The sequence below is a fragment of the Shimia thalassica genome (assembly GCF_001458215.1).
Classification (GTDB): Bacteria; Pseudomonadota; Alphaproteobacteria; order Rhodobacterales; family Rhodobacteraceae; genus Shimia; species Shimia thalassica.
In genome coordinates this window covers 230,686-288,356 of sequence record NZ_CYTW01000004.1, presented here as the reverse complement: position 1 = coordinate 288,356, position 57,671 = coordinate 230,686, and the positions used below count along the sequence as shown (strand labels likewise).

Here is a 57,671-nt window from a genome sequence, read left to right as displayed (position 1 = left end):
CGCTTACACTGACACTTGTTGTGACTGCGCACATGATGCGGATGACACGTGCGGCGATTATCAACCTGTTGGCATCGCCCTATATCGAAATGGCGCGCCTCAAAGGGATTTCGCCAATGCGTGTGATCGTCAAGCACGCGCTGCCGAATGCTCTGGCGCCAATCATCAACGTTATCGCGCTTAACCTCGCGTATCTGATCACAGGTGTGGTCGTGGTCGAGGTTGTGTTTGTGTATCCCGGCATCGGTCAGCTGTTCGTGGACAGCGTGAAAATTCGCGACATCCCAGTTGTGCAGGCCTGCTGCCTGATTTTCGCAGCAGCTTACATTCTGCTGAACCTGACTGCCGACATTTTGTCGATTATCTCTAATCCGCGTCTGAGGCATCCGAAATGAATATCTTTATCGCGATCGTACTCTGGCTGGCTGCTATTGCCGCTGCGGGCTGGGTTTTCCGTTTCGTTGGCCAAAAAGTCACCGGCAACAAACCATTGTTTCGTGACATGTCTTATGGTGTTGCAGTCGGCTATATTCTTGCTGCGGTGCTGTTGGTTTGGCTGGGCTGGTCATATGTTCTGTCCCGCTCGCCGGATCAGACAATTGCCAACAAGTACTTCTTCCTTGGCAAGGCTGTTGAAGGGTTCCTTCTGTTCGCTGCTTCGGCTTGGGCGTTTCGCATTTTTGGACGAAATGTCGGCTCGGCAGGGACACGCAAGTTGTTCCGGTCTATGCCGTTGACCGCCAGCTTTGGCATCCTGACCATCATTATTTACGCTATCGTTGCGATCTTTGCGGGTGCGATTGCACCCTATGGGCAGGAAGAAATCCTTGGTGCTGCGAATGTTGTGCCCGGTGGCAACCCCGCGATGGGCGGCAACCCTGACTATCCATTGGGGACTGACCAGATTGGAAGGGATATCCTGTCACGTTTGATCTATGGCGCTCAGAACACTGTAGGCATCGCTTTCGCGACCACCGTTTTGGCCTTCCTGATCGGTGCCACACTTGGCTTCCTTGCTGCAACTCTCGGTGGATGGCTTGACCAGTTGTTGAGCCGTGCCGTGGATGTGCTGATGGCTATTCCATCGCTGATCTTTGCGCTTTTGCTGATGACAATTGCCAGCGCCTGGGCGGGCTCGGAAAAGGGTCTTCTTACATTCTATATGGTTGTCATCATCGCCGTGATTGACTCGACCCGGGTGTTCCGTCTGGCGCGTGCGGTTGGTCTCAACATCGTTGTGATGGATTATATTGAAGCGGCCAAGTTGCGCGGTGAAGGTATGGGTTACCTGATCTTCCGCGAAATCCTGCCCAATGCCACTGCGCCGCTGTTGGCCGAATTTGGTCTTCGCTTCTGCTTTGTGTTCCTGACGATTGCGTCCCTGTCGTTTCTGGGTGTGGGTATCCAGCCACCGTTGGCCGATTGGGGCACAATGGTGCGCGATCTGGCTCAATTCATCAACTTTGCGGCCTTTGCACCGCAGGTTGCCAGTGCCCCACTTCTTGCGGCGAGCGCAATTGCGCTGCTGACTGTGGCGGTGAACTTTGTGGTGGACTGGATGTTGCACAAGTCCTCGGGCCTGAAAGAATAAGGAGACAGCGTCATGGCTGAACAACTGCTGAAAGTGCGCGGTCTCAAGATTGAGGGCCGCAGTGACGAAACCTGGAACCAGATCGTAAACGGTGTCGATTTCGAACTGAAAAAGGGTGAAGTGATTGGATTGATCGGTGAATCCGGCGCGGGCAAGTCCACGGTTGGGCTGGCTGCCATGGGATTTACCCGCGACGGGTGCCGGATCTCGGCCGGCGAGGTTGAGTTCGACGGGATTAATCTTGTCAATGCGTCTGCCAAGGTCAAACGAGAGTTGCTGGGCAAACGGATTGCTTATGTCGCGCAATCTGCGGCGGCCTCTTTTAACCCTGCGCACCGTTTGATTGACCAACACACCGAAGCCCCCGTGCAACACGGTGTGATGAGTAAAGCCGAAAGCGAAGCAGACGGTATGGAATTGTACCGGAAACTGCGCTTGCCCGATCCTGAAAACATCGGGTTCCGCTATCCGCATCAGGTTTCCGGTGGTCAGTTGCAGCGGGCAATGACGGCCATGGCAATGTCGACGCGGCCTGATCTCATTATTTTCGATGAACCGACAACAGCGCTGGACGTGACAACCCAGATCGAAGTGCTGGCGTCGATCCGCGAGATTGTTGAAGAGTTCGATACAGCGGCGATATATATCACCCACGATCTGGCGGTGGTTGCGCAGATGGCCGACAAGATCAAAGTGTTGCTCAAAGGGGATGAGGTCGAAGAAGCCGATACCCGGACCATGCTTTCCGATCCCAAAGAAGACTATACAAAGTCGCTTTGGGCTGTGCGCAGCTTTCAGCGTCCTCAAAAGCCCTATGTTCAAACCGGACAGACACCTGTTGTCTCGGTAAGCAACGTAACAGCGGCCTATGGCAAGGTGCCGGTGCTGCATGATGTCAGCTTTGATATTCACGCGGGGCGTACTGTTGCAGTGGTTGGTGAATCCGGTTCGGGGAAATCGACAACCGCGCGCTGTATCACGGGCCTTTTGCCTCCAAAGCAGGGGCACATCGAATTTGATGGCGAAGCTTTGCCGCTGGACTATCGTAAACGTAACAAGATGCAGCTGCGTCAGGCCCAAATGATTTATCAGATGGCCGATACAGCGCTGAATCCAAGAAAGACAATTGGCGAGCTGATTGGGCGCCCTGTCCAGTTCTATATGGGTTTGACCGGCAAGGAAAAACGCAAACGCGTTGATAGCCTCCTGGAAGAAATCGAGCTTGAACCGTCTGTCTATTACAATCGTTTGCCGTCCGAGCTTTCTGGTGGCCAGAAACAGCGTATCGGGATTGCACGCGCTTTGGCTGCCGAGCCAAAGTTCATTATCTGCGACGAAGTCACATCTGCGCTTGATCAGCTGGTTGCGGAAGGCATCCTGAAACTTCTGGCCAAACTTCAAGATGAGCTTGGACTATCCTATATGTTCATCACGCACGATCTTGCTACTGTGAAATCCATTGCGGACGAAGTGGTGGTCATGAAGGATGGACGCGTGGTTGAACAGGGACCCAAAGACGACATGTTCAAGCCGCCACACCATCCATATACCGATCTGTTGCTGAGTTCTGTTCCTGAAATGGATCCGGATTGGCTCACAAATCTGCTCAAGGAACGCGGAGTTGATAACATCGGCGACGCTGCAGTTGGTAAGATGTAAACCGAATCGCCTGTTTAAACGGGCGTCATAACCAATCGGGACAACCCGAAAACTAAACATGGGAGACTAGACATGAAGAATATTAGCAGACGTGGCCTATTGAAGACCGGCGCTGCCGCAGGTGTTCTGGCCGCAACCGGCATGCCGGCAGTCGCGATGCCAAAAAAAGGTGGCACCTTGCGTCTTGGCCTTGCAGGCGCGAACAGCTCTGACAGCTGGGACAGCCGCACACACTCGGACAGCTACATGATCATGTGTGGCCACGGTGCCGTATTTGATACAATGACCCAGGTTGCCGCGAACGGCGAACTGGTTGGCGAACTGGCTGAAAGCTGGGAAGCAACATCAGACGCCAAAACCTGGACGTTTAACCTGCGCAAGGGCGTCACCTTCCACAACGGCAAAGCATTTGGCGCGGACGACGTGATCGAATCGCTGAACATGCACGTTGCAGAAGGCGCGAAATCGGCTGCGAAGCCAATTGTTTCGGCTATCACCGAAATGAAGAAGATGGGCGAGCATCAGGTTCAGATGACCCTGAAAGCGGGCAATGCGGACTTCCCGTTCCTGCTGTCTGACTACCACATCTGTATCTTCCCTGCAGGTCAGGTCGAAGAGGCCATCGCGCAAGGTATCGGTACGGGCATGTACAAGGTCGAAAGCTTCGACCCTGGTGTACGCACGCTTCTGAGCCGTGTTGAAGGCCACTATAAAGATGGCAAAGAAGGTTGGTTTGATCAGATCGAAGTGATCGCGATCAACGACTCGTCGGCACGTATGAACGCGCTGATGACCGGTCAGGTTGACGCCGTAAACCGTGTTGACTTCAAGACCGAGCCTCTCATGAAGGCCAACCCGATGATCAACATCTTCGAGGTTACCGGTAACCAGCACTTTACCTTCCCGATGCTGACCAACGTCGCGCCTTACGACAACGTAAAAGTGCGTCAGGCCCTGAAGCACGCTGTAAACCGTCAGGAAATGGTCGACAAGATCCTGCTGGGTCACGGTGCCGTAGCGAACGACATTCCGATTGGTCCTGCGAACCAGTATTTTGCGTCTGATCTGCCACTGAACGAGTATGATCCTGAAAAGGCTAAGTTCCTTCTGAAAGAAGCAGGGATGGACGGTCTGTCTGTTGACCTTTCGGCTTCGGACGCGGCCTTCCCGGGTGCGGTTGATGCGGCTCAGCTTTATCAGGCTTCTGCGAAAGCAGCAGGTATTAACCTGAACGTCGTGCAAGAGCCTGCTGATGGTTACTGGTCGAACGTCTGGCTGAAAAAGCCATGGTGTGCATGCTACTGGTCCGGTCGTGCGACCGAAGACTGGATGTTCTCGACTGCATACGAAATGGGTGTGCCTTGGAACGACAGCCACTGGGAAAACGCCCGCTTCCAGGAACTGCTGCTGACTGCGCGTGCCGAACTCGACACCGAAAAGCGTCGCGGCCAGTATCACGAGATGCAGGCGATCATGTCCACCGAAGGTGGCACCGTGATCCCGATGTACGCCAACTATGTTGACGCACACAGCACAAAGCTGACCAACTCGGGTACGATTGGTAACGTCTTCCAGATGGACAGCTCGCGCCTGATGGAACGCTGGTGGTTCTCGTAAACCAGCCCTAGCATTTTTGGAAACGTCCCGCATTTGCGGGGCGTTTTCATATAGACCTTGCAGACTCAGGACATCGCGCGTATATGACCTTTCAACAGCGGTGCGTTTGGGGTTCGCTCCTTACGTTCCATCGGAATTTTCGACGGGCCGCTGGCCCGTTTTTTTGTGTTTGGAACACGACCTATGAGTGACCTGATTGCCAAGACCGCGATTGATCGCAAACTGGCCGATATCATCATCCCAGTCATTGCTGACATGGGTTTTGAACTTGTGCGTTTGCGGTTGCAGGGCGGGAATACCCATACACTGCAGATCATGGCGGAACGTCCCGATGGTGGGATTGAAGTTGATGAATGCGCCAAGATTTCAAACGCCATCAGCGCGGTGTTGGATGTCGAAGATCCACTTGTGGATTCTTATGTTCTCGAGGTGGGAAGCCCCGGTATCGACCGTCCTTTGACCCGTCTCAAAGACTTTGGGACCTATGAAGGGTATGAAGCCAAAGTTGAAACGTCTGAGCTGATCGACGGTCGCAAACGCTTCCGTGGTGTGCTGGCGGGTATCGAAGGCGAAGAAGTTCTGATCAACATCGAAGATCAGGGTGAAACAGTAACAGTTGGTCTGCAATTCGATTGGCTTGCCGAAGCCAAGCTGATGCTGACAGACGAACTGATCAAGGAAATGCTACGTCAGCGCAAAGCGGCCGGCATCATTAACGAAGACGAATTTGACGAGATCGAGACCGAAGGGTCCGAAGAGGAGTAAACCATGGCAATTACCTCTGCAAACCAGCTTGAGCTACTGCAAACCGCCGAGGCCGTCGCGCGTGAAAAGATGATCGACCCCGGTTTGGTGGTTGAGGCAATGGAAGAGTCTTTGGCCCGGGCTGCCAAGTCGCGCTATGGCGCCGAAATGGACATCCGCGTCAGCATCGATCGCAGAACCGGTAAAGCCACCTTTACCCGCGTTCGCACCGTGGTTGAAGAAGAAGAGCTTGAAAACTATCAGGCTGAATTCACCGTTGAGCAAGCCAAGCAATATTTGGCTGATCCGGTTGTTGGTGACACCTTCGTAGAAGAAATCCCGCCTGTAGAAATGGGCCGTATCGCGGCGCAGTCGGCCAAGCAGGTTATCTTGCAGAAGGTTCGCGAAGCAGAGCGTGATCGCCAGTATGAAGAGTTCAAAGACCGCGCCGGTACCATCATCAACGGTACTGTGAAGCGTGAAGAATACGGAAACGTCATTGTTGACGTGGGCCGTGGCGAAGCTGTTTTGCGTCGTAACGAAAAAATCGGCCGCGAGGCATACCGCCCCAACGACCGTATCCGTGCGTTCATCAAGGATGTCCGCCGTGAATCTCGTGGCCCACAGATCTTCCTGTCGCGTACCGCGCCTGAATTCATGGCCGAGTTGTTCAAGATGGAAGTGCCTGAAATCTATGATGGCATCATCGACATCAAAGCCGTTGCACGTGATCCGGGATCGCGCGCAAAGATTGCTGTGATTTCCTATGATGGTTCGATCGATCCTGTCGGTGCCTGTGTTGGTATGCGCGGAAGCCGTGTTCAGGCGGTTGTGAACGAGCTTCAGGGAGAAAAGATCGACATCATTCCATGGAATGAAGATCAACCAACGTTCCTTGTGAACGCGCTTCAGCCTGCCGAAGTGTCCAAAGTGGTTCTGGACGAAGAAGCTGGCAAAATCGAAGTTGTCGTTCCTGACGAACAGCTGTCTCTGGCAATTGGCCGTCGTGGACAAAACGTACGTCTTGCGTCACAACTGACCAACCTCGACATTGATATCATGACCGAGGCCGAAGAATCCGAGCGTCGTCAAAAAGAATTCGAAATTCGCACCAAGCTGTTCATTGAAACACTGGATCTGGACGAGTTCTTTGCCCAGCTTCTGGTTTCGGAAGGCTTCACAAACCTCGAAGAGGTTGCCTATGTCGAGTTGGATGAACTGTTGGTCATCGACGGTGTCGACGAAAGCACCGCAGAAGAGCTTCAGGCCCGTGCACGCGACTTTATCGAAGCGAAAAACCGCGCCGCCATGGAAGCTGCTCGTGAACTGGGTGTTCAGGACAGCCTGGTTGCATTCGACGGTCTGACACCCCAAATGATCGAGGCACTTGCCAAAGATGGTGTGTTGAGCCTCGAAGATTTTGCAACTTGCGCAGACTGGGAACTGGCCGGTGGCTGGACAACGGTCGAAGGAGAGCGCGTCAAGGATGATGGTATTCTCGAGCCGTTTGGAATGACTCTGGAAACCGCTCAAGACATGGTTATGACGGCTCGCATCGTGCTGGGTTGGGTTGATCCGGCGGAACTTGCTGCTGAAAACGAAGAGACTGAAACTGAAACCGAAGAGGAGGCCGAAGCCTGATCGCAGGCTTCGGGAGCTTGCACATGGGACGTGGTGGACAATCCAAGGATCTGGAAAACGGTCCTGAGCGGAAATGCATCGCTACGGGCGACGTGCAGCCGAAATTCGGCCTGATCAGATTTGTGGTTGGGCCGGATGATCAAATCGTACCGGATATTCTGGGCAAATTGCCCGGGCGGGGTATCTGGGTTTCGGCAGATCGCGCGGCTTTGGAAAAAGCTGCCAAAAAGGGACTGTTTGCGCGCTCGGCGAAGCAAGCGGTCAAAGTGCCGGAAAATCTGGTCGACGAAGTCGAAACCCAGATTGCCCGGCGTGTGGTCGATCTCGTGAGCTTGGCGCGTAAGTCGGGTGAGGCGGTCGCAGGATATGAAAAGGTCAAGGACTGGCTCGTCAAGGATTATGCCGAGGTGCTGATTCAGGCATCCGATGGTTCTGGGCGGGGCAAATCGAAACTAAGCACGCCATATGGTGGCAGTTACATCGGCTGGTTGACGGCGGATGAATTGGGTTTGGCTTTTGGGAAACAAACTGTGATACATGGAGCGCTTGCGTCTGGCGGACTCACGCATCGTGTAGTAGAGGAAGCCCAAAGGTTAAAAGGCGTACGCGAAATTGGAGCGGCAGGGGCCGCTCAGAAGGGTAAGACAGCTAAATGAGCGATAACGACGGTAAAAAGACTTTGGGCCTACGTGGATCCGGATCGCGTCCTGGCAATGTGAAGCAAAGCTTCAGCCATGGCCGTACCAAAAACGTCGTGGTGGAGACCAAGCGCAAGCGCGTTGTGGTGCCGAAACCTGGCGCGTCCAAGCCCGGGTCAGCAGGCGCGAGAGCTGGAGGCGATCCTTCGCGTCGTCCAGCCGGCATTTCCGATGCGGAAATGGAGCGTCGACTGAAGGCACTGCAGGCTGCCAAGGCCCGCGAATCTGAAGAAGCTGCAAAGCGCGAAGCCGAAGAAAAGGCCCGCGAAGAAGAGCGTGCGCGTCGCCGTGCCGAGGCAGAAGCCAAGGAACGCGAGCAACGTGAAGCCGAAGAGCGCGCGAAAGCGAAAGCTGAAGAAGAAGAGCGCAAAAAGCGTGAAGCCGAGGAAGCCGCCAAACGCGCTGCTGCCGCTGCTGCCGCACCTGCACCTTCTGCTCCTGCGCCACGCTCCGAGCAGCCTTCCGGCCGTCCGACACCAAACAAACCTGCGCCAGCAGCCACACCACGCAAAGCAGATCGTGAACGTGCGCAGCGCAACAAAGGTCCGGTCGACAATCGCCGTTCTGGCAAGCTGACATTGAGCCAAGCCACCGGAGGCGATGCAAACCGTCACCGTTCGATGGCCGCCATGAAGCGTAAGCAAGAGCGTGCCCGTCAAAAAGCGATGGGTGGTACGGTCGAGCGCGAAAAGGTTGTTCGTGACGTTCAGTTGCCAGAGGCGATTGTTGTATCCGAATTGGCGAACCGCATGGCGGAACGTTCGGCTGACGTCGTGAAATCGCTCATGAACATGGGCATGATGGTTACGCAAAACCAGACGATCGACGCAGACACCGCTGAGCTGATCATCGAAGAGTTTGGCCACAAGGTTGTTCGTGTATCGGACGCCGACGTTGAAGACGTGATTGCGGACATCGAAGAAGATGATGGCGCACTGGTTTCGCGTCCTCCGGTCATCACCATCATGGGCCACGTTGACCACGGTAAAACATCGCTTCTGGATGCTATCCGTGACGCCAAGGTTGTTTCCGGCGAAGCCGGCGGGATTACCCAGCACATCGGTGCCTATCAGGTGAAAACTGATGACGGTGTCACGCTGAGCTTCCTCGATACTCCGGGTCACGCGGCCTTTACGTCGATGCGTTCACGTGGTGCGCAAGTCACTGATATCGTGGTGCTTGTCGTTGCTGCCGATGACTCGGTCATGCCTCAGACCATCGAAGCGATCAACCACGCGAAAGCGGCACAGGTGCCGATGATCGTGGCGATCAACAAGATGGATAGACCTGCTGCTGATCCGATGAAGGTTCGTGCCGAACTGCTGCAACACGAAGTGATCGTGGAAGCCATGTCCGGTGAAGTGCAGGACGTAGAAGTCTCTGCCGTTACGGGTCAAGGTCTGGATGAACTGCTTGAAGCGATTGCGCTGCAGGCTGAAATCCTTGAGCTGAAAGCCAACCCGAACCGTGCCGCACAAGGTGCCGTGATTGAAGCCCAGCTGGACGTTGGTCGCGGACCTGTTGCAACCGTTCTGGTTCAAAAAGGTACGCTGAAGCAGGGTGATATTTTCGTTGTAGGTGAGCAGTACGGTAAGGTTCGTGCGCTGATCAACGACAAGGGTGATCGCGTTTCCGAAGCTGGTCCGTCTGTTCCGGTTGAGGTTCTTGGTTTGAACGGTACGCCAGAAGCGGGTGACGTTCTGAACGTGACTGAAACCGAAGCGCAGGCGCGCGAGATTGCGGAATACCGTCATCAGGCAGCCAAAGACAAACGCGCTGCGGCGGGTGCTGCAACGACACTTGAACAGCTGATGCAGAAGGCCAAGGAAGACCAAAACGTCGCCGAGTTGCCAATTCTGGTAAAAGCAGACGTTCAGGGTTCGGCAGAAGCGATTGTTCAGGCGATGGAAAAAATCGGCAACGATGAGGTACGTGTTCGCGTGCTGCACTCGGGTGTTGGTGCCATTACTGAAACCGACGTTGGACTTGCTGAAGCCAGCGGTGCGCCAATCATGGGCTTTAACGTCCGTGCCAACGCTTCCGCACGGAACTCGGCAAACCAAAAGGGCGTGGAAATCCGGTACTATTCGGTCATCTATGACCTGGTTGATGACGTGAAAGCCGCTGCTTCCGGTCTGCTAAGTGCCGAGATTCGCGAAAACTTCATCGGTTACGCCGAAATCAAGGATGTCTTCAAGGTGTCCAACGTCGGCAAGGTTGCCGGATGTTTGGTGACCGAAGGTGTCGCACGTCGTTCGGCTGGTGTTCGCTTGCTGCGTGACAACGTTGTGATCCATGAGGGCACTCTGAAAACCCTGAAGCGCTTCAAGGATGAAGTTGCCGAGGTGCAGTCTGGTCAGGAATGCGGTATGGCATTCGAGAACTATGACGATATCCGTCAGGGCGATGTGATCGAAATCTTTGAACGTGAAGAAATCAGCCGGACTTTGGATTAATCCGGCTGAGATCCCACAAAAGAAAACGGGGGGCGCGAAAGCACCCCCCGTTTTGTTCTTAGTGAATGGCTTTGGTTATTCCGAAACTGAGTGTATCGGCGTACCAGCATAGACTGTCTTACCAACTTTGACGGCGATCTTTCCGTTAGGAAGAGACCGTACAAAAGTCCCTTGAACAGAAACACAGCTGCCTACAGTGATAGTCCTAAGCATGTCAAATCTCCCCAGTGATTGACTCTAATGGATCATAACGTAGTTACTTTTCCGTAAACGCCTATAAGGCGTCACAGTAACGTTACATTACCCAACACATTTAATTCTGAGAAGGTTTAATCACAAAATCTTCGCACAATATTTAGCCAAACCGTCAAAATATTGCGGAAATATGTCACAACCAGTCTCTCAGTATGGGGATGAGCGGAATATCGGCCGGGGGCATCTTGTAATCCCGAAGATTCTCGGGGCGCACCCATTGCAGTTTTTGCCCCTCTTGAGACGATGGAATCCCATCCCATTTCCGGCAGGCAAACAACGGCATTAGAAGGTGAAAATCATCATAGGTGTGCGAGGCAAACGTCAGTGGCGCAAGGCAGCTCGCCCAGGTGTCGATCCCCAACTCTTCCTGAAGCTCACGAATCAAGGCCTGTTCGGGCGTTTCGCCCTGTTCGACTTTCCCTCCGGGGAATTCCCACATGCCAGCAAGTGATTTTCCTTCTGGCCGTTGGGCCAGAAGAACACGGCCGTCGACATCAATCAGGGCGACTGCGGAAACAAGAACGGTTTTCATTACGAGCGATAATCCGCGTTGATGGTGATATAGCCGTGGGTCAAGTCACAGGTCCAAACAGTAGATTGTCCGGTGCCCAGACCGATATCTACATTAATGTTCAGATCCTGTTGCTTCATATAAGAGGCACCGTCGTCTTCGTTATAGCTTTCACAAACCCATCCATTCTCAGCGACAAGAATGTCTCCAAATTTGATTGAAAGCAGATCCCGATCTGCGGCCGCGCCGGATTTACCGATGGCCATTACGATACGCCCCCAGTTTGGATCTTCGCCGGCGACTGCAGTTTTCACCAAAGGCGAGTTTGCAATGGCAAGGGCATGGGTGCGGGCATCGGCATCGGTTGCCGCGCCTGATACGGAAATTTCCACAAATTTGGTAGCGCCTTCACCATCGCGAACAACCTGATGCGCGAGATCAAGCATCACTTGGTGCAGCGCATCTCGAAACGGTCCGGTTGTGTCGGTAACTTCTGCGCCACTTGCTCCGGTGGCCGCCAGAAGCAAAGTGTCAGACGTGGATGTGTCGCTATCAACGGTGATGTTATTAAAGGTCAAATCGGTCAGTTCGGACAGCATAGACTGAAGAACAGGGCGGGCAATTTTGGCATCGGTGAAGATATAGACCAGCATCGTGGCCATATCGGGCGCGATCATGCCCGAACCTTTGGCAATACCGGCGATCTTGACGGGTTTGCCATCAATTTCGATCTCGGCCCCCGAGCCTTTGGCAAAGGTGTCCGTGGTCCGGATACCTTCGGCAGCATCCTGAATGGATGTGTCCGACAGACGCTGTTTCAGCTCGTCAAGCTTACCCGTGATCCGGTCATACGGCAGGGGTTCGCCAATGACGCCAGTCGAGGACGAAAAGATCCGGTTCTCCGGCACCCCAAGAACCGATGCGACCGCAGAGGTGACCGCATTGGTCGCCTCTGCGCCGTTTTTGCCCGTAAAGGCGTTGGCATTTCCGGCATTGACGATAATCGCGGCGCCATCCGAACTGTCCAGGCCGATTTTGGCCTGACAATCCAGTACAGGGGCGGCGCGCGTGGACGACTTTGTAAACACACCTGCCAACGTGGTGCCCGGTGCCAGCCGCGCAAGCATGACGTCCTTGCGGTTTTGGTATTTTACACCGGCTTCAACCGCCGCAAACTCTGCCCCCTCGATAACGGGCAGGGTTGGGAATTCGGCAGGCGCGAGCGGAGAGACATGTGTGATGTCGGCCATGGCTTATTCGTCCAGAAGGTTGGTTTGTTTGATAATCGACGGATCAAAGGCAGCGGCGTTTGAACGATCGATCTCTGATTTTTCGGTCAGCGACGCGATAAAGGCCTCAAGCTTGGCACCCTGTACTTCGCCGGCCAGTTCGCTGCGGACGTCGGCCAATGCGGGTGTTTCCTGCTTGCGCAACTCATTCAGTTTGATCAGGTGCCAGCCAAACTGTGTTTTGACCGGAGCGGACACATCGCCCGCATTCATCGCAACAACGGCCGTTTCGAATTCTGGCACCATCATGCCGGGACCAAACCAACCCAAAGCACCGCCAGAGGGGCCAGAAGGGCCTGTAGAGTGCTCTTTCGCCATTTCGGCGAAGTCGGCACCATCAACAATTTGTTGGCGCAGGGCGGCGGCCTCCTCCTCGGTTTCGACAAGGATATGCGCGGCGTTGAATTCCGATGGACCTTCGAAATTGGCATAACGCGCGTCATAAGCGGCTTGGATGTCTTCTTCCGAAGGCGGCTCGGACAGAAAATCTTCTACAACCGCATCCGCAAGAATCAGGCGGCGTTCGCTTTGCAGTGCAATTTCGAGACGGCGAGGTTCGTCCCCTGTGTGCGCTTGTGCCAAAAGGTTCTGTTGAATGATCTGGTCAAGGATTCCGTTGAACAAGACGTCATCGGGCATTGATTGATATTGCTGCGGAAGCGCCGCGCGCACCATGATCATCTGTCCGACTGTGACCTGTGTACCGTTCACTGTGGCGACCACTGTATCGGCGTCAACAGCGTCGGCAGCGATCACTGGACCAGACAGCCCGAGAACAAGAGCCGCAGAGCACAGGAATTTGAGGTGTTTCGACATCGTTTCGTCCTTGCATGGTGCCGCGTGGGTTGGCGGCGTTGACACTGTTAGTGACGCCCCTTACATCGCTTTGGAGCGCAGGCAAATCGCCCGTTCCCCCGTTTGTATGAGCAGGGCGCGGCGCGGGCAAGCAGATGCCTCGCACGAATGTGTCAACGAAGGACAAAAACATATGCTGGGTATCGGAAAACTTGCCACAAAAGTGTTCGGGACGCCGAACGACCGCAAGATCAAGGCAACCCGCCCTCTCGTTGAAAAAGTGAATGCACTGGAACCCGAGTTCCAGAAGCTCTCGGATGAAGAGATCAAATCCAAAACTCTGGAATTGGCCGAGCGTGCCAAAGGCGGAGAAAGTCTTGATGATCTTTTGCCCGAAGCATTTGCTAACTGTCGCGAAGCTGCGGTGCGTTCGCTGGGCCTTCGGGCGTTTGATACGCAGTTGATGGGTGGTATCTTCCTGCATCAGGGAAATATCTCGGAAATGAAAACCGGTGAGGGTAAAACCCTTGTTGCGACGTTCCCGGCCTATCTTAATGCGCTGACAGGCAAGGGTGTCCATATTGTTACGGTAAACGATTACCTTGCACGCCGTGACGCCGAATGGATGAGCCAGGTTTACGGTGCGTTGGGCATGACCACCGGTTGTGTCTATCCACAACAGCCCGATGCGGAAAAGCGCGACGCCTATGCCGCGGATATTACGTATTCGACAAACAACGAACTGGGTTTTGACTATTTGCGCGACAACATGAAGGGCGACCTTCGTGAAATGTACCAGCGTGACCATAACTTTGCGATTGTCGATGAAGTTGACTCGATCCTCATTGACGAAGCGCGGACACCTTTGATCATTTCGGGTCCGGCGCAGGATCGCAGCGACCTTTATGTTGCGATAGATGCCCTGATCCCTGACCTGACCGACGAACATTTCTCAATCGAAGAGAAATCGCGTCAGGTCACCTTCACCGACGAAGGCAATGATTATCTGGAAGAGCACCTGCATGCGCGTGGTATCCTGCCAGAGGGTCAATCGTTGTATGATCCCGAAAGCACAACCGTTGTTCACCACGTTAACCAGGGTTTGCGGGCGCACAAGCTGTTCACCAAAGACAAAGACTATATCGTTCGCGATAATCAGATTGTCCTGATCGATGAATTCACCGGCCGTATGATGGCGGGTCGCCGTCTGTCTGATGGCCTGCATCAGGCAATCGAAGCAAAAGAAGGCTGCAACATCCAGCCAGAGAACGTGACGCTGGCACAGGTGACATTCCAGAACTATTTCCGCTTGTATGACAAGCTGGCAGGTATGACAGGTACAGCCGCAACCGAGGCCGAAGAATTCTCGGAAATCTATGGTCTGGGTGTTGTCGAAGTGCCGACCAACCGCCCCATTGCCCGCATTGATGAAGATGATGCGGTGTATCGGACAGCACGCGAAAAATACGAAGCCATTGCCGAAGAAATTCAAAAGGCACACGAGAAGGGCCAGCCTATTCTCGTCGGGACAACTTCGATCGAAAAGTCCGAGCTTCTGAGCAACATGCTCAAACAGGCCGATGTTAAACACAACGTTTTGAACGCCCGTCAACACGAGCAGGAAGCCCAGATTGTTGCCGACGCCGGCAAACTTGGTGCGGTGACCATCGCGACGAACATGGCGGGGCGTGGTACCGATATTAAGCTGGGTGGTAACGTTGAGTTCGCCATCATGGAAGCGATTGCCGCCAATCCAGAAGGCGATCACGCAGAAATTCGCGCCAAGATCGAAGAAGAGCACAAAGCCGATGAACAGGCCGTGAAAGACGCGGGTGGCCTCTATGTTCTGGCAACCGAGCGTCACGAAAGCCGCCGGATTGATAACCAGCTGCGCGGCCGTTCGGGTCGTCAGGGGGATCCGGGCCGCTCGTCCTTCTTCCTGTCGCTGGAAGATGACCTGATGCGCATCTTCGGGTCCGAACGGTTGGACAAAGTGCTGTCTACCTTGGGCATGAAAGAGGGCGAAGCGATTATCCACCCTTGGGTGAACAAGTCGCTTGAGCGCGCGCAGGCCAAGGTCGAAGGCCGCAACTTTGATATTCGTAAGCAGTTGCTCAAGTTCGATGACGTGATGAATGAACAGCGTAAGGTGATCTTCACCCAGCGCCGCGACATCATGAAGGCCGAAGACATTTCCGAGATCGCACAGGATATGCGTCAGGAAGTGATCGGTGATCTGGTTGAACACTACATGCCGCCCAAGACCTATGCCGATCAATGGGACACCGAAGGTCTGTATGCGGCTTGTATCGAAAAGCTGGGTATTGATGTACCTGTGATCGAATGGGCGCAGGAAGAAGGCGTTGATGACGAAGTCATGCAAGAGCGCCTTGAAGAAGCATCCGATCAGATGATGGCCGAAAAAGCAGAAAGCTTTGGACCCGAAGCCATGCGCATGATCGAAAAGCAGATCCTGCTGCAAACCATAGATACGAAATGGCGCGAGCATTTGCTGACGCTTGAACATTTGCGTTCGGTTGTTGGTTTCCGCGGTTATGCCCAACGGGATCCGCTGAACGAATACAAGAACGAGTCGTTCCAGTTGTTCGAAGGCATGCTGGATGGTCTGCGTGAAGACGTGACAAAAACCTTGTCGGCAATTCGCGCAATGACGGAAGAAGAGCAACAACAGATGGCTCTGGAAATGCAGGCACGCGAAGCGTCACTGGCGGCGCCCGCCGCGGCAGACGCAGCACCGGCTGCTGAAGAACCTGCTGCGCCTGCAGCTGCAAACTTTGTCGAAGATGACCCTTCAACCTGGGGTGATCCGGGCCGGAACGAGCCTTGCCCATGTGGATCAGGCAAGAAATTCAAGCACTGTCACGGCCGCCTGGTCTGACAAACTCCGAACAGACAATCTTCAAAAGGGCGCCACACAGGCGCCCTTTTTGCATGTCAGAAATGCTTCGGGGCTGTACGAGTTTTGGAGTTACGGATGTTTGAAAAGAAACACGTTTACAGAAGATTCGCGCTCGCATTCGCGACGTTTTCAATTGCCATCTCGATTGGCTTCTTGATGCAAACCAAAGAAGCGAATTCCGCGGCGCGTACAGGTGAAGAACCGTCTCGCAAAGCGACGTCGGGCAAAGCCCCCGACAGCATGAAAGGTGTAGCGGCAAATGGCGCGACGCCAGAGATGTTGCCAAGCGTACCAGAAGATTTTGCGCACAAAGCCGACTTGCCGCACAAACCAGTGGTGATGCTGGTGTCTCGGGATTTGCCTGTCGGGGTCTTGCCCCAAGAAGAGCAAACGCCTTTGCTCGGATGCGATGCAGAGTTTGCTGCCGAACCTGCGGCGGGTGCAATGGTCACACTGACACTTACCGCGCCCTGTTTGACCGGTGAAAAAGTCACCTTTCACCACGAATCCCTGAAATTCTCGGAAGTCGTCAGTTCGGATGGAACGCTTGTTGTGTCTGTTCCTGCGCTTTCTGAACAGTCGGTGTTTGCCGTCACATTTGCCAACGGCGATGGAAAGATGACGCGCACAACCGTGAGTTCCGTTCCTTTTTATGACCGAGCAGCCGTCATTTGGCGAGGCGCAACAGGGTTGCAACTGCACGCGCGTGAATTCGGTGCAGATTACGGAAGCGACGGCCATGTCTGGAGCGGTGCCGCACGGAATGTGGCGTCTGTAGCCGGAGGTCAGGGCGGCTTTCTAACCCGATTGGGAAGCTCTGATATTGCCGATGGCTGGCATTCCGAGGTCTATACCTTCCCCACGCTGACCGCAAAACGTCACGGGTCTGTAAAGCTCAGCATCGAAGCCGAGGTGTCAGAGGTGAATTGTGATCGTGATATCACTGCCAAATCTTTGCAAATTCGGGAAGGTGGCAGGGCAGTCGAGCAAGAAATTGCGCTTTCGATCCCCGATTGCGAGGCAAAAGGTGAATTTCTAGTGTTGAAAAACCTGCTCGAAGACCTGAAGATCGCGCAAAATCAATAGCGCTGAAAAGGCAATTCCATGTTGCAATTGCGTGCGGCGATTTTCGCCGCACTTTCTTTATTTTTAGGGGCAAATTTTGCTTTTGCTCAGGATGTGATGCTCACTTCTCGGGACGGGAAGGTTGAGATCACTGGAAACCTGTTGGGGTTCGACGGTGAATTTTATCGCGTCGATACCATCTACGGCGAGTTGACGGTCGACGGGTCCGGCGTTCAATGCGACGGGCCGGGCTGTCCAAATTTGATGAATTTTGTGGCCGAGGTGTCCATTTCCGGCGCTGCGGGCATGGCCGAAGTTCTAATGCCTGCCTTGATCGAGGCTTTCGCCCTGCGAAATAGTTATCAGGTCGAGCGTCATTCAACCGATATCCATCAGTTCGAATATCACCTGAGCGATGCCGAAGGTACAAAGCTGGCGCGGTTCTATTTTTCTGCAAGCAACTCTGATGAAGGGTTTGCAGATCTGTTGGCGGATGAGGCGGACATTGCGATGTCTTTGCGTGAAATTCGCCCGAACGAAGCCAAACTGGGTTTTGATGCGGGCCTTGGCGACATGCGCACCGCAAACCGCAGCCGTGTTCTGGCGCTGGACGGGATGGTGCCAATCGTGGCACCGGGAAACCCTGTGCGGGACATCTCGCTGGTGAATTTGGCCAAGGTTTTTTCCGGAGAAATAGACAACTGGCAGGCTTTGGGTGGCCCGGATGCCGAAATTGCGTTGCATCTGATGGAGGCACAATCCGGTCTGGCGCAGGCCGTCGAGGACCAGCTGATGAAACGGGCGCAGCTTGATCTTCAAGAAGGCATTTTCCGCCACAATAGAAACCTGTCGCTGACATCTGCTGTATCACGCGACCCGTTTGCCATCGGCATTGGAAGCTTTGCCCAACTGGGGCGCGCCTTTCCTTTGACCTTGTCAGGGAGCTGCGGGTTTTCGTTGTCGGTGTCACGCCGAAATATCAAAACAGAAGACTATCCCTTAACCGCGCCGATGTTTTTATACTTCCCCGCACGCCGGTTGCCTAAAGTTGCACGCGAGTTCCTGACCTATACTCGAAGCCCCTCTGCGCAAATTGTCATACGTCGCGCAGGATATGTGGATCAGGCCCCCGAGGAAGTTGCCATCAATTTTCAGGGCGACCGCTTTGCGAATGCGATTTCCGTGGCGGGTGAAGATGTGGCATTGGAAGAGTTGCAGCGCATGGTGGGGCGTTTGACGCCTATGAAGCGCCTAACAACGTCTTTCCGGTTTGAGGCTGGTCGCACACAGCTGGATGCGCAGTCGCGCTCTAACGTGCAGCAATTCGCCCGTGCGCTTGAGGCAGGGACCTATGACGGGCGAGAAGTTCTGTTTGTCGGGTTCAGCGATGGTGATGGGCCAGCTTCGGGCAATCGCGAAATCGCCCTAAAGCGATCAGATGCCGTGCGGCGCGCCGTTTTGGCAGCGGCCGAAACGATCAACCCGGATCTTTTGACGCTGGACATTGACGCGTTCGGAGAGGCGATGCCCATGGCCTGTGACGACAGCGCATGGGGGCGTCAGGTCAACAGAAGGGTTGAAATCTGGGTGCGCTAAAGAAGGCCTTCCGCCCGAAAGCTGAGCTCTCGGGATTTGCCGATGATCAGATGGTCGTGCAGAGTTATTCCCAAGGTTAACGCCGCCTGTTCCACCTGTTGGGTCATATCGATGTCAGATTGGGATGGCGTCGGGTCGCCAGACGGATGATTGTGCACGAGGATCAAGGCGCTTGAATTGATTTCCAGCGCGCGTTTTACCACCTCGCGCGGGTAAACCGGAACGTGATCTACTGTACCGCGTGCTTGTTCCTCATCTGCGATCAGTACGTTCTTTCGATCGAGAAACAAGACACGGAAATGTTCGGTTTCGCGATGTGCCATTGTCGTGTGACAGTAATCCAGCAGGGCGTCCCAACTCGACAAAACATGGCGTTGTAAAACGCGGGACCGTGCCAAACGGTGCGCCGCCGCCTCAACGATTTTGAGTTCTTGTATGACAGCGTCGCCTACCCCCTTAATTTCTTTCAACCGTGGAGCGGGCGCCGAAAGCACCCGATTGAAGTCTCCAAATGCGTCAAGCAATGTATACGCAAGTGGCTTTACATCCTGCCTCGGGATTGCGCGGAACAGAACGAGTTCCAGCAATTCATAGTCAGGTAACGCATCTGCACCGCCATTCAGAAAACGTTGCCTCAGACGCTTGCGATGCTGTGCGATGTAAGAGGGCAATTTGCCCTTTGGCAAAGGCACCGCCTGTGCCTCATCGGCCTCGAACAAAGGCAGGGGCATTTCCTGAAAGGCACGTGAATCCGACATGGGGGTATGTTGCGTGAACAGAGTGAACCAAAGGTTAATTGCGGGCGGTATCCAAATGGGCTTGTGAGGAAACAGGATTGGTGGGAAGATTCGGCAATCGTTTTTCTCACAGGATAAAAAATGCGTAGCTTACTTTTTTCGATTGCGGCCATTGCCATGACGGCCCTCCCTGCTTCGGCTCAGACACTTGAGCGCGTGGCGGAAACCAAACAGCTTAATCTCGGATATCGTTTGGATGCTGCGCCGCTTTCTTACCGCATGGACGACGGCCAGCCTGCTGGATATGCGCCGCTTGTCTGCGTTCAGGTTGCGCAAGCCATTATCAATCATCTGAAAATCCCCAACCTGAATGCGCAATTTGTGCCGGTTGACGCTTCTGATCGTTTTGAAAAAGTCGCCAGTGGTGAGATCGATATCCTGTGTGGCGCGGCGACAATCACGCTGGGACGACGTGCGCTGGTCGATTTCTCGATTCCGATTTTTGTTGATGGTACATCGCTCGTTCTGCAAAAAGACGCCCCGGAAAGTCTCGAATCGTTCTCGGGGAAAAAACTGGGTGTGCGTGGAAACACCACCACGGAAGCTGCCTTGCGCAACACTCTGGCCAGCATTGGTATTCAGGCCGAAGTCGTTGTCTTTGACACGCACGGGGCTGGTATGGCCGCGATGGAAAACAAAGAGATTGACGGTTATTTCGCAGACCAATCTATCCTTGCGGGTCTTTTTTTCGGAAGCCCGAAGCAAGCTGATCTGAAAATGTCGACCGAGATTCTGACGATCGAAAAGCAAGGTCTTGCCATCAAACGCGGAGATACTGAATTCCGGCTTGTTGTTGATAGTGCGCTGTCCGAATTGTACGCGAACGGTGAAATGCTGAAGATTTTCCAAAAAGCGATCCCGGGTGTGAACCCCGGACTGGCGATGGAAGCGATGTATTTGATTGCGCCAACTGTAGACTGATTACGCCAACATCGTTGAAAAAGAAAAGGCGCGCCACATACGGCGCGCCTTTGTTCGCTCATTTTTCTGAGATCAGCTTTTCATGCTGTCCCAAAAGCTTTTGACGGATTTAAAGAAGCTTTTGCTTTCTGGATGGTTGTCCTCGGACAACTCCTCGAATTCGCGCAGAAGCTCTTTCTGACGGCTGGTCAGGTTGACAGGCGTCTCTACGGCCAGCTCGATGAACATGTCACCCGAGCCGCCGCCACGAAGCGCAGGCATACCTTTTCCGCGCAAACGCATCTGACGGCCGGATTGGCTGCCTGACGGGATTTTAACGCGGCTGCGGCCACCGTCGATGGTGGGCACTTCGATGTCACCGCCCAACGAGGCAGAAACCATCGACACGGGAACGCGGCAGAACAGATTGACGCTGTCGCGTTCGAACAGCTCGTGCTGGTCAACTTCGATAAAGATATAAAGATCACCAGACGGGCCGCCACGCATTCCGGCTTCGCCTTCGCCGGCAAGACGGATGCGCGTGCCGGTTTCGACGCCTGCTGGAATGTTGACAGACAGGGCGCGGTCTTTTTCGACACGTCCATGTCCAGCACAGGCTTTACATGGGTTCTTGATAATCTGGCCCATGCCCGAACAGGTCGGACAGGTGCGTTCTACCGTAAAGAAACCTTGCTGGGCGCGTACCTTGCCCATGCCCGAACAGGTTGGGCATGTTGTTGGCTCGGCACCACCTTCTGCGCCCGAGCCGTCGCAAGAGTCACATTGAACCGACGTCGGCACATTGATCGTCTTTTGAATACCCGAAAAGGCGTCTTCCAAAGAGACACGCAGGTTATACCTTAGGTCAGCACCACGGGATGCGCGCTGACGGCCACCGCCGCCACGGCCTCCCATGAAGTCTCCAAACAGATCGTCAAAGACGTCCGAAAACGCGCTAGAAAAGTCGCCTTGTCCACCACGGGGACCGCCGCCGCCCATTCCACCTTCGAAGGCCTGATGCCCAAAGCGGTCATAGGCCGCCTTTTTCTCGGCATCCTTCAGGATTTCGTAGGCTTCGTTGGCCTCTTTAAACTGAGATTCAGCTTCTGGATTATCCGCATTGCGGTCGGGGTGCAGTTCTTTGGCCTTCTTGCGGTAGGCTTTTTTGATCTCGTCCGCAGAAGCCCCTTTATTGACGCCAAGCACCTCGTAGAAGTCACGTTTTGCCATGGGTTACTCCTTTGTCCGGAAAGAAGAGAGGGCCAGCCCGGCACAACCGGACCGGCCCCTGTCTCGTTTCCGACTACACGCTATTAGCGCTTGTCGTTGTCCAGATCTTCAAAGTCGGCATCGACGATATCATCGTCTGGTCCGTCCATGTCCGCAGCGGTAGGTTCACCACCGGCTTCTTCCTGGCTTGCTTTGTAGATCGCTTCACCCAGTTTCATGGCTGCTTCAGTCACGTTCTGGATGCCGCTCTTGATCTTGTCCGCAGCGGTGTCTTCTTTTTCAAGATCGTCTTTCAGCGCTGCAATAGCCAGTTCGATGGCCTCAACAGTGGTTGGATCAACCTTGTCAGAGTGCTCTTCCACAGACTTTTCGGTCGAGTGGATCAAAGATTCCGCTTGGTTGCGGGCTTCGATCATTTCGCGACGTTCTTTGTCTGCTTCGGCATTTTCCTCGGCGTCCTGAACCATCTTTTCGATGTCCGCATCCGACAGACCGCCCGATGCTTGGATGGTGATCTTCTGCTCTTTGCCGGTGCCTTTGTCCGATGCACCAACCGATACGATACCGTTGGCATCGATGTCGAAGGTCACTTCGATCTGAGGCATGCCGCGTGGGGCAGGCGGGATGTTTTCGAGGTTGAACTGGCCGAGGATTTTGTTGTCAGCAGCCATTTCGCGCTCACCCTGGAACACACGGATGGTCACAGCGTTCTGGTTGTCTTCTGCAGTCGAGAAGATTTGTGACTTCTTGGTCGGGATCGTTGTGTTGCGATCGATCAAGCGGGTGAACACGCCACCCAAGGTTTCGATACCCAACGACAGAGGTGTCACGTCCAGCAGAACCACGTCTTTGACGTCACCTTGCAGAACACCAGCCTGAATGGCGGCACCCATGGCAACAACTTCGTCAGGGTTCACACCTTTGTGGGGCTCTTTACCGAAGAATTTGGTCACTTCCTCAACAACGCGAGGCATACGGGTCATACCACCAACCAGAACGACTTCGTCGATCTCGTTTGCGGACATGCCTGCATCTTTCAGCGCAGCCTGACAAGGTTTGATCGACGCTTTGATCAGGTCGGAAACCAGAGATTCCAGTTTGGCACGTGTCAGCTTCATGACCATGTGTAGCGGCGTACCGGTTGCAGGGTCCATCGAGATGAACGGCTGGTTGATCTCGGTTTGCGAAGACGAAGACAGTTCGATCTTGGCTTTTTCAGCAGCTTCTTTCAGACGCTGCAAAGCCATCTTGTCTTTGGTCAGGTCGACGTTGTGTTCTTTTTTGAACTGCTCGGCGAGGTAGTTGACGATGCGCATGTCAAAGTCTTCACCACCAAGGAAGGTGTCGCCGTTTGTCGATTTAACTTCGAACAGGCCGTCGTCGATTTCCAGAATGGTCACATCGAATGTACCGCCACCAAGGTCATAAACCGCGATGGTGTGGGTTTCTTCTTTGTCGAGACCATAAGCCAGCGCAGCAGCGGTAGGCTCGTTGATGATGCGCAGCACTTCGAGGCCAGCGATCTTGCCGGCGTCTTTTGTGGCCTGACGCTGGGCGTCGTTAAAGTACGCAGGAACAGTGATAACCGCCTGTGTCACTTCTTCGCCAAGGTAAGACTCGGCGGTTTCTTTCATCTTGCCCAGAATGAAGGCAGAGATTTGCGATGGGCTGTACTTTTCGCCTTTGGCTTCAACCCAAGCATCCCCATTGCCGCCGTTGATGACGTTGAACGGCATGTTCTTGAGGTCTTTGGCGAGGTTTGCATCGTCTGCGCGACGACCAACCAGACGCTTAACACCAAACACGGTGTTTTCCGGGTTGGTGACGGCCTGACGTTTTGCAGGCTGACCTACCAGACGCTCGTCGTCTGTAAAGGCCACGATGGATGGCGTGGTGCGTGCACCCTCCGCATTTTCGATAACTTTAGGCTGTGATCCGTCCATCAGGGCGACACAGGAGTTCGTCGTACCGAGGTCGATACCGATTACTTTGCTCATTTTATATCCCTTCTACTTCAAGGCGATTTCTCGAGACCTGAACCCGTTATGGCATCCACGCCCCGATCCCGTTTGTGACTGGTATTCGCCAATCACGCTTCGGAGGGTATATAGGGAGCGTAAAAAGGGCCTGCAAGCATCAGATTTCTTGGAATCGTGAAGAATCCAATGAATCTGTAGATAGAGGTGCAGTTAGGCGGAAAAATAGATGCGTGAGCCACTAAAAATTAAGGGTTTCGCAATCTTCAAGGGATTGCTCGACCAGGAAACACAAGCTGAGTTGGTTGGCGATTTACGTCGGGTTGCGGCGATTGCGCCCTTTGTCTCGCCGGTGACTCCGTCAGGAAAACCCATGTCGGTCCGTATGACGTCTGCGGGGCGGCTGGGATGGGTCACCGACCGGCGTGGGTATCGTTACCAAAAACAGCATCCCGACGGCATGGAGTGGCCGCCAATTCCCGCGATTGCACTGGATGTGTGGCAACAGGTTTCAGGTGTCGATCGCACCCCCGATTGCTGTTTGGTGAACTACTATGGTGAAGGGGCCCGCATGGGCATGCACCAAGACAAAGACGAAGGCAGCTTTGACTGGCCTGTTGTGTCGCTTTCTCTTGGGGATGAGGGGCTTTTTCGGATGGGAAATCCCGAGCGTGGTGGCAAGACCGAGTCCCTTTGGCTGCAATCCGGGGACGTAGTTGTCATGGGGGGGGTGGCAAGACCCGCATTCCATGGCGTTGACCGGATAAGATTTGGATCGTCGCGGTTATTGCCCAAAGGTGGCCGGATCAACCTGACACTGCGCGTGGTTGCATAACCCGCCAGCCCTAGTCTGACTGTAGCGAACAACACCCTTGATAGCCGGTGATCTGTTCGCCCTGTGACAAGAAAATAGAGATGGTCATGCCAAACGTCCGGTCACTCATCCCGTCGCTGCATTGGCCCGTAACAATTGTTGTATATGCGCTGTCGCCATTGTCGGCGCGCGCCAATAGTCCCAGAGTTCCACCGGTGAAACCTTGGGGTGTTGCCTGCCATGCCGCCTCAAATGTCAGTTTTGAATTGTCGAAAAGCTGAAACTCGAGTGTTTGGCGTGCATCGGTTATGCCAGTGGACCAAAAAGGTTCAGTGCCGGAACAGGCCAAAGACGTCGTGTCATGGGCCCAGCTTTCTGACGAAACACGTTCCAGAAAACGAACCGCAACCCAACCCGATGTTTCGCCCAAGCCAACCATGCCCCATTTTTCATCAGGGCTGAGGGTGATGACCTCGATGTTCTGTTGATCAAAGCTGAATGTGCCGACCTGTTGGGATCCGGCCTCGGGTTTTGCGCGAATGTTCAATGTGTCATCTGATGCGACACCGGTGACATCAAAGAGGGCAGGGAAGTCCCCCGCCAAAACTGCGATGGGAAAGCAAGACATACAGATGGCAAGCAGTAAGCGTTTCACCTGCGCGCGCCCCAACTGATGGACACATGCCGGCGGGTATAAAATTCACCCATCAGGCCAATCATCACCAGTGCAAGGCCGACATAAAAGGGATACTCGATGCTGCTGTTTCGTGGATAGTAGTTGATGAACATAAACCCGCGGGATTGATCGATGCAGTGAAACAGCGGGTTCCAGTCGAACATCGCAAGCATGAAAGATGGCATGGTGTTCGCCACGAACATTTTGCCAGACGCAATCATGTTCGCCCGTTGATAGACCGTACTGGCAATGCTGGAAAATGTTGGAAACCAGGGTTTGAGCGCCAGAAAGACAAGCCCGACACCAATGCCCGTAAACCATGCCAGAAGCAGCATTGCGAATGCGCCCAGCGGGTCGAAGATTTCAATCGGCGTGACCGCTGCGTGATAGATAAACAGAATGGTGAAAAGAGAAATCACCTGAATGTACAGCGTGCTCAAAGCTGCCGAAGCAATTGAGATCACCGTGTTCATCGGAGCGTGCTTCATCATGGGGGATGAGGCCCCTTCGGCACCCGATACCGCCCCAACGGTCTTGGTGTGGGTGATGAACAGGAAAATCCCCGACATCACAAACAACAGGAAATCCCCCCTCAGGGCCGCCCCGCGCAAACCGAGAATGGAGAACATGACGTAGAAGACCATCATGAACACGAACACCTGCATCATGTTCAAAAGCAACGAGATTACCGCGTTGCCATGCGCCTTTCGGACACTTCGAACGATCGAGTGATAAATCAGTTCGGCAATATTTATTGCGCCACTAAGCGTACTTTTTGGAGCTGTGCTCTGAAACATTGCCTATAATCCCAAGATTTTCTCCCTTTTGACAGGGATTTCTTGCTGTTTGGTTATGGTCGCAGCATAAGGGGCGCGAACGACTATTTCAACAAATGCTCGCAACGGAGACAACAATTGAACTACGAAACACTTGTACCGGTAATGCGTCGCCTGGCCATTGAAGCTGGTGAAAAAATTATGCAGATTTACAACTCGGACGATTTCGACGTCAAAGTCAAATCCGATGACAGCCCGGTTACCGAGGCTGACGAAGCAGCGGACGCAATTATCTCGGCCGGCCTTCGCGCAGAATTTCCTGACGTGATGCTGGTGACTGAAGAGCAATCCGAAAGCCACACTGCGAAAGGCGATACATTTCTGATCGTTGATCCGCTGGATGGCACCAAGGAATTCATTCACCGCCGTGGTGATTTTACCGTGAACATCGCTTTCGTTGAAAACGGTGTGCCCCAGCGCGGTATCGTTTATGCGCCTGCAAAGAACCGCATGTTCTTTACACAAGCCGACGGTCAATCCGTTGAAGAAACCGGTGACTTTGCTCTGGATACAATCGGGGCACTGAGCCCGATCAACGTGGCAGACAGCGACAATACTGCGTTGATGGTTGTGGCTTCGAAATCGCACCGCGATCAGGCGACCGACGACTATATCAACAAGTACAACGTCAAGGACTCCAAGAGCGCCGGTTCGTCGCTCAAGTTCTGCCTTGTGGCAACTGGTGAAGCCGACATTTACCCTCGCGTTGGTCGGACCATGGAGTGGGACACAGCAGCGGGTCACGCCGTTCTGTTGGGTGCTGGCGGAAACGTGGTTCGTTTCGACGACCATAGCCCCCTTACATATGGCAAAGAAGATTTCGCTAACCCGTTCTTCATTGCCTACGCACCAACTGTAGAGCTGAAAGAAGCCTGATGTCTGTTCTGATCGCCATCCCGGCGCGGTATGCGTCCACTCGTTATCCCGGAAAACCTCTGGCAACCCTCAAAGGTGCCACAGGAGAGGTCAAAAGCCTCATACAGCGGTCTTATGAAGCCGCGACCGAGGTAAAGGGCGTGGACCGTGTTGTGGTGGCGACAGATGACGACCGTATTCGTCAAGCCGCCGAAGCCTTTGGGGCCGAGGTGGTCATGACATCCGAAGATTGCGCAAACGGGACCGAGCGTTGTGCGGAAGCCTTCGATAACTTGGGCGGCGGGTTCGACATTGTCGTGAACTTGCAAGGCGATGCGCCGCTCACCCCTGCATGGTTTGTAGAAGAGCTGGTCGAGGGATTGCGTCGTGACCCAATGGCCGAAGTTGCAACGCCTGTGTTGCGATGCGACGGGCGGGCCTTGAATGGGTTTCTAGAGGACCGCAAAGCAGGACGTGTTGGCGGAACAACTGCGGTGTTTACCAAAGACCGGCATGCGCTCTATTTTTCGAAGGAAGTGGTGCCTTTTACGTCAGAAACCTATGCTGATGATGCTGAAACGCCGGTATTCCACCATGTCGGCGTGTATGCCTATCGCCCTTCCGCGCTGGGCGCTTATCCGCGGTGGAATGCAGGCCCTCTGGAATCCCTTGAGGGGCTTGAACAGCTTCGGTTTATGGAACACGGCCACAAGGTGCTTTGCGTCGAAGTCGAGGCCCGAGGCCGTCAGTTCTGGGAATTGAACAACCCCGAAGACGTTCCCCGGATCGAAGCGATGATGGCCGAGATGGGAACGCCATGAGTCACCTGCCTGTCAGTGTGATCATTGTCAGCCGGGGACGCCCCGCTGCCTTGATCCGCTGCTTGGCTGGTCTATCCCAGCAATTCTACCCCACATTTGAAGTCGTCGTTGTAGCAGATCCGCCCGGTGTGGCCGCGGTTGAATTGGGGCCGTATGCGACTTCGGTCAAGCTGGTCAAATTTGACCAGCCGAACATTTCCAAAGCGCGCAACCTTGGCATTGCGCATGCCGCCGGAGATATCGTTGCGTTCATTGATGATGATGCAGTGCCAGAGCCAACTTGGCTGGGCCATCTGAGTGCTCCGTTTCTGTCGGATGCCGAAGTTGGGGCCGCCGGCGGGTTTGTCAGAGGGCGCAATGGGATTTCTTTTCAATGGAAGGCACGCTGTTTTGCCCAAACAGGGAAAACGACGGATCTAAACCTCCAAGGCACACAGCCGGTTGTTCTGCACCCAACGGAGGAACGCGCGATCAAGACTGAAGGCACGAACATGGCGCTGCGCCGGGATGTCATCGCGTCGATGGGCGGCTTTGATCCGGCATTCAGATACTACTTGGATGAAACCGACGTGAACATGCGGCTGGCCCGAAACGGTGTGGCCACGGCAATCGTGCCCTTGGCCGAAGTGCATCATGGGTATCATGCAAACAGCATTCGAAATTCCAATCGGGCGCCACGGGATCTGTTCGAGATCGGGGCCAGCCTTGCTGTCTTTCTGCGCAAACACTGTGCCGAACAAGAACACGCGCAGGTTTGGAAGTCTTTTCAAGCCGATCAGCGAAAGCGCGCATTAGAATTCATGGTTGCCGGAGATCTGGAACCCCGTGATGTGCGGCGTCTGATGTCCAGGCTGCGAGAGGGTTACAAAGACGGCCGCATGCGTGATCTGGAGAGCCTGCCGCCCATATCACGTTCCGCAGAAGGATTGCTGCCCTTTGGCGCGCACCCTGATCCCCAACCTGTGCAGCTTTCCGGGCGTTTCTGGAGCCGTCGTCGTCTGCGCGAAGAGGCGCGTTCGCTGGTCGAGGCGGGCAAGGTTGTCAGCCTGTTCCTGTTCTCTCCAACCTCTCTGTATCATCGCGTGACATTCACAAGCGCTGGTTTCTGGGAGCAAACGGGCGGAATTTTCGGCCGCTCGGATCGGAATCAACCCCTGTTTCGCCTCACTAGTTTCGCCCGAAGACTTCGGGCCGAAAAACTTAGGGTTGCAGATCAGAGACGCCTGTTTGATGAATAGCACCATTACGAATGTCGGAGCCTTTGAATGACAAAACCCCGTATCGCGCTTGTAACTGGTTCTGCCGGATTTATCGGATACCACATTTCGAAACTGCTTCTTGAGCAGGGCTGGACCGTGGTGGGTCTGGATGCCTTGAGTGACTATTACGATGTTTCCCTCAAAGAGCGCCGCCACGAAATGCTGGCAGAGTTCGAAGGGTTCACGCCAGTCATTGGCAAAATAGAAGAGCCGGGCCTTTTGATGTCCCTGTTTGCGCAGTACGGGTTTGACGCCGCTATCCATTTGGCCGCCCAAGCGGGCGTACGTTATTCGATCGAAGCACCGCGGTCCTATGTCGATGCCAATCTGATTGGTGTTTATGAACTGCTGGAAGCGGCGCGTGCACACCCGCCAGCACATATGTTGATGGCGTCGACATCTTCTATCTATGGCGCGAATACTGAAATGCCTTATGCCGAAACCCATAAGGCAGATATGCAAATGTCCTTTTATGCGGCAACCAAAAAGGCGAACGAGGCGATGGCGCATTCTTATGCGCACCTCTATGAGCTGCCGATCACGATGTTTCGGTTCTTTACCGTTTACGGGCCGTGGGGGCGCCCGGATATGGCCCTGTTCAAATTTACCAAGGCCATTCTGAACGGAGACCCCATCGATATATATAATCACGGGGATATGCGTCGCGATTTTACCTATGTGGATGATCTTGTTGCGGGGATTGCTGCGTTGATTGACAAGGCGCCTGCACAGGTTGGATCGGATGCGCGTGCTGTTTCTGATGTAGATTCCCTGAGCAAGGTTGCGCCGTGGCGGGCGGTGAATATCGGAAATGGTTCTCCGGTGCCGTTGATGGAATTTGTAGACGCCATCGAGCAGGCTTTGGGCCGCGAAGCGCAGAAAAACTTTATGCCAATGCAGCCCGGCGATGTGCCGGCAACCTGGGCAGAGGCGCAGTTGTTGACCGATCTGACGGGCAGCTGTCCGAAGACATCTGTCCAGGACGGCGTTAAAGCTTTTGTTGCGTGGTACCGGTCATACTACGAGGTGTGATGTAGATCGGTACAACTGCTTTGCTCAGGAGACGTCAGCTTCGGCCGTTTCGCGGGTTTCTTCGCTATAGGCTTCGACCCATTTGTGAAGGACGGCATTGGCGAGCGCTTTGTCGCGGTTTTCCACAGCGCGACGCAGCTCTTGCAAGGCGTTTGCCATCTCAAGCTCTGAAAGCGATTTTTCCTGCGCCCGCAGAATTTTTGGATGCGGGGTGGTCAGCATATCGCTGCCAATCAGCAATTCCTCATGCATCTTTTCGCCGTCGCGAAGGCCCGTAAACTCGATTTCGAGATCACCGTCGGGATTGAGCTTGTCGCGGACAGAAAAGCCAGCTGTCTCGATCATCTTGCGCGCGACTTCGACGATGCGGATGGGTTTTCCCATATCCAGAACGAAGACATCGCCGCCTCTCGAGAATGTGCCCGCCAAAAGAACAAGACGAACTGCTTCCGAAACGGTCATGAAAAAGCGCGTGACGTCGGGGTGGGTCACGGTGACAGGGCCGCCGTGGCGGATCTGTTTTTCAAACAAAGGGATCACCGATCCGGATGACCCCAGAACATTGCCGAACCGCACCATGGAATAACGGGTGCTAACGCTGCGTGTGGCAAGGTCTTGAACAACCAATTCGGCCAACCGCTTTGACGAACCCATAATGCTTGTCGGGCGAACGGCCTTGTCAGTAGATACCAAGATGAATCTTTCGACCTCGGCACGGCGTGCGGCATCAGCGACAATGCGCGTGCCCAAGACGTTGTTGCGCAACCCTTCGAGCGAGTTTTCTTCAACCAGAGGCAAATGTTTGTAGGCGGCGGCATGGAAAATGACCTGAATGCCGTGCTCTGAAATGACTTCATCGATGAAGTCTTCGTGAACGATCGATCCCAACTCAAGAGCCACAGACGTTTCGCCACAAATCTCGTTTATTTCCCGACCCACATTGTACAGGCTGAGTTCGCAGTGATCCAACATCACAAGTTTGCTGGGCTGGAATGCAAGAACCTGTCGGCAGAGTTCAGAGCCAATTGAACCGCCGGCGCCCGTAATCAGGATGGTTTTGCCTTTATAAGGCTCGGCCGAAGTTGGCAGTTCGGTTGCCAAAGCAGACCGTCCTAGAAGAGACGTCAGCTTCACGGGGGCAACTTGCTGGGTTTCTTCTCCGCGAACGACCATTTCAGCAAAAGAGGGCAGGCCAAGCACTTCGCAACCGACATTATTGAGACCTTTGGCAAGGCGCATTCGTGTTGCGTGGCTGGTGGATGGCATGGCCAGAACGATGCGGTCGATGTCGTATTGTTTGACGATATCGTTGATCTCGCGAGGGGAATACACACGAAGGCCGCGGATCGAAAGTTTCTGCAAGGCTGGATCATCGTCCACAAAGCATTCTGCTTCAAATTCGTCGTCGGTCATCAGGGCTGCAGCTAGCTGTTGCCCAGTTTGGCCTGCACCGTAAATCAAAACGCGTTTACGGTTCTGGTTGCGTCGGAAAAGGGTGAACACAAGGTTCAGCAAGAGCATACGGCCGGTGACAGACAGCACGATAAAGAACATCGCAAAAGCGATGAAACTGCCTCCAACCGGTGGGTTTGCACTAATTTGAAGGAAGCTTGCCGCGTATCCGGCGGCGCCAACAATAACAGCCAGCGCACCGGTGTTTACCATGTCGTTCATGCCATAGGCATTCAATTTGATGCGGTGAAGGCCAACGACGTAAATCACCAAAGCGCCAACAGGCAGAAGAATCGCCAAATACCAGGCGTTCTGCCAAAGCATCGTGATGTTCTCGGGGAAAGGAGACATCAGAAGCTGTGAAAGCGAAAAGGCTACGCAGACCCAAAACAAGTCAAGCGCCATTAAAATAACGCTTTTTTGAGCTCTGCTCAAAGAAATCAAAAATTTGTAGAGCAAGGTTAGTACTCCGGACAATAGATTGCCCAACATGTTAATACGTGCCTGAAAAAGTTCTGCCTTAGGTGCTGAATTTTATTCACATTGCCGCGACCGTAACATTGAGGTGGCTCAAAAAGAAGGCAAAAGTGACGATTTTTTGGCGATTGGCGACAAATTGCGCATTGAGCCACGATTGCCGGGTTGGTTACTATCTGAGCATCGATAGCGTTTCGCAGACACACTTTCCGACTTTTTTATCAGCCAGAGAAAAAATCAGTTGTTGTAGGATTGGCAGGGTGACTAAAAGAACGGCAATCGAATAAGAAATATTAGCGAGCAGGCTACCATGTATTCAAGATTGCTGTTGACGGGCTTGGTTTGTGCACTTGGTCTATTGTCGGCCTGCGCGTTGCCGCGTGGTGCCCCCACCAAAGGTGAAGTTATTGGCTCTGACGAGCAGGAATACGAAGATCGCAATATCAACGTCGTTGAAGTTACCCGATCCAACATCTCGCAGATTGGCGATTGGCCAGTAACCGGCTGGCATGGGCATTATCATTGGCTGGCTGCTCAACGTGGTCCCCAATCGAATGTCATTCGCCCCGGCGACAACCTTAATCTGTTGATCTGGGACAACTCGGATAACTCACTGTTGACCGGCGTCGAGCAGCGAAATGTGGAAATGCCTCTGATCGAGGTGTCCGCCTCTGGAACGATCTTTGTGCCTTATGTCGAAGATGTGCGTGTTGCTGGCCTAACCGTTCAGGAAGCGCGCAGGCTTTTGCAGGACCGCCTGTCGAACATTGCACCATCAATTCAGGTTCAAGTCGCCTTGGAAGAGGGCGTGGCAAACTCGGTAGATGCTGTGGCTGGCGTTGCAACCCCGGGTTCCTATCCGCTTCCAAACCGGAACTATACGATTCGAACCTTGATTGCTCAGGCCGGCGGCATTGATAGCGATCTCGAAAATCCGATCGTGCGCCTCAGTCGTGGAAACAGCAGCTATGAAATCCCGGCTGACGAACTGTTCCGAAGTGCATCGAAAAACATCATCCTGCGCGGTGGTGACCAAGTCATCGTTGAAGAAGACTCTCGTTTCTTTACTCTTCTGGGGTCGGCGGAAACTGAAAAAATTGTCTATTTCCCCAAAGAAACGGTCAGTGGCCTAGAAGCCGTATCAATCGCGGGCGGTTTGCAGGACACACGTGCAAACCCTCAAGGGCTTTTGGTTTTGCGTGAATATCCGGACTCGGCCGTTCGTGCTGACGGATCTGGCCCATCCAAAAAATACGTGGTTTTTGTAATGAACCTTACGAGTGCAGATGGGCTTTTTGCGGCGAAAAATTTCGCAATTCATCCGGAAGACACCGTGATGGCAACAGAATCTGCTCTGAAACCAGCGCAAGCAGTGATAGCATTCCTGGGAACTGCGTTTGCGATCACCAACGTGTTTAACTGATCGGTAGGTAGAAATTGGTGCGGAATTTTTGGAACTGTGTTCGCAAAAATTTCGCATTTGTTTGGGCCTCTGTGACAGCTCGAGAGATTGAAGTTTCGGTCTTTGAGCGGTACGGTCGCAGCGGATTCGAATACAAGTCATTAGACGAGAAATAAGGTAGGTTAAAAATGCGTAAGAAGGTCACAAAAGCAATCTTTCCAGTTGCTGGTATGGGGACCCGCTTTCTTCCCGCGACGAAGTCAGTGCCAAAAGAGATCATGACGCTGGTGGACCGGCCGCTGGTTCAATATGCAATTGATGAAGCTCGCGAAGCTGGCATCAAAGAATTTATCTTTGTGACCTCACGCGGAAAAAGCGCGCTGGAAGATTACTTCGACCATGCGCCACAACTCGAGCAGGTGCTTCGCAAGAAGAACAAAACCGAGCTGCTGGAAACTCTTAAGAACACGAACATGGACAGCGGTGCGATTGCCTATATCCGCCAACACCGTGCGTTGGGACTTGGACACGCTGTTTGGTGCGCGCACCGCTTGATCGCAAATGAACCCTTTGCCGTTATTCTGCCGGATGACGTGATCGCGGGTGAAGAGCCTTGCCTCAAGCAGATGGTTGAAGCCTATGAAGAAACAGGCGGAAGCATGGTTGCGGCAATGGAAGTGCCGAAAGAAAAAACCTCTTCTTATGGTGTTCTGGACGTCAAAGAAGATATGGGATCTCTCGTTTCAGTAAATGGAATGGTCGAGAAACCCGACATGGACGAGGCGCCTTCGAACCTTGCTGTCATCGGTCGCTATATTCTTTCGCCCAACGTTCTGCGCACTTTGAACAAGCAAAAATCGGGTGCCGGTGGTGAAATCCAGCTGACCGATGCGATTGCAAAAGAAATCGAGCTTGGCCATGACGTATACGGATACCGGTTCCGTGGACAGCGTTTCGACTGTGGGTCCAAAGCGGGCTTCTTGCAGGCGACAGTTGCATTTGCCCTTGCACGTGACGATCTTCGTGACGAATTGAGCGGTTTCCTTCAAGAAGCATTGGCAGCAGATAAAGCTGCTCAATAAAACGTCTACGTTGAGGTAAAGATGTCAGATTGTGTGCTGGTCACTGGTGGGGCCGGATATATTGGATCGCATGCGTGCAAAGCACTCAAGCAGGCGGGTTTTGAGCCTGTAACATTTGATAACATCAGTACCGGTTGGGAAGACGCCGTCAAATTCGGACCCTTTGAAAAGGGCGATCTGATGGATCGCGAACACCTCGACAAGGTGTTCGCAAAGTACAAACCAATTGCTGTTATGCATTTCGCCGCCCTAAGTCAGGTCGGCGAAAGCATGCAGGTACCTGGAAAATACTGGCGTGAAAACGTTGGTGGCGCGCTTAATCTGATTGAGGCCGCCAACGACGCAGGTTGTAAAAACTTCGTCTTTTCCTCTACCTGTGCGACTTATGGTGATCAGGACAATGTGGTGCTGGATGAAAACAGCGCACAGCTTCCGATCAATGCATACGGGGCCTCAAAGCGCGCAATCGAAGACATGCTGCGCGACTTTCAGGCGTCGCATGGGTTGCGGCACGTGATTTTCCGCTACTTCAACGTTGCTGGTGCCGACCCCGACGCCGAAGTGGGTGAATTCCACCAGCCAGAGACCCATCTCATTCCTTTGATGCTTGACGCAATTGAAGGGCGCCGCCCCGCACTGACCGTCTTTGGCACCGATTACGATACGCCGGATGGCACATGTATCCGCGACTATGTTCACGTGTGTGATCTGGTTGATGCGCATGTGCTTGGGTTGAACTGGTTGCTTGGAGACAAGGAAAGCCGGGTGTTCAACCTTGGGACAGGCAGCGGTTTTTCCGTGCGCGAGGTTGTCGATTATTCGCGGTCGGTGACCAATCGTGAAGTCCCTATTGTCGAGGGGGACCGCCGTCCCGGAGATTGCACCCGACTTGTTTCTGGATCGACACGGGCCGAAAAAGAACTAGGCTGGACGCCAACGCGCTCAAACCTGAGCACGATGATTGCGGACGCCTGGAGGTGGCACCAGACTGGGCACTACGACAAATAACAAAGGGTCCACGCGTCTTTTTGAAATGACGCGTGTGATGTCATTGTACTCCGGCCAGCCGTCTGGTGTGGATCGGGTATGCATGGCTTATCTTCGTGCTTTGGATGCAGCCCCAGAGCCTTGTTTTGGTCTCGTGCGTACAAAGCTGGGCTATGTGCTGCTTGATCCTGTGGGCGTGCACGAGATGCTTCTTCGCCTAGAAGGTGCAACGCCTTGGGGTCCTCCGGACCGGCTCTCGCGGGTCCTCCACAAACCTGACAGCCATAAATATGTGACAGAGGCCGAATTGCGTCGCGTGTGTCTGGCGCGATGCCGACCTTTGAGATTGACGCGTATGCTGCGACGGCACCTGCCGGACGGCGTTGTGTACGTGAACGTTGATCATGCGAACGCCACTGAACGTGTCCTGAGCTCTGTTAAGTCCATAGCGGACGCACGTATCACGTTGTTTTTACATGATACCATCCCGCTTGATTATCCAGAATATCAAACGCCCGAATCCGTCAGGAAGTTTGGCAAGTTGCTAGATCGAACGAGGCGTTATGCCGATACGGTGCTCTGCAATTCAGATGTCTCAAAACGTGACATTTCCCGTCACATGAGCCCTAAGGGAAACGTCCCGCCGATCCATGTGGCGCACCTTGGGGTAGAAGTGAACTTTTTCCCAAATGGCAACAATTCGACCCTTCCTAAAGGTGTTGAGCGTCCTTTCTTTGTCGTTCTCGGAACCATTGAACCACGCAAAAACATTGGATTTCTCCTGGCTCTTTGGAACGAATTGGTGGATGAGCAACCGATTGCAGAAGTGCCTCATCTTGTCATTTGCGGAAGACGCGGATGGATGAGTGAGCAGGTGTTTTCCGAGCTTGATAACAGCCCCTTGAGGGGGCGCTGTCTGCATGAGTTCAACGACCTCGAAGATGAAGAGATTGCCGGGCTTCTACAAAGCGCAGCAGGCTTTCTGTTCCCCTCCCATGCAGAGGGGTTTGGCCTTCCTCCGGTTGAAGCGGCCGCGATGGGCACTCCTGTGCTTTGCAACGATCTTCCGGTGCTTCGTGAGGTGTTGGGTGAATTCCCCGTTTACGCAAGCGTTACAGACAGTTATGCATGGAAAAAGAACATACTTGATCTGGCTAACCGGGACAGCAAACGGGCAACCCATGAAGTTTCCGATAGGGAGTTTTTGCGGCCTCCTACTTGGGAAGAACATTTCAACGTCGTGTTAAAGCTGACGTGATAGCTCTCGCAAGGTTTTGGTATATAGTGAGAAACAGTTTCGCATGAGGGCATATTGGGCTTCTGGACATCATATCGTCTGAGGATACAGCGACGCAGATGGCTGGTACGCGCGCTTCGCAAGCGTCGCGAATTGCGTGCCGTTTCTGATCGAAGCAACAAGATTAAGTCTGATGATCTTTTGTTGTTTTCGACCCTTCGTAACGAACATGTGCGGCTTCCATATTTCCTGAATTATTATCGGGAACAGGGGATTAACCATTTCCTGATCGTGGACAATGACAGCAATGATGGCTCGCTCGAATACTTGGCCGAACAACCGGATGTGTCGGTTTGGCATTCCAAGCACAGTTACAAGAAGTCTCGGTTCGGGGTTGATTGGTTGAACTGGCTTCAATTCCGGTATGGCCACGACCACTGGTGTCTTGTCGTCGATCCGGATGAGTTTTTGATTTATCCGTTTTGCGATACCCGACCTTTGCGGGCATTGACGGACTGGCTGGATGCGTCCTCGATCAAATCGTTCAGTGCGATGTTGCTCGATATGTACCCCAAAGGGCGGCTGGACGAACAACCCTATCGCGCCGGTCAAAACCCGATGGAAATTGCCAGCTGGTTTGATGCTGGCAATTACACGATGGAAAAGAATGCGAAATTCGGAAACCTGTGGATACAGGGCGGGCCGCGATCCCGTGTCTTTTTTCCGCATGAACCCGAAAAGGCGCCTGCGCTCAACAAAATACCTCTGGTTAAATGGAATCGCCGGTACGCCTACGTCAGTTCAACCCATATGGTTTTGCCGCGCGGCCTGAATCAGGTTTATGACGAATGGGGTGGTGAAAAGGCGTCTGGTATTCTGCTTCACGCCAAGTTTCTGGATACATTTTCGATAAAGGCCGCTGAGGAACTCCAGCGCAAACAGCACTATGCCGCGAGCATCGAATACCTTGCCTACGCGCAATCTCTGAGTGAGAATCCAGAGCTTTGGTGTAAGTGGTCCGAAAAATACATCAACTGGCGACAGCTTGAGATTTTGGGGCTGATGTCGAAAGGGAACTGGGCATGACCGTCGGGATCGTCATGCTGGTGCATACTGCATTGGACCGGGCGGAACAGGTGGCCCGCCATTGGACAATGGCAGGGTGCCCCGTGGTGATCCATGTTGATGCCGCTGTTTCCGCCAAAAGATATTCGAAATTCGTCAAATCCCTCAAAGACAATGCTCTTGTCGAGTTCTGCACGCGTCACAAATGTGAATGGGGTGCTTGGGGGCTTGTTGCAGCGGCACAGTCTGGGTCTGAGCAGATTCTCGCGAACTTTCCTGCGGTGCGTCATGTCTATTTGTCGTCTGGGTCATGTTTGCCTCTGCGTCCGGTTCAGGAACTGATCGACTATCTCGAGGCGCGGCCCCGCACTGACTTTATTGAATCTGCGACGACGTCCGAGGTTCCCTGGACAGTGGGTGGCCTAAGCGAGGAACGCTTTACACTGCGGTTCCCGTTCTCATGGAAAAGAAATCGCTATCTCTTTGACCGCTATGTCGAACTTCAGAGGTTGGTACGCTTCAAGCGGAAAATCCCGAAGGGGTTGGTGCCGCATATGGGGTCACAGTGGTGGTGTTTGACGCGCCAAACACTGTCAGCAATTCTGGAAGACCCGGACCGTCCTGATTTTGATGCCTATTTCAAAAAGGTGTGGATTCCGGATGAAAGCTATTTTCAGACGTTGGCGCGTTTGTATTCGACCAAGATTGAAAGCCGGTCTTTGACCCTTTCAAAGTTCGACTTCCAAGGCAAACCGCACATTTTTTACAACGATCACCTACAACTGTTGCGCCGGTCAGATTGCTTTGTTGCGCGTAAAATCTGGCCCCGTGCGGGCAAGCTTTATAATGCTTTTCTGAAAAGCCCCGAAGGCGCGATCAAGATGGCAGAGCCGAACCCTGCCAAGATCGACCGCATTTTTGCCAAAGCGGTCGAGCGCCGCACGCGTGGCCGTCCCGGGTTGTTCATGCAAAGCCGTTTTCCAAATGACGGCTGGGAAAATGGCATGACCTGTGGCCGCTATTCCGTGTTTCAGGGGTTTTCCGATCTCTTTGAAGATTTTGAACCGTGGTTGGCCAAGGCGTCGGGAACGCAGGTGCATGGTCACCTGTTTGCGCCCCATCGCGCCGAATTTTCCGGCGGGCAACGTGTGATCAATGGTGCCCTGTCGGACAGTCCCGAAATTCGCGATTATAACCCAATTGCGTTCCTCGCCAGTATGATCTGGAACACACGTGGCGAGCGTCAATGCTTTCAACTGGGCCCCAATGACGAGGCCGCGCCGATCTGGTTTCTTGCGAAAGACCCAAATGCACAGATTTCCGTGATCAGCGGTGCCTGGGCGGTACCTTTGTTCAAATCGAACCAAAACTTCGCGGACCTCAGACGTGAAGCCGCGCGTTTGCAAAACCTTGAGAGTGAACAACTCAAAGTGCTTCGTTCACCGTATTGCAAAGCAAGGGTGCGCATCTGGACAATGGCCGAGTTTATCGAGGCCCCCATGGAGCCGCTTCAAAGCATTATTGACGAAATGGGCCACCTTGCCCTTCGGCGGCTGTCAGAAGCGCCCCGTATGAACGACCTGACCGGTTTCGGTCAGTTCCTGCAAAACCTCAAAAACCAGGGCATGCACCCATATCTGATGGGAGACTTTGCCGTCGATCATGCTGGTGTCAATAATCCGGACAAACCCCGCAAACCTTATTTGGTGCAATAAAGATCTATGGCAAATTCCTTTGACTACTTCATTGTCCTTGCAGAAATGCGCACGGGATCGAATTTCCTAGAGGCCAATCTGAATACATTCCCCGGTCTGATTTGCCACGGAGAAGCGTTCAACCCGCACTTTGTGGGATACCCCAACAAGTCGCATATCTTGGGCGTGGATCTGGAGCAACGGACGCAGGACCCACTGGAATTGATCAAAGCTATCAAAGCGCAACAAGGTGTCTTGGGGGGGTTCCGGTTTTTCCACGATCACGATTCTCGGGTTCTTTCGATCGCTCTCGAAGATCCAAGATGTGCCAAAATCGTTCTCACACGCAATCCGATCGACAGCTATGTGTCTCTCAAGATTGCGCGCGCCACAGGGCAATGGAAACTGACGGATGTCCGCCGGCGCCGCGACAGCAAAGTACATTTCGACAGGGACGAATTCAAAACACATCTGGAAGAGCTTCAGGACTTTCAGGTGTCGCTGATGAATACGTTGCAGGTGACAGGCCAAACCGCCTTTTACATCGCTTATGAAGACCTTCAGGACGTGAATGTCATGAACGGGATGGCACGTTTTCTGGGACAAAGTGATCTGCTGGAGCAGCTGGATTCCTCGTTAAAAAGGCAAAACCCCAGCCGGGTCTCTGAAAAGGTTTCTAACTTTTCCGATATTTCTCAGGCGTTGGCCGAACTGGATCGCTTCAACCTAAGCCGAACGCCGAATTTTGAGCCTCGCCGTGGTCCCACGGTGCCAAGCTATGCCGCACCACCGCAAACTCCGTTGATGTATCTTCCCGTTCGTTCTGGACCCGAACAGCAGGTCTTGGAATGGCTTGCTGCTTTGGATGGTGTCGAAACTGACGCTCTTATCCGTAAGCTTAATCAAAAGGGGCTGCGGCAATGGTTGCGCGCCAAAAGCGGACATCGTTGTTTTACGGTTGTGAGGCATCCCGTTGCACGCGCGCACGCCGCGTTTTGCCGTCACATATTGTCGGTTGAAAAAGGCGGGATGAAGCAAATTCGCAATACTCTGCGAAAGGTTTACAAGATTCCCCTGCCGCCTCAGGGGCCGGACAAAAATTATGACCTTGCGTCACATCGCGAAGCGTTTGCAGCCTTCCTCAAGTTTCTGAAGATGAATCTGTCTGGTCAAACCAGTGTTCGAATCGATGCACATTGGGCGAGCCAGTCCGCCGTGGTCCGCGGATTCGGTGAAATGCTGGTGCCTGATTTTGTGCTGCGGGAAGAAGACATGGCTGCCTATCTGCCAGCGTTGGCGATGCAGGTCGGCGTCGAAAACCCGCCAGAGATTACAGATGCAGAGCCGGACACGCCCTATGCCTTGTCCGAGATCTATGACGACGAAATAGAAGCGCTTGCAGAAGAAGCCTACCAGCGCGACTATTTGTTGTTTGGTTTTGGAAAGTGGTCCGAGTCCCGCTTTTGATCAAGCGGCCTGAACGTTTTTGTTTTCGGTAAGAATCGAGAACAAAGTCGATGGATCAGGGTTCGCGCGCAGCTTTGTGCAGACGCTGCTTTCCCGCAGGGTTCTTGAGACCAATGCCAGCGCCTTAAGATGTTCGACACCTGCGTCCTCAGGGGCAAACAGCGCAAAAGCGATGTCGACGGGTTGGCGATCTACGGCGCTGAAATCAACGGGTTTTTCGAGCAGAATGAATGCACCGATCACGCTGTCCAAGCCGGGCATGCGCGCATGTGGCAACGCAACACCGTGGCCAACGCCTGTTGGGCCCAGATTTTCACGCTCGAGAAGGGCTTCGACAACGCGTGCCGAATCCAGCCCGTAAGCGGATTCTGTCAGCTCACCAATGGCGTGCAGCAGTCTCTTTTTGCTCGAGGCGGCCGAAACAACTTTGACCGCCTCTGGCTTCAGGATCGTAAAAAGGTCCATGTGCCTGTATCTCCGGACAGGGACCGATTAAGTCGCTGTCTTTTTATCCTTGCGGGTCAATCCAGCCTATATTGCCGTCATCACGGCGATAGACCACATTTAATCCGTCTTTTCCCTCGTTCCGAAAGACCAAAACCGGCACACCTGCCAATTCCATTTGCATTACTGCCTCGCCGACGCTCAGTGATGGAATCTTGGTCTCCATCTCGGCGATAATCATGGGCTGAAGCGTTTCTGGTTCTGCTTCGCTGGTCTCCCCTTCTGACGCGAGGATATACGAGGACGCGCCAAAGAGTTCAACCGGTTCCGATCTATCGCGATGGTGATCCTTTAGACGGCGCTTGTAACGGCGTAATTGCTTTTCCATCTTTTCGTTGCAACCGTCGAAAGCCGAGTAGATTTCGGTGGCGTGAGCCTTGGCCTGTGCAGTCAGTCCTGTTGACAGGTGAACGGTTGCCTCACAGACGTATTCATGTGCGCTTTTGGAGAATACAATATTGGCATCGGTCGGGCGCTCTGCGTATTTGCTCACAACCGTACTCAACTCATCTTTCACGTGAGTCTGCAGGGCATCACCAATATCAATCTGTTTTCCGGTAATTTGGTAGCGCATTCTGTCTCCTTTGCGATGACATATCGAAACACGGTCCGGGCGCGTGTACCGCGCCGGATGGACTTAGCTTCGAATGCTGGAATTGGACATTTCCGAACCTTGACCGAGACCGGGCCTTTTAGCAAAGGCCGCACGAGTCTGCAGTGCGAGTTCCAAAAATGTCATACTGGTATTTGAGAACAGCAAGCGAGGGGTGTCAATGATCCGGAAGAAAATTTTGCCCTCGAAATGTGCAAAAAATTATTCGACTCAGGAAATTTTGAAGTTGTCCCCAAGGTAAACACGCCGAACATTTTCGTTTTCAACCACATCTTCGGGAGACCCCGACATGAGGACTTTTCCGTCATGAAGGATGTAGGCGCGGTCAACGATTTCCAGGGTTTCGCGGACATTGTGGTCGGTGATCAAAACACCGATTCCGCGTTTCTTGAGGTCAGCAACCAAGTGTCTGATTTCGCCGACAGAAATGGGATCAACACCGGCAAAAGGTTCATCCAGAAGAAGGTATTTTGGATCTGCAGCAAGGCAGCGAGCGATCTCGACCCGACGACGTTCCCCACCTGACAAAGCCAGTGCTGGGGCGCGTCTGAGGTGTTCGATCGAGAACTCTGACAAAAGCTCCTCAAGGCGCTCACGACGTTTGTGACGGTCCTTTTGAGAGATATCGAGAATGGCTGTGATGTTTTCTTCGACGCTCAGACCGCGGAAAATCGACATCTCTTGCGGAAGATAACCGATTCCCAGTTTGGCGCGTCGATACATCGGCAGCGTGGTGACATCGCGGCCATCAATCGTCACGCGCCCGCCTTCAGGCACAACAAGGCCTGCGACCGAGTAAAACGTGGTTGTCTTGCCACTGCCGTTTGGTCCCAACAGCGCGACAACTTCGCCACGCTGAAGCTCCATGCTGAAATCCCGGATCACAACACGCTTTCGATAGCTTTTGCGAAGGTTTTCTACCTTCAGCCCCGAATGGCCTTCAGTGACGGTGAGTTCCGGTTGGGCCATCAGTTGTCTCCAGACCGCATGATGGTCTTTACTCGACCGTGCATTTTGGCCGCGCCGCTTTCCAGATCAACGGTCATTCGGTCGGATGCCAATGTGTTCACACCTTGGCTCAGCAAAACATTGCCGGTCATTTCAATGGTGCCGTCTTCGACGTTGTATTCCGCCTGATCTGCCTCTGCTTCGTCTTCGGCTTTGATCAGAAGAACACCGCCCGTTGCCAACAGGCGGGCTATGCCTTGGGAATCGGGGTTGTAAAATACGTTCACCACCGGCGCAGAGAGGCGCATGTCGCCCTGCACGATAAGAACATTGCCATCAAAGATGGCGCTCCCGTCCTTTTGGTTGAGAGAGAGGCTGTCGGATGTGACTTCGACAGGCAGTGTGGTGTCTTGTTGCATTCCACCGAAGGCAACCTGAAAATTTTGCGCAAACGCGGCAATAGGCGCGCACAGCAACAAAGAGGCAACTATAACTTTGAACGGCAAGGCAGCTTTCCCGTTTATTTTTCTGGAGTGTATATCAGCTTCACACCGTTTGTGAAAAACAAATAGACTTCATCATCTTCTTTGCCATTTTTGATTTGCATCCGTCCAGCCGTGAAATCACCTGCGGGGCCGGTTCCCGTTACGGTTTCCGGGCTTTCGATCTGCAATTCCCGCATGTTCGAAATCAAGGTTTCTGAATTGATGGTGTAGCCGTTCGAGCTGACGATCTTAACGTTTCCATCAAGTGTGGCATTGTGTGACTGGTTGTGAATAAGGGCCCGATCCGACGCAAGGCTCAGACGTGAGCCGTCGGCAAGATCGATTTGCGCCGTCATGGTTTTGGCTTCGGATTGACCGGCGTCGTTTTCGTCTGGATGCGCGGTCTCTGCTGTAAATGCCACAAGATGGCCCTGACTGGTTTTGCCAGAGAAGAAAGGCGCTGTCACTTGCTGCCCTTTCAATCTCTTTTCCAGCTCAATGTCGGCAAAAGGAATGGTTGATTCGCCTTCACCAACCTTTTGCTGCACCAGAAAAAGAGTGGACAGTAGGGCAAGCGCCAGAAGCGACAGCACCACTTTGAGTGTGTTTACAAAGTGGGAATATGTCATGCGGCCGCCCGCCGGATCATCCCAACCCCACGCGCAAACAATCATGAATGTGCAACAACCCTTTGGGGATCGCGGGACCCTCAGCGTCAATAACAAACAGACAGGTAATCTTGCGGCTGTTCATGACAGCAACTGCTTCTTCTGCAAGGGACTCTGGCGTGATTGTCGTCGGGCTTTTGGTCATCACTTCTTCTGCAGACAGGTCAAGCAGACCTTCCATATGGCGACGCAAGTCACCATCGGTGATGATGCCCTGCAGCGTGCCGTCCACATCCGTGACGCCGACAACACCAAACCCTTTGCGGCTGATTTCCAGCAAAACATCGGACATTGGCGTGTCAAAAGGAACAACGGGCAGTGCGTCGCCTTTGTGCATCAGATCCTGAACGCGGCTCAATTGCGCCCCAAGTTTTCCGCCCGGGTGGAATTCGCGAAAATGTTCAGGGGTGAATTTCCGGTGCTCCATCAGTGCAACCGCGAGAGCATCGCCCAGTGCGAGCGTCATCGTTGTCGAGCTGGTTGGAACAACGCCCGTTCCACATGCTTCATCGACACGCGGCAGGATAAGCCCGACATCGGATTGTTTGATCAAGGTTGATTCAGGACGGCTCGCGATACCAATCATCGGAATGTTAAAGCGCCGTGTATAGGCGATGACGTCGGCAAGTTCTGGTGTTTCGCCCGAGTTGGACAAAACAAGTGCGACATCGCCTTGGGCCATCATGCCAAGATCGCCATGACTTGCTTCGGCGGGGTGCACAAAGTGGGCGGGCGTTCCTGTGCTGGCCAGGGTGGCTGCGATCTTGCGCGCGATATGGCCCGACTTTCCCATGCCCGAGATGATCACGCGCCCTGTCGCCGAGAGCATAATCTCGATTGCGGCGTTGAACTCTTCTCCAAGGCTCGATTCAAGCTGGTCCAAGGCGCGGGCCTCGGTTGCAATGACACGGCGTGCTGTGTCCAAAAATTGTGCAGAGTCAGTCATTAGTGCGCAAAAATATCCTGTTCGGGCCAACCCGCGAGATCAAGGCGGGCTCGCATGGGAAGAAACTCGAAGCAGGCATTTGCCATTTCAGTTCGACCTTCTCGGTCTAGCCTCTTGTCCAGTTCTTCTTTCAGTCGATGCAAATACAATACATCTGAAGCGGCATAATCAAGCTGCGCTTTGGTCAGCTTTTCAGCGCCCCAATCGCTCATTTGCTGCTGTTTCGAGATGTCGACGCCCAACAGCTCTTGAACAAGATTCTTGAGCCCGTGGCGATCCGTGTACGTTCTGATCAGCTTTGAGGCGATCTTGGTACAGTAAACCGGAGCGGTCACCGCGCCAAAAGTATTATACATTGCGGCAATGTCGAAACGTCCAAAATGAAACAACTTAAGCACATTAGGATCTTGGAGCATCTTGCAAAGGTTTGGGGCTTCAGACTGGCCTTTGGCGACTTGAACCAGATGCGCATTGCCGTCGCCGCCAGACATCTGGATAACACAAAGGCGGTCGCGATGCGGGTTCAGACCCATCGTCTCGCAATCAATCGCCACAACAGATCCGAGGTTCAGATCTTCGGGAATATCGCCTTGATAAAGGTAGTTTACCATCTGAGCCTCAGGATTACAGATGTTGTGCATGTACGGCTTACGTCAGCACGTTTCAATGTTTCATCGCCGATATTAGCTTAACCAAGGAGGAAGGTTGCCTTTCATCAGGTGATCGTGGTGCTCAAGCGCCTTTTTGATTCTTGCGTAATAAAACATCCGCCCGTTGTCCAAAACCACACCCGACGTACACAGTTCCTCGAGCAATTTGGGTGAGTGGGAGACAACGACCGCCCCGCTTGTTTTCAAGCGATCCCGCAAAATGGCGGAACTCTTTGCCTGAAAAGAGGCGTCCCCCACGGCGGTAACTTCGTCAATCAGATAGGTGTCGAATGGAATGGCCATGGACATGGCAAATGCCAGGCGCGACTTCATCCCCGAAGAATAGGTTCGAACCGGAAGATGGAAATGGCCCCCGATTTGCGCGAATTGTTGGCAAAAGACGATCATCTCGGTGGTGTCGACGCCGTAAATCCGCGCAACGAATTTTACGTTTTGGGCGCCGGTCAGGTCTCCATGAAAGCTGCCGGCAAACCCAACCGGCCACGAAACGCTGCCGGTTGTGATGATTTGTCCGGATGTAGGCGGGATGGTGCCCGCAATCAGCTTGAGCATGGTTGATTTGCCCGCGCCATTTCGCCCGATCAGCCCAACACTTTCGCCAGAAGCGAAAGTGAAACTGACATCTCGGGCAACATGTTTAACAACTCCGTTTATTCGGTAGGTCTTGTTCAGGTTCCGCAACTCGATCATCGGCGATCCCGTACGCTGTAGAAGATCAGAACGGCGATGGACCATCCGAGCAGCAAGAACACCCCGACAATAAATGCCAGTACTTCGCGCTGAGGGTATCTGGGGCTTTCGGCCAGTGTGGGCTGTGTGAATGTCGCCAGATATCTGCTCTTGCGCGCGGCCTCTGCGATGGAGGCATCAAACGCGGCATGCGCCCCGAGATAGGTTTTTTGAGCATACTCAAGATCAACCATCAAACGCTCGAATTCGCCGATCAATGTCGAATAATCCCGTTCATCGGTGCGGGCACTACCTCCCAAGCCGAATTTGCCGCGCTCATCTGCGATCAGGCCCTGGATGACTTCGATACGGCGCTCTGCCTGGGTAATACGCGGGTCACCTTCGCGCGTCGTATCGAGCAGCAGATTCATTTCGATCTGTGCCTCGGCAAGCTGGCTTTCCAATGAGTTCAAAAGACCCATTTGCCCCTGAATGTCGGCGGAAGGATCAACAATCTGGGTATCTGAACGGAATTTTGTGAGGATCTCCCGAGAGGATTTTAGTCGCTCAACCGCCTTTTCGAGGTCATCACGGGCATAGCGCGTCGCATCTGCGCGCGCGATGGCCGACAAGCGGTTGATCATATCCGAGGACTCGGCAACGATGTGTTGCGCAATAAGCTGTGCTTCGTCAGCACGGAACGCATGAACCCGCAGAAGGATCAGGTTGGTATTCGTATCGAGTTCGATCCGCACCATCCGTGGCCAATAAGCCACGAGATCTTCGATCGTTCCGGATGTATCGTATGCAAAAATAGGGTCGTTCTCAGGTCGCGAAAAGATCGTTTCCAGATCAATGGATTGGTTGATGCGATCCACCAGATCCTGACTTTGGATAAACTGGTACAAGATATCCGTGTCTGACGAGCTTGATCCTGACAGGCTCGACAATCCGCCCAAAAGGTCGGTCGCAGAGGAAGCTTCTTCCGATTTGATCGCGAAGCCGACAAAGGATGCATATTGATCTTCAGCAATGACAAAGAGGTAATAGATGGTCGCAGCCAAAGGTGCGATCACAAATAGCAAAAAGCTTGTGAGAACCCCCCAATGCCGCTTTTTCGGGCTCGCGGGCTTCGCAGGACCCGGTGCTTTAGGTCTTGGTTGCTGAGGCTTCGCGTTGGGCGGGTTTGGCCCAGCATTCGGTTTGTTGGGGTTGGCGGGCTGTTGAGCAGCCTTGGCGGCGGGTTGATTGGCAGGCCGGTTTGCGGGCTGCTCTTGCGGTAGCTTAGAAATGTTATGCTCCTCGCTCATGCATCAGAGATTTTGACATCGTCATACAAGAAGTGTTCCTTTAAGGAATATTAAAAACGGTCTCACTTGCAAATTCTTTGTGTGAGGTTCTATTCTGAATGAGGACTAAAAGGTGACAACCTTAGTTTCCAAACGTAGTTTTTCTACTACACGATCCGTAATTGCCCTAATCTTTCGTGAAATGTCGACCACTTATGGGCGGTCGCCTGGCGGGTATATCTGGGCCATTCTAGAGCCTGTATTGGCTATTTCATTGATGACTGTCGTTTTTTCGTACGCGCTTCGCTCTCCGGCACTGGGCGTCAGCTTTCCGTTGTTTTATGCGACAGGTTATTTTCCTTTTATCATGTATAACGACATGACAATGAAGGTGGGTCAAGCGATCAAGTTTAACAAAAATTTGCTGGCATATCCGAATGTTACCTATGTTGATGCGATCGCGGGGCGTGCGGTTTTGTCTTCCTTAACCAATGCTTTGGTCTTTGGTATTTTTATTTTGGGGCTGATTGTCATCGGCGGTTTGCACCTTAACGTAAACTTTGTCAGGCTGACAAACGCCTTTGGCATGAGCATCGCGCTTGGCATTGGGATCGGTGTTATTAATTGCTATGTGATGAGCCGTTTTCCAATCTGGACGTCGATTTGGTCAATTATTAATCGTCCCATGTTTATTATTTCCGGCATTTTCTTTTTGATCGATGAGGTCGGCGAACCATACAGAACGATTTTGCTCTATAATCCGATGGCCCATGTGATCATGCAAATGCGGTCTGCGTTCTATCCCACGTATGATGCGAATTACGCCTCGCCTGTCTATGTTTATAGCATCGCCTTTGTATTGCTCTTTTTCGGCTTTCTTTTGCTCAACCGCTACCATCGTTATATTCTTGATGAAGGCGCTTAGCACAAAAGGTCTTGGTTCTCTTCGTTGGCATTGATATTGCATTTCGCAGATTGGCGACTTGCCAATAAAACTACAGGATTTTTAAAATGTCTCTTTTGTCCAATGCCCGCAAATTTGGCCGTATATTTTGGCTTAGTTCGCAAGAGCGCCAATTGCTAAAAGAGGCACAAAACGCTGGCACTTTTGACCCGGTTTATTATCGTGGTGCTTACCCTCAAGTGCATAAGCTTTTTCAAAAGTTTCCTTTGCGGCATTACATTGTTTACGGCGAAAGCATGGGGTTACGTCCTAATCCCGATTTTTCCCCAATGGCGTATTTGAGATACAATCCGGACGTTGCCGAAACCGGCATGTCACCGCTTCTGCATTTTTCTGTTGGCGGGCGTCACGAAGAGCGGGTCACCAAAGAGCTTCCCAAAGTCGAAGAACTGCCGCAAAAAGACACGCCCAAGCTTCGGTTCGAGGGGGATCGTCATGTCGCGCGTTTTGCGATCGTCATGCACATCTACTATCCGGACCTCTGGCCTGAATTTGCCGAAACTCTCGAGCGGCTCGATTTTGAATATGACCTTTATGTCACACTGACATATCGTGGCGAGCAAACAGACGATCTTGCGGCAGAAATCAGCGCGAAATATCCGGATGCAACCGTTGTTTCGATGCAGAACCGTGGCCGTGATATCCTCCCTTTCATGAATTTGCTGAATGCTGGCGCTTTCGACAAATACGAAGCCGTTTGCAAAATCCACACCAAGAAATCGCCCCACCGTGAAGATGGTGACGTTTGGCGTCGTCATCTGATCAACGGCATTTTGCCAGAAGAAAACCTCGATCAGATGCTCGAAACCTTTGTGGCCGATCCCAAGGCTGGCTTCTGGGTCGCGGATGGCCAGCACTTTACCGGCCTCGAGTGGTGGGGTTCTAACATAGAGATGACCCAATCCCTGTTGCGCCGGCTTGAGATGGAAATTGACGGGTCACATTTGTCGTTCCCTGCAGGATCGATCTATTGGGTGAAACCTTCGATTTTGCGTTTGCTCAAAGCGTTGCACCTGCTTGAGGCAGAGTTTGATGTCGAATGCGCTCAGGTTGACGGTACGGTTGCCCATTCGCTTGAGCGTGTCATGGGATTCCTTGCGCTGGCAGCAGATCAGGACATCTTGCAGACAACCCAGCTTGAAACGCGTAAACTCACCGCCCGAAAAGGGGCGACACCTACGTTCACGAGCGCTTTCTATCTTCCACAGTTCCACCCCATTGCCGAGAATGACGCTTGGTGGGGCAAAGGATTTACTGAATGGCGCGGTACAATTACCGCCCACTCGATGTTCCCGGGCCATACGCAGCCTTTGCTGCCATCTGATCTTGGATACTATGACCTGCGTGTGACCGAAGTGTTGGGCCAACAGGCCGAGCTTGCTCGGGATGCGGGAATCGATGCTTTCTGCGTCTATCATTATTGGTTCGACGGACGCCGTGTTCTTGAAGAGCCGCTTGATCGCCTGCTGGCGCGGCCTGATGTCGACTTCCCGTTTTATCTGTGTTGGGCAAATGAAAGCTGGCGTCGTAACTGGGATGGTTTGTCGGGAACGGTCCTGCTCGAGCAGACTTATGCCAAAGGCTTCGAAGAGCAGTTGGTGAACGATTCGCTGCCCTATATGCAGGATGCCCGTTATCAACGCCCAGACGGTGTGCGCCCGCGTTTTGTGATCTACCGGCCCGAAGACATGCCCGACCCCAAAGGCAGTGTTGAGCGTATGCGCGATGCTTGGCGCAAGGCCGGAATTGGTGAAGTCGAGCTTGGCGCAGTGTGTTTCCACATCTCGGGAGAATCCGCGGTCGAAGATGACGTATTCGATTTCTGGATCGAGATGCCGCCCCACGGCATGGTGACAGGTGAGGACTATTTGTTTGGTGGACCGCAAGGGAACCAACTCAACCGTCCTGTGGCTGGTGGATTCGAAGGGCTGGTTTATGACTATAACAAAGTCATCAAGAATTCAGTCTCCGAGTCCTATCTCGAGAATCTGCCGGACAACACGATCTGTGGTGTGATGCCCAGCTGGGACAACACCGCGCGGCGTGGTCTGAGCGCGCACATTGCCTATGGTGCTAACCCGGCCAGCTTCGGACACTGGCTGGACGAAGTGAAAGCCTATCGTATTGAGGGGTCGTATCGCGGCGAGTTGTTTATCAATGCCTGGAACGAATGGGCCGAAAAAGCCATTCTTGAGCCGAGCGATAAATACGGGGATCAGTACCTTCAGGTTCTTAAATCTCGTATCGCGACGTCTCCTGCAGAAGATGTTCAGGAGCAAGTAGCCTAAATGTCAAAAGTCGTCCTGCACATAGGCACGCACAAAACCGCCACAACCACAATTCAAGATACGTTTTATCAGAATTCTGAAAAACTGGCGGAAGCGGGTCTTGTTTATCCGCGTTTGGCAGGCCCAAAGATTACGGGGCATCATGGTCTTGTGTTTGCGTGGGGACGGCTTCCGGAAATTTACCGGTTGAAAGAGGGCAGCCGCAAAGCGTTTTTGCAAATTGCAAAAGAATACGGTCCACAAGACAAAACGGTATTCTTGAGCAGTGAAGAATTCTCGCGTGGTGGCACGTCCGCGAATGTGGATTTTGTCGAGGTTCGCAAGCTTCTAAGTGGTTTTGACGAAATCGAAGTGGTCTGCACCTTGCGGGCACAATGGCAGTATCTGCAATCTGTCTATCAAGAGCTGTCAAAGAACCAGATCCCGACCACCCCGGACAAAATCGTCGACCCGAGCATCAAGAATGGCATCTGGAAAGACCTTTGGATCGACTACAATTTCTTGCTAGATCAGCTTTTGTTGGCGTTTGACGAAACCGAAATAACGTTTCTTGATTTCGATTCATTGCGACAGGCAGAGGGCGGCATCATCGGTGCCTATCTTGCCCGATATTGCCCAGCCTTGACCGTTGAAGATCTGGAAACCGTGAATGGTGGGGCCTCGAATGTTTCGCCTGACCCGATGGCCAGCTGGATGTCCAATTTGGTGTCCCCTAGCGGGGTCGCACCAAAGTGGTTGACCGAGACCGCAGAGGCGGTTCTGGACATTGATCTTGGGGAAAAGCGCAAAACCTGCATTTTCAACAAGTGGGAATTTCAGATGCTCGCCGAGCATTTTGAAAAGAGCAACGAAGCCTTGCGCCAACGCCGTTTACCGTTTCAGCCAGAGTTCGCGATTACAGGCACCGAAGGTCACAAGGTTACACACTTTAGAAATGATCTTCCCCACAATGCATGGGTACGTATGACCCGAAGGCTGGCGAACAGATGTTGGAACACGGAAAAAGCCACGAATGCTGGCGCATAACCCTTGCGCGGTTAACCACGATCTCTTTTTCCAAAGCCACCTATACCTTTCTATAAGCGCTTTGTTGCACCCTTTTGCCTGTGATTTTCAAGGCAGGAGCGTGAGATGCCAATTGAAGGAACCGGAGTCGCAATCAGTGGTCTGGGTGGGGCTGTTGGGTATGGTGAAATTGAAGTTCCTCCGGGTGACGACGACTCGTTTCAGGTGGATTTGTCCGCGGTGTTCGCTGACGGGATCAATTGGTTCGGAACCATGGTGTCGGCCGAAACCGTTTTTGTGAATGTAAATGGCTCCGTGTCATTCGGAACTGCATATGGGGCGCCCCCCACCGACGCCAACGCGGCACCCGAACAGCATCTGATCGCGCCATTTTGGGGGGACGTGGACACGCGGTTGGATGGAGAGGCACCCGAAAGCGGATCAATTTACGTCGATATCGATCCGACATCTTCGGTGGTTTCCGTCACGTGGCACCGGGTTGGGGTCTATCGGCGCAATGCAGAGGATTTGAACACCTTTCAATTGCAACTGTATGATCGTGGTGGCGGAGATTTCGACATTGTTTTCCGCTACCAAAGGGTGGACTGGACACATGGCACAGCCCCGGACGATATCGGTGCGCAGATTGGGTTGAGTGCGACCAGCGAACCTTGGGTTACGCCGCAGAACCTGCCCGATTTGGAAATGCTACCATCGCAATTGGGAAATACCGGACAGCCTGGGCTGTGGGTTTTTGAAATGCGTGCAGGCGTTTTGACCCATGGGGTCACACAGGGCGACGACATTACCGGCACGGATGCTTCTGAAGTTCTGCGCGGGACACCAAGACAGGACTGCCTTCTCGGAGAAGGAGGTGACGATACGTTGATTGCTGGTGAAGGTGACGATTTTGTCTTTGGGGGCGCTGATAATGACAGCATTGAAGGGCAGGGCGGCGACGACACTCTGGACGGCGGTTCGGGGCGCGACACAATCAGCGGCGGCGATGGCACGGACACGCTTATCGGGGATACGGGGGATGACTTTCTGTACGGGGGGGCCACATCCGAGGACCGACGGGATGTCATTTATGCCGGCGCTGGCAACGACGTTGTTGATGGCGGGTACGGGAACGATGAACTGCGCGGGGATCAAGGCAACGATACACTGACGGGTGGGTTTGGATCGGACACAGTGATTGGCGGAACGGGACAGGATGCCTTGAATGGCGCGGCCCTTTCAGATGTGTTGTTTGGCGGCGACGGGCAGGACTTTATCAACGGCGGCTTCGGGTATGATCGCGTGAATGGTGGTCTTGGCGGGGACTCGTTTTATCACCTTGGAATTTATGACCATGGATCGGACTGGATTCAGGATTTCAACAGCACCGAAGGGGACCATCTCGTTTTTGGTGATCGGACGGCGACCGGTGCTGCGTTTCAACTCAACTATGCCAACACACCCGGCGCTGGGCTCGACAGCATTTCCGAAGTTTTTGTGATCTATAGCCCTACCGGGCAAATTATCTGGGCGTTGGTGGACGGCGCGGCCCAAAGTAGCATTTCCCTGCACATCGGCTCGGCCACGTTTGATTTGTTGGCATAAGATTTTGACTTCAAAAAATGAAGTCGTCAGAATCCCATGTTGTTGCGGAAATTGCACGGCTGTCGATCGTGCGGACATGCAGGACTTCATCACCCCAAGAGACTGTGGCTCCGTCTCTATGCGACCGGATGTTCAACGAGTGATGATCATAGACCATCCCCCATCCCGATAGATCCAAACGATCGATGCCATGTTCGAACGTCCGCACAACGTCGTCCTGACCGTCTGCCTCGAACACAAAAACGTCCTCGCCATATCCCCCGACCAGCGTATCGGCCCCGGTCCCAGATATCAGAGTATCATTTCCATCGTTGCCTGTTAAAAGATCGTCTCCTTCGAGCCCCATCAATAGATCGTCCAACGCGCCACCTTCGAAGGTGTCATTTGTCGTTGAGCCAACAAGCCGCTCTCCGAGTTGCGCCAGTGGGACGCTAAACTGTGCGATGCCACCTTGTGCTGTCCCGCTGACGAACACCTGGATGTCTTGTCCAACCTGAACAGTGCGGATGGTTTCAATCGGGCCAAAGTGCCAGTCGTTACTTTGTTCAAGGCTGAGATGATGGCGCAGATCCCCACCGGGCAACATTTCATAGACAGACAATCCGGCGTCGGCACCTCCTACGATAATGAAATCGCGCGGACCAATGGAAAAAACATCCATCGCGGATGCCCGATAAAACCGCGTGTCGAGGGTGTCATTTTCCATGTCAGCCACAAAGAAGACCCCCATCGGATTGAGGCGCACGGCGCTGAGCGTGCTTGACTCCGGTGAAATCCCAACCACGAAATTCTGTCCTGCCGCCTGAACATGTGCCAAATCCTCAAGACCGGAAATCCACAGACCATCGCTGGTGGAAATCGAGTCGGAAAACGTAAGGGCCCCGTCGTCCCCGAGAATATAGCTGCTCAATCCGCTTTCTTCTTGTGATGCGGTGATCACAAACGTGGTCTCGCCTGATTGCACCGTGATAATCTTTGCGATGCCCGAAGAAGCCGATTTTGGAGTGTCAAAAACCTGTGACTGCAAACTGACGCGCCACGTGTTTTCAAGAGAATACGTTACAATAGCTGTGTCGTCCGGCCCTGTTCCCACAATGAAGGTGGTGCCACTCTGTGCAACACTCATCACGTTTGAGAGCAGGACCGGATTTCCCCCTTGGTCCAGCAATTGCAAGGGAGAAGACGGCGTTGCCGTAGCCGAAAGAGGCTGCATCGCAACGGAACCGTTTTGTTTATCAAGGCTGAGCAGACGGGTCTGCCCGCCGAAAGATACGCTAAGAGCGTCATCAGCCGTGAAGCCGCCGGCAGTGGTAGACCAATAGGTGCTCGAAGCCTGAAGGATGTCGCCTTCAGCAAGCCGGAAACGGCTGATCGCGTTCACGGCGGTTGACCCAACCAGAAGCCAGGTCGCACCCTCTTGTTGGATTACCTCCATGAACGTAACGCCGGACAACGAAAAGTCGTCTCGATCCGCCAAGGCGGTTATAAATTCCAGATTTTGCACCCCGTACTCCCACACACGGTGCCCCCACTGGCGAGGGTGCTAAATCGCCCTTAACTTCCGCTTAAGGAATTGCGGCAGAAAAGAGGCGCTTCACTAAATTTAAAGGTTTCTGGGTCTCGAGGTCAGCCTTTGGCGCCTTGGCCGCGGGCATAAAGATCCTCATAGCGGATGATGTCATCTTCACCCAGATATGTGCCGGTCTGCACTTCGATCAAAACCATTGGCACCTTTCCGGGGTTTTCCATGCGATGTACCGCGCCCAAAGGAATATAGATCGATTGGTTTTCGCTCACCAACCGGATATCGTCATCTACAGTGACCCGTGCAGTGCCCTCTACTACGATCCAGTGTTCGGACCTGTGAACATGGCTTTGCAACGAAAGTGCGGCCCCCGGCTTTACGACAATGCGTTTCACCTGAAACCGGTCTGAAAGCGCCAATGTTTCAAAGTGCCCCCAAGGGCGGTGATCCATGGCAAAGCTTTCCGCCTGTTTGGCTTGTTTCGCCTTAAGGGCAGAGACGGCTTTCTTGACGTCCTGCGCGCGATCCATATCGGCCACCAGCACCGCGTCCCGCATGGCGACAACCAATGTATTTTCCAGCCCTATGCCGACAAGTTCCAAATCTTTATCTTCCGAGCGCAACAGGGTGTCGACACAGTCGATGGACGTCACTGGCCCCGCCGTGACGACACCGTCCCCATCGGGTGTATCTTCACGCATGACCGCTTCCCAACTGCCCAAATCGGACCAAGCACCGTTGTAAGGGACAACCGACAGGTCCGGTGTTTTCTCCATTACTGCATAATCGATGGAAATATCGTCGACGTCTTCCCATGCCTCGGGGTCCAACCGCAAAAATCCAAGGTCGACCTCGGCTTTGTCGACCGACGCCGCGACTGCAGGCATCAACTCCGGGGCATAGGCCTCAAACGCGGCAATGATTGTTTTTACCGAGAACAGGAATATCCCTGCATTCCAAAGGTAATTGCCCTCGGCCAGCATTTGTGTGGCTGTTGCTGCGTCGGGCTTTTCGACAAAGCGGCTTAGAGGTATGGCAACACCCGAGCCGTCCGGCTGGGCACTGAGTTCAAGATATCCGTATCCGGTTTCGGGACGGTCTGGAGTGATGCCAAAGGTGACAAGGTGCCCTTGTTCCTGGACAACACGCAGACCTTCGTTCACGGCTTCATGGAAGGTTTCGATGTCCGGTACGACGTGGTCTGACGGGGCCACAAGCATGATGGCATCCGGGTTCTTCGAATGCAGATACAAAGCGGCGGCCAATACTGCCGGCGCGGTGTTTTTGCCCGTGGGTTCGATCAGCACCGGACCGGGTGCAATGCCCGCATCCATCAATTGTTCAGTGATGATGAAACGAAAATCCGAGTTTGTGAGAACCAAAGGGGCATCAAAGGCATCGCCGGTCATGCGTGCGGCACAGGCCTGAAACAGGCTTTGGTCGCCAGTGAGGCGGGCAAACTGTTTTGGAAAGCTCTTGCGAGACAAAGGCCATAGCCGTGTTCCAGAGCCGCCGCACATAATGACAGGGGTGATGATCGGTGCGCCAGTCTGGGTCATTTGGGTATCCGCTTTTGTGCTCGGGTTTGCATCTTTTCTGGATAGGGCATCCCGAGGCATGCGTCCATTGCCAAGGCGCGCGCTTCAAGGGCCTATTTGTGGGAAAAAACACCTGCGGCGGTGCGCCAAATAATCCAAAGATCGAAACACAGGGTTTGATTGTCCCTGTAAATCAAGTCCAGCTGCGCCTTTTGGGGAACGCAGGATCGGGTGTAGACAGCCTCATTTTCTTCGGCCGTGGTGCAGCGCGACAAAAGCCAGTCTTCGTGACGATGGTATAGCAGGGAGGCAAGCCCGGTGATCCCAGGCCGGCATTTCAAAACCTCACCATAAAGTGCAGGAAATTTTTCGACATAAAGTCGCAAAGGAGGGCGAGGCCCGACAAAGCTCATGTCGCCTTTTAGAACATTCCAGAGCTGGGGAATTTCATCGCCACGTGTTTTGCGCAAGAGCCGCCCGATACGGGTTATTCGGGCACTTTTATATGCGCCAGAGGCACCGCTGTCGTTTGGATCGGCGCGCATCGTGCGCAGCTTCCAGAGTTTAAAGGGACGTCCGGGCGCGCGCATTCTTTCGGACACATAAAACACGGGGCCAAAGTCATCCAGCTTTATCGCGATAATCAAGATGATCAGGATAGGGGCAAAAATGACCGACAAAACCAGCGCCAGAACAATGTCAAAAAGTCTTTTGGCCATTTGCGGTTCCCATACTTCTTCGCAATCAGAGCTTTCGCAAAATTGCGGCGACATACAATGCGATTTTTCCTTCGAGGCCCTGGCGGCGAATGCCTGTGCGATGGACCATGCCGATCCGCTTTAACAGACCGCCATTGCGGCCATCTTCGAAAATCCGCAAAATTTCGCGGTTCTCGGATGTTAATCTGTGGGCAGAGGCATTGAGGGCTTTGATGTTCAGGGTGTTCCAGTACCTGAAACGGCCTTTCCAAATATACCGCATGCGCCGTATTCTGGCCAAGAGCCCATTGTTGGCTCCGATTACGTTATCTTCGTGTTGACGATACAACAGCAGCGGT

50 protein-coding genes (2 of these 50 only partly in view) are annotated in these 57,671 nt (G+C 53.4%); 28 read left to right on the top strand and 22 right to left on the bottom strand.

What is annotated here, in order from left to right; translation table 11 throughout:
• The 8 genes from PH7735_RS16400 to infB form a co-directional block, all read left to right on the top strand.
• Positions 1 to 395: the final stretch of an ABC transporter permease gene (locus PH7735_RS16400; protein WP_058312501.1), read on the top strand. It extends 604 nt beyond the left edge of the window; only the last 395 of its 999 coding nucleotides appear in the window; its start codon lies beyond the left edge, outside the window; it ends in the stop codon at positions 393 to 395.
• Positions 392 to 1,591, top strand: coding sequence for an ABC transporter permease (locus PH7735_RS16395; protein ID WP_058312500.1), 1,200 nt, complete (start codon positions 392 to 394; stop codon positions 1,589 to 1,591). The genes PH7735_RS16400 and PH7735_RS16395 overlap by 4 nt, the downstream gene beginning before the upstream one ends.
• A gap of 12 nt (positions 1,592 to 1,603) precedes the next feature.
• Positions 1,604 to 3,250 carry an ABC transporter ATP-binding protein gene (locus PH7735_RS16390; protein WP_058312499.1) on the top strand — a complete coding sequence of 549 codons (1,647 nt, stop codon included), beginning with the start codon at positions 1,604 to 1,606 and terminating at the stop codon, positions 3,248 to 3,250.
• A gap of 72 nt (positions 3,251 to 3,322) precedes the next feature.
• Positions 3,323 to 4,867 carry an ABC transporter substrate-binding protein gene (locus PH7735_RS16385; protein WP_058312498.1) on the top strand — a complete coding sequence of 515 codons (1,545 nt, stop codon included), beginning with the start codon at positions 3,323 to 3,325 and terminating at the stop codon, positions 4,865 to 4,867.
• Positions 4,868 to 5,050: 183 nt separating this feature from the next.
• Positions 5,051 to 5,632 (top strand): ribosome maturation factor RimP, encoded by a 582-nt coding sequence (gene rimP, locus PH7735_RS16380; protein WP_058312497.1) that lies wholly within the window; start codon positions 5,051 to 5,053, stop codon positions 5,630 to 5,632.
• 3 nt (positions 5,633 to 5,635) lie between these two features.
• On the top strand, positions 5,636 to 7,252 hold the full coding sequence (gene nusA, locus PH7735_RS16375; protein WP_058312496.1) for a transcription termination factor NusA: 1,617 nt from the start codon (positions 5,636 to 5,638) through the stop codon (positions 7,250 to 7,252).
• Between the two features lie 23 nt (positions 7,253 to 7,275).
• Positions 7,276 to 7,908, top strand: a complete 633-nt coding sequence (locus PH7735_RS16370; protein WP_058312495.1) for an RNA-binding protein — start codon at positions 7,276 to 7,278, stop codon at positions 7,906 to 7,908.
• Complete coding sequence (infB, locus tag PH7735_RS16365) at positions 7,905 to 10,406, top strand: translation initiation factor IF-2 (protein WP_058312494.1); 2,502 nt, start codon at positions 7,905 to 7,907, stop codon at positions 10,404 to 10,406. Before PH7735_RS16370 ends, infB begins: the two co-directional genes overlap by 4 nt.
• A gap of 388 nt (positions 10,407 to 10,794) precedes the next feature.
• Here the strand turns inward: infB and mutT are convergent, their stop codons facing one another.
• Genes mutT through PH7735_RS16350 form a run of 3 tightly spaced genes read right to left on the bottom strand, consistent with a single transcriptional unit; the run spans position 10,795 to position 13,277 of the window.
• Positions 10,795 to 11,193 carry an 8-oxo-dGTP diphosphatase MutT gene (mutT, locus tag PH7735_RS16360; RefSeq protein WP_058312493.1) on the bottom strand — a complete coding sequence of 133 codons (399 nt, stop codon included), beginning with the start codon at positions 11,191 to 11,193 and terminating at the stop codon, positions 10,795 to 10,797.
• Positions 11,193 to 12,422, bottom strand: coding sequence for a bifunctional glutamate N-acetyltransferase/amino-acid acetyltransferase ArgJ (argJ, locus tag PH7735_RS16355; RefSeq protein WP_058312492.1), 1,230 nt, complete (start codon positions 12,420 to 12,422; stop codon positions 11,193 to 11,195). The genes mutT and argJ overlap by 1 nt, the downstream gene beginning before the upstream one ends.
• 3 nt (positions 12,423 to 12,425) lie before the next feature.
• A complete protein-coding gene (locus PH7735_RS16350; RefSeq protein WP_058312491.1) occupies positions 12,426 to 13,277 on the bottom strand; it encodes a peptidylprolyl isomerase in 852 nt (283 codons plus the stop codon).
• Between the two features lie 172 nt (positions 13,278 to 13,449).
• On the opposite strand from PH7735_RS16350, the gene secA reads away from it, so the two are divergent.
• From secA to PH7735_RS16335, 3 genes are all read left to right on the top strand, one after another.
• Entirely contained in the window at positions 13,450 to 16,155 is a 2,706-nt protein-coding gene (gene secA, locus PH7735_RS16345) for a preprotein translocase subunit SecA (protein ID WP_058312595.1), read from the top strand.
• A 96-nt stretch (positions 16,156 to 16,251) separates the two neighbouring features.
• Complete coding sequence (locus tag PH7735_RS16340; RefSeq protein ID WP_058312490.1) at positions 16,252 to 17,262, top strand: hypothetical protein; 1,011 nt, start codon at positions 16,252 to 16,254, stop codon at positions 17,260 to 17,262.
• 18 nt (positions 17,263 to 17,280) lie between these two features.
• Positions 17,281 to 18,837, top strand: a complete 1,557-nt coding sequence (locus PH7735_RS16335; protein ID WP_058312489.1) for a substrate-binding domain-containing protein — start codon at positions 17,281 to 17,283, stop codon at positions 18,835 to 18,837.
• Here PH7735_RS16335 and radC read toward each other — a convergent pair.
• Complete coding sequence (radC, locus tag PH7735_RS16330) at positions 18,834 to 19,595, bottom strand: RadC family protein (RefSeq protein ID WP_058312488.1); 762 nt, start codon at positions 19,593 to 19,595, stop codon at positions 18,834 to 18,836. The two genes, PH7735_RS16335 and radC, sit on opposite strands and share 4 nt — an antisense overlap.
• A gap of 120 nt (positions 19,596 to 19,715) precedes the next feature.
• Here radC and PH7735_RS16325 point away from each other — a divergent pair, with 120 nt between their 5' ends.
• A complete protein-coding gene (locus PH7735_RS16325) occupies positions 19,716 to 20,555 on the top strand; it encodes an amino acid ABC transporter substrate-binding protein (RefSeq protein ID WP_058312487.1) in 840 nt (279 codons plus the stop codon).
• A 72-nt stretch (positions 20,556 to 20,627) separates the two neighbouring features.
• Here PH7735_RS16325 and dnaJ read toward each other — a convergent pair whose 3' ends face one another.
• Positions 20,628 to 21,764, bottom strand: a complete 1,137-nt coding sequence (gene dnaJ / locus PH7735_RS16320; protein ID WP_058312486.1) for a molecular chaperone DnaJ — start codon at positions 21,762 to 21,764, stop codon at positions 20,628 to 20,630.
• Positions 21,765 to 21,847: 83 nt separating this feature from the next.
• On the bottom strand, positions 21,848 to 23,761 hold the full coding sequence (gene dnaK, locus PH7735_RS16315) for a molecular chaperone DnaK (protein WP_058312485.1): 1,914 nt from the start codon (positions 23,759 to 23,761) through the stop codon (positions 21,848 to 21,850).
• A 208-nt stretch (positions 23,762 to 23,969) separates the two neighbouring features.
• On the opposite strand from dnaK, the gene PH7735_RS16310 reads away from it, so the two are divergent.
• Positions 23,970 to 24,575, top strand: coding sequence for an alpha-ketoglutarate-dependent dioxygenase AlkB family protein (locus tag PH7735_RS16310; RefSeq protein ID WP_058312484.1), 606 nt, complete (start codon positions 23,970 to 23,972; stop codon positions 24,573 to 24,575).
• Between the two features lie 10 nt (positions 24,576 to 24,585).
• On the opposite strand, the gene PH7735_RS16305 is transcribed toward PH7735_RS16310, so the two are convergent.
• Positions 24,586 to 25,209, bottom strand: coding sequence for a hypothetical protein (locus tag PH7735_RS16305; RefSeq protein ID WP_145865356.1), 624 nt, complete (start codon positions 25,207 to 25,209; stop codon positions 24,586 to 24,588).
• The gene (locus PH7735_RS16300) at positions 25,206 to 26,027 is read right to left on the bottom strand and encodes an ABC transporter permease (RefSeq protein WP_058312482.1); all 822 of its coding nucleotides are present in this window, start codon (positions 26,025 to 26,027) and stop codon (positions 25,206 to 25,208) included. The genes PH7735_RS16305 and PH7735_RS16300 overlap by 4 nt, the downstream gene beginning before the upstream one ends.
• Before the next feature lie 117 nt (positions 26,028 to 26,144).
• Between PH7735_RS16300 and cysQ the strand changes: the two genes are divergently transcribed.
• The 4 genes from cysQ to PH7735_RS16280 are packed head-to-tail and all read left to right on the top strand — an operon-like array spanning position 26,145 to position 30,033.
• Complete coding sequence (gene cysQ / locus PH7735_RS16295) at positions 26,145 to 26,942, top strand: 3'(2'),5'-bisphosphate nucleotidase CysQ (RefSeq protein ID WP_058312481.1); 798 nt, start codon at positions 26,145 to 26,147, stop codon at positions 26,940 to 26,942.
• Positions 26,942 to 27,742 (top strand): 3-deoxy-manno-octulosonate cytidylyltransferase, encoded by an 801-nt coding sequence (locus PH7735_RS16290; protein WP_058312480.1) that lies wholly within the window; start codon positions 26,942 to 26,944, stop codon positions 27,740 to 27,742. Before cysQ ends, PH7735_RS16290 begins: the two co-directional genes overlap by 1 nt.
• Positions 27,739 to 28,980, top strand: a complete 1,242-nt coding sequence (locus PH7735_RS16285) for a glycosyltransferase family 2 protein (protein ID WP_058312479.1) — start codon at positions 27,739 to 27,741, stop codon at positions 28,978 to 28,980. The genes PH7735_RS16290 and PH7735_RS16285 overlap by 4 nt, the downstream gene beginning before the upstream one ends.
• Positions 28,981 to 29,007: 27 nt before the next feature.
• The gene (locus PH7735_RS16280) at positions 29,008 to 30,033 is read left to right on the top strand and encodes an NAD-dependent epimerase/dehydratase family protein (RefSeq protein WP_058312478.1); all 1,026 of its coding nucleotides are present in this window, start codon (positions 29,008 to 29,010) and stop codon (positions 30,031 to 30,033) included.
• Positions 30,034 to 30,057: 24 nt separating this feature from the next.
• On the opposite strand, the gene PH7735_RS16275 is transcribed toward PH7735_RS16280, so the two are convergent.
• Complete coding sequence (locus PH7735_RS16275) at positions 30,058 to 31,890, bottom strand: polysaccharide biosynthesis protein (protein WP_233488336.1); 1,833 nt, start codon at positions 31,888 to 31,890, stop codon at positions 30,058 to 30,060.
• Positions 31,891 to 32,272: 382 nt separating this feature from the next.
• Here PH7735_RS16275 and PH7735_RS16270 point away from each other — a divergent pair, with 382 nt between their 5' ends.
• From PH7735_RS16270 to PH7735_RS16240, 7 genes are all read left to right on the top strand, one after another.
• On the top strand, positions 32,273 to 33,385 hold the full coding sequence (locus PH7735_RS16270) for a polysaccharide biosynthesis/export family protein (RefSeq protein ID WP_058312477.1): 1,113 nt from the start codon (positions 32,273 to 32,275) through the stop codon (positions 33,383 to 33,385).
• Between the two features lie 167 nt (positions 33,386 to 33,552).
• Positions 33,553 to 34,446 carry a UTP--glucose-1-phosphate uridylyltransferase GalU gene (galU, locus tag PH7735_RS16265; protein ID WP_058312476.1) on the top strand — a complete coding sequence of 298 codons (894 nt, stop codon included), beginning with the start codon at positions 33,553 to 33,555 and terminating at the stop codon, positions 34,444 to 34,446.
• Positions 34,447 to 34,467: 21 nt separating this feature from the next.
• Positions 34,468 to 35,454 (top strand): UDP-glucose 4-epimerase GalE, encoded by a 987-nt coding sequence (gene galE, locus PH7735_RS16260; protein WP_058312475.1) that lies wholly within the window; start codon positions 34,468 to 34,470, stop codon positions 35,452 to 35,454.
• Between the two features lie 370 nt (positions 35,455 to 35,824).
• The gene (locus PH7735_RS16255) at positions 35,825 to 36,691 is read left to right on the top strand and encodes a glycosyltransferase family 4 protein (protein ID WP_158503259.1); all 867 of its coding nucleotides are present in this window, start codon (positions 35,825 to 35,827) and stop codon (positions 36,689 to 36,691) included.
• 54 nt (positions 36,692 to 36,745) lie between these two features.
• Complete coding sequence (locus tag PH7735_RS16250; RefSeq protein ID WP_058312473.1) at positions 36,746 to 37,756, top strand: glycosyltransferase family 2 protein; 1,011 nt, start codon at positions 36,746 to 36,748, stop codon at positions 37,754 to 37,756.
• On the top strand, positions 37,753 to 39,450 hold the full coding sequence (locus PH7735_RS16245; RefSeq protein WP_058312472.1) for a DUF5927 domain-containing protein: 1,698 nt from the start codon (positions 37,753 to 37,755) through the stop codon (positions 39,448 to 39,450). Before PH7735_RS16250 ends, PH7735_RS16245 begins: the two co-directional genes overlap by 4 nt.
• 6 nt (positions 39,451 to 39,456) lie before the next feature.
• Positions 39,457 to 40,896: a sulfotransferase family 2 domain-containing protein gene (locus PH7735_RS16240; RefSeq protein WP_058312471.1), complete on the top strand. Its 1,440-nt coding sequence runs from the start codon at positions 39,457 to 39,459 to the stop codon at positions 40,894 to 40,896.
• On the opposite strand, the gene PH7735_RS16235 is transcribed toward PH7735_RS16240, so the two are convergent.
• The 9 genes from PH7735_RS16235 to PH7735_RS16195 all read right to left on the bottom strand — a co-directional run bounded on the left by PH7735_RS16235 (position 40,897) and on the right by PH7735_RS16195 (position 47,464).
• A complete protein-coding gene (locus PH7735_RS16235; protein ID WP_058312470.1) occupies positions 40,897 to 41,361 on the bottom strand; it encodes a PTS sugar transporter subunit IIA in 465 nt (154 codons plus the stop codon).
• Positions 41,362 to 41,404: 43 nt separating this feature from the next.
• Positions 41,405 to 41,974 carry a ribosome hibernation-promoting factor, HPF/YfiA family gene (gene hpf / locus PH7735_RS16230; RefSeq protein ID WP_058312469.1) on the bottom strand — a complete coding sequence of 190 codons (570 nt, stop codon included), beginning with the start codon at positions 41,972 to 41,974 and terminating at the stop codon, positions 41,405 to 41,407.
• Positions 41,975 to 42,223: 249 nt separating this feature from the next.
• Positions 42,224 to 42,982 carry an LPS export ABC transporter ATP-binding protein gene (gene lptB / locus PH7735_RS16225; protein ID WP_058312468.1) on the bottom strand — a complete coding sequence of 253 codons (759 nt, stop codon included), beginning with the start codon at positions 42,980 to 42,982 and terminating at the stop codon, positions 42,224 to 42,226.
• The gene (gene lptA, locus PH7735_RS16220; protein WP_082645295.1) at positions 42,982 to 43,380 is read right to left on the bottom strand and encodes a lipopolysaccharide transport periplasmic protein LptA; all 399 of its coding nucleotides are present in this window, start codon (positions 43,378 to 43,380) and stop codon (positions 42,982 to 42,984) included. Before lptA ends, lptB begins: the two co-directional genes overlap by 1 nt.
• 101 nt (positions 43,381 to 43,481) lie before the next feature.
• Positions 43,482 to 44,075, bottom strand: a complete 594-nt coding sequence (gene lptC, locus PH7735_RS16215; RefSeq protein WP_158503257.1) for an LPS export ABC transporter periplasmic protein LptC — start codon at positions 44,073 to 44,075, stop codon at positions 43,482 to 43,484.
• Between the two features lie 16 nt (positions 44,076 to 44,091).
• The gene (locus PH7735_RS16210; protein WP_058312465.1) at positions 44,092 to 45,060 is read right to left on the bottom strand and encodes a KpsF/GutQ family sugar-phosphate isomerase; all 969 of its coding nucleotides are present in this window, start codon (positions 45,058 to 45,060) and stop codon (positions 44,092 to 44,094) included.
• Positions 45,060 to 45,671, bottom strand: a complete 612-nt coding sequence (locus PH7735_RS16205; protein ID WP_058312464.1) for a ribonuclease D — start codon at positions 45,669 to 45,671, stop codon at positions 45,060 to 45,062. Before PH7735_RS16205 ends, PH7735_RS16210 begins: the two co-directional genes overlap by 1 nt.
• Before the next feature lie 72 nt (positions 45,672 to 45,743).
• Positions 45,744 to 46,421 (bottom strand): ABC transporter ATP-binding protein, encoded by a 678-nt coding sequence (locus PH7735_RS16200; protein WP_058312463.1) that lies wholly within the window; start codon positions 46,419 to 46,421, stop codon positions 45,744 to 45,746.
• Complete coding sequence (locus tag PH7735_RS16195) at positions 46,418 to 47,464, bottom strand: KpsE/RkpR family capsule polysaccharide export protein (protein ID WP_233488335.1); 1,047 nt, start codon at positions 47,462 to 47,464, stop codon at positions 46,418 to 46,420. Before PH7735_RS16195 ends, PH7735_RS16200 begins: the two co-directional genes overlap by 4 nt.
• Positions 47,465 to 47,822: 358 nt before the next feature.
• Here PH7735_RS16195 and PH7735_RS16190 point away from each other — a divergent pair, with 358 nt between their 5' ends.
• From PH7735_RS16190 to PH7735_RS16175, 4 genes are all read left to right on the top strand, one after another.
• Positions 47,823 to 48,614, top strand: coding sequence for an ABC transporter permease (locus PH7735_RS16190; RefSeq protein WP_058312462.1), 792 nt, complete (start codon positions 47,823 to 47,825; stop codon positions 48,612 to 48,614).
• A gap of 86 nt (positions 48,615 to 48,700) precedes the next feature.
• Positions 48,701 to 50,941, top strand: a complete 2,241-nt coding sequence (locus PH7735_RS16185; RefSeq protein WP_058312461.1) for a glycoside hydrolase family 99-like domain-containing protein — start codon at positions 48,701 to 48,703, stop codon at positions 50,939 to 50,941.
• Positions 50,942 to 51,967 (top strand): hypothetical protein, encoded by a 1,026-nt coding sequence (locus PH7735_RS16180; RefSeq protein WP_058312460.1) that lies wholly within the window; start codon positions 50,942 to 50,944, stop codon positions 51,965 to 51,967.
• A gap of 105 nt (positions 51,968 to 52,072) precedes the next feature.
• Complete coding sequence (locus PH7735_RS16175) at positions 52,073 to 53,551, top strand: calcium-binding protein (protein WP_058312459.1); 1,479 nt, start codon at positions 52,073 to 52,075, stop codon at positions 53,549 to 53,551.
• Positions 53,552 to 53,561: 10 nt separating this feature from the next.
• On the opposite strand, the gene PH7735_RS16170 is transcribed toward PH7735_RS16175, so the two are convergent.
• The 4 genes from PH7735_RS16170 to PH7735_RS16155 form a co-directional block, all read right to left on the bottom strand.
• On the bottom strand, positions 53,562 to 55,055 hold the full coding sequence (locus PH7735_RS16170) for a calcium-binding protein (RefSeq protein WP_058312458.1): 1,494 nt from the start codon (positions 55,053 to 55,055) through the stop codon (positions 53,562 to 53,564).
• 122 nt (positions 55,056 to 55,177) lie between these two features.
• Positions 55,178 to 56,635: a mannose-1-phosphate guanylyltransferase/mannose-6-phosphate isomerase gene (locus tag PH7735_RS16165; RefSeq protein ID WP_058312457.1), complete on the bottom strand. Its 1,458-nt coding sequence runs from the start codon at positions 56,633 to 56,635 to the stop codon at positions 55,178 to 55,180.
• A gap of 92 nt (positions 56,636 to 56,727) precedes the next feature.
• Entirely contained in the window at positions 56,728 to 57,333 is a 606-nt protein-coding gene (locus tag PH7735_RS16160; RefSeq protein ID WP_058312592.1) for a sugar transferase, read from the bottom strand.
• A 25-nt stretch (positions 57,334 to 57,358) separates the two neighbouring features.
• Positions 57,359 to 57,671 carry the 3' end of a glycosyltransferase family 2 protein gene (locus PH7735_RS16155; protein WP_233488334.1) on the bottom strand. It continues 908 nt past the right edge of the window, so only the last 313 of its 1,221 coding nucleotides appear in the window; the start codon falls outside the window, past its right edge; it ends in the stop codon at positions 57,359 to 57,361.

Excerpts from the sequence above, each read along its gene's own strand:
- PH7735_RS16395 (WP_058312500.1), top strand. The coding sequence starts at position 392 with ATGAATATCTTTATCGCGATCGTACTCTGGCTGGCTGCTATTGCCGCT.
- PH7735_RS16390 (WP_058312499.1), top strand. The coding sequence starts at position 1,604 with ATGGCTGAACAACTGCTGAAAGTGCGCGGTCTCAAGATTGAGGGCCGC.
- PH7735_RS16385 (WP_058312498.1), top strand. The coding sequence starts at position 3,323 with ATGAAGAATATTAGCAGACGTGGCCTATTGAAGACCGGCGCTGCCGCA.
- rimP (WP_058312497.1), top strand. The coding sequence starts at position 5,051 with ATGAGTGACCTGATTGCCAAGACCGCGATTGATCGCAAACTGGCCGAT.
- nusA (WP_058312496.1), top strand. The coding sequence starts at position 5,636 with ATGGCAATTACCTCTGCAAACCAGCTTGAGCTACTGCAAACCGCCGAG.
- PH7735_RS16370 (WP_058312495.1), top strand. The coding sequence starts at position 7,276 with ATGGGACGTGGTGGACAATCCAAGGATCTGGAAAACGGTCCTGAGCGG.
- infB (WP_058312494.1), top strand. The coding sequence starts at position 7,905 with ATGAGCGATAACGACGGTAAAAAGACTTTGGGCCTACGTGGATCCGGA.
- mutT (WP_058312493.1), bottom strand. The coding sequence starts at position 11,193 with ATGAAAACCGTTCTTGTTTCCGCAGTCGCCCTGATTGATGTCGACGGC.
- argJ (WP_058312492.1), bottom strand. The coding sequence starts at position 12,422 with ATGGCCGACATCACACATGTCTCTCCGCTCGCGCCTGCCGAATTCCCA.
- PH7735_RS16350 (WP_058312491.1), bottom strand. The coding sequence starts at position 13,277 with ATGTCGAAACACCTCAAATTCCTGTGCTCTGCGGCTCTTGTTCTCGGG.
- secA (WP_058312595.1), top strand. The coding sequence starts at position 13,450 with ATGCTGGGTATCGGAAAACTTGCCACAAAAGTGTTCGGGACGCCGAAC.
- PH7735_RS16340 (WP_058312490.1), top strand. The coding sequence starts at position 16,252 with ATGTTTGAAAAGAAACACGTTTACAGAAGATTCGCGCTCGCATTCGCG.
- PH7735_RS16335 (WP_058312489.1), top strand. The coding sequence starts at position 17,281 with ATGTTGCAATTGCGTGCGGCGATTTTCGCCGCACTTTCTTTATTTTTA.
- radC (WP_058312488.1), bottom strand. The coding sequence starts at position 19,595 with ATGTCGGATTCACGTGCCTTTCAGGAAATGCCCCTGCCTTTGTTCGAG.
- PH7735_RS16325 (WP_058312487.1), top strand. The coding sequence starts at position 19,716 with ATGCGTAGCTTACTTTTTTCGATTGCGGCCATTGCCATGACGGCCCTC.
- dnaJ (WP_058312486.1), bottom strand. The coding sequence starts at position 21,764 with ATGGCAAAACGTGACTTCTACGAGGTGCTTGGCGTCAATAAAGGGGCT.
- dnaK (WP_058312485.1), bottom strand. The coding sequence starts at position 23,761 with ATGAGCAAAGTAATCGGTATCGACCTCGGTACGACGAACTCCTGTGTC.
- PH7735_RS16310 (WP_058312484.1), top strand. The coding sequence starts at position 23,970 with ATGCGTGAGCCACTAAAAATTAAGGGTTTCGCAATCTTCAAGGGATTG.
- PH7735_RS16300 (WP_058312482.1), bottom strand. The coding sequence starts at position 26,027 with ATGTTTCAGAGCACAGCTCCAAAAAGTACGCTTAGTGGCGCAATAAAT.
- PH7735_RS16290 (WP_058312480.1), top strand. The coding sequence starts at position 26,942 with ATGTCTGTTCTGATCGCCATCCCGGCGCGGTATGCGTCCACTCGTTAT.
- PH7735_RS16285 (WP_058312479.1), top strand. The coding sequence starts at position 27,739 with ATGAGTCACCTGCCTGTCAGTGTGATCATTGTCAGCCGGGGACGCCCC.
- PH7735_RS16280 (WP_058312478.1), top strand. The coding sequence starts at position 29,008 with ATGACAAAACCCCGTATCGCGCTTGTAACTGGTTCTGCCGGATTTATC.
- PH7735_RS16275 (WP_233488336.1), bottom strand. The coding sequence starts at position 31,890 with ATGGCGCTTGACTTGTTTTGGGTCTGCGTAGCCTTTTCGCTTTCACAG.
- PH7735_RS16270 (WP_058312477.1), top strand. The coding sequence starts at position 32,273 with ATGTATTCAAGATTGCTGTTGACGGGCTTGGTTTGTGCACTTGGTCTA.
- galU (WP_058312476.1), top strand. The coding sequence starts at position 33,553 with ATGCGTAAGAAGGTCACAAAAGCAATCTTTCCAGTTGCTGGTATGGGG.
- galE (WP_058312475.1), top strand. The coding sequence starts at position 34,468 with ATGTCAGATTGTGTGCTGGTCACTGGTGGGGCCGGATATATTGGATCG.
- PH7735_RS16245 (WP_058312472.1), top strand. The coding sequence starts at position 37,753 with ATGACCGTCGGGATCGTCATGCTGGTGCATACTGCATTGGACCGGGCG.
- PH7735_RS16240 (WP_058312471.1), top strand. The coding sequence starts at position 39,457 with ATGGCAAATTCCTTTGACTACTTCATTGTCCTTGCAGAAATGCGCACG.
- PH7735_RS16235 (WP_058312470.1), bottom strand. The coding sequence starts at position 41,361 with ATGGACCTTTTTACGATCCTGAAGCCAGAGGCGGTCAAAGTTGTTTCG.
- hpf (WP_058312469.1), bottom strand. The coding sequence starts at position 41,974 with ATGCGCTACCAAATTACCGGAAAACAGATTGATATTGGTGATGCCCTG.
- lptB (WP_058312468.1), bottom strand. The coding sequence starts at position 42,982 with ATGGCCCAACCGGAACTCACCGTCACTGAAGGCCATTCGGGGCTGAAG.
- lptA (WP_082645295.1), bottom strand. The coding sequence starts at position 43,380 with ATGCAACAAGACACCACACTGCCTGTCGAAGTCACATCCGACAGCCTC.
- lptC (WP_158503257.1), bottom strand. The coding sequence starts at position 44,075 with ATGACATATTCCCACTTTGTAAACACACTCAAAGTGGTGCTGTCGCTT.
- PH7735_RS16210 (WP_058312465.1), bottom strand. The coding sequence starts at position 45,060 with ATGACTGACTCTGCACAATTTTTGGACACAGCACGCCGTGTCATTGCA.
- PH7735_RS16205 (WP_058312464.1), bottom strand. The coding sequence starts at position 45,671 with ATGGTAAACTACCTTTATCAAGGCGATATTCCCGAAGATCTGAACCTC.
- PH7735_RS16200 (WP_058312463.1), bottom strand. The coding sequence starts at position 46,421 with ATGATCGAGTTGCGGAACCTGAACAAGACCTACCGAATAAACGGAGTT.
- PH7735_RS16185 (WP_058312461.1), top strand. The coding sequence starts at position 48,701 with ATGTCTCTTTTGTCCAATGCCCGCAAATTTGGCCGTATATTTTGGCTT.
- PH7735_RS16180 (WP_058312460.1), top strand. The coding sequence starts at position 50,942 with ATGTCAAAAGTCGTCCTGCACATAGGCACGCACAAAACCGCCACAACC.
- PH7735_RS16175 (WP_058312459.1), top strand. The coding sequence starts at position 52,073 with ATGCCAATTGAAGGAACCGGAGTCGCAATCAGTGGTCTGGGTGGGGCT.
- PH7735_RS16165 (WP_058312457.1), bottom strand. The coding sequence starts at position 56,635 with ATGACCCAGACTGGCGCACCGATCATCACCCCTGTCATTATGTGCGGC.
- PH7735_RS16160 (WP_058312592.1), bottom strand. The coding sequence starts at position 57,333 with ATGGCCAAAAGACTTTTTGACATTGTTCTGGCGCTGGTTTTGTCGGTC.